This is a genomic window from Bacteroides gallinarum DSM 18171 = JCM 13658 (assembly GCF_000374365.1).
Classification (GTDB): domain Bacteria; phylum Bacteroidota; class Bacteroidia; order Bacteroidales; family Bacteroidaceae; genus Bacteroides; species Bacteroides gallinarum.
In genome coordinates, this window is sequence record NZ_KB894129.1 from 1 (window position 1) to 57,671 (window position 57,671).

Here is a 57,671-nt window from a genome sequence, read left to right on the forward strand (position 1 = left end):
CACGGAACAGGAAGACGGAAATCCTGTGGATTTTCTTTGGAATACATACGGCAAATGCCGTACTGATGATAGACAAGATCAGGAACAGGACGGTGAAAGCGGCATGATATGATTTTACAGGCAGAGGCAGAAGATGTCTTCAGACTTCTTCCCGAGCGTCATGTCTTGTAGGGTAAGATTGTGTGAGAAATTACAGGAATAGGACTATAAAAATGGCATATGAAGTGAGTATGCTCTATCATCTTCATATGCCATCTTGATTTTTAGGGACATTTACTGAATATCCCAAGAAAGCCTTTTACCGTGTGACACCGGACTATTCCATTTCAATGCTGCACGAATGGAGAAAAGACTGCACAAACATCCGTTACCTCGCGGAAGCCACACCGGACACGGCAGACTATATAAACGGACTGCTGCGGATGCACGCTGTGGATGAAATCATACTATACACCGTTCCTTTCATATCCGGAAGCGGACGACATTTTTTTAAGTCGGCTCTGCCAGAGCAACACTGGACGCTTTCCTCTTTGAAAAGCTATCCCAACGGTGTATGTCGCATTATCTATATCCTTGATAAAAAAGCAAGATAGCCAAAATGTGCGGCAAGCATACATTTCTATTTTCAGGAATAGAATAAATGTTCCGATTACAAACAATTTAAGTCGGAGATAATTTGTCCTTGTGAAAAAATACTGAATTTTATACCTCTGAAATCCAGCACTTTGTAAAATTGAGTGTTGGATTTTTTATTTTCTGCCGCGTTTTTTGCCAATTATATTCATGTGCGCACGCAGAAAACAAAGTGTAATTTTCAAAATTGACAGAACCATGAATTATTTCTTGCTGGCGGAAACCGACTTTTTCCGCCTGATAAACGAAGCCGGCGACTGCAATATGGAAACGGCATACACGGCTTTCGCCACCCAAGTGATCGAACTGTGCAACGGCGGCATGGACATGAACCTTACCGTCATCGCGCTTGCCTACATCGAAATCGAGTTGCAGCACCATCCCGTACGTAATCTGTCAGAAGAAAAAAGAGAGATTGCCGCCTACGTCAGCAAGGCTCTGTCTTTCGTAAGAAAGATGCAGAAATTCCTTGCCACGCCCCAAGTGCCACCACTAATATCCGCCAACAACGCAACAGAAACCACCGCCAGCCTTCTTCAATGGACGGGCAATGCCATCGACCTCGTGGAACTTATCTACGGCATAGACGTGATGGGCTGCATCAACAACGGCAATATGCCGCTCAAACAGCTCGCCCCACTTCTCTATAAGATATTCGGGGTTGATTCTAAAGACTGCTACCGCTTCTACACTGATATCAAACGCCGGAAGAACGAAAGCCGCACCTATTTCATTGACAGGATGCAGGAAAAACTGAACGAGAGAATGTTGCGTGATGAGGAGTTGGAGCGGATGAGAAAATAAAAAAATATCCATTACATATGAGAAGACAGGAATACTCGTATCCTGTCTTTTTATTTTCATTTAATTATATATTAATTAGCACAATATATGTGAGTTTTTCATTCCTATAAGGACAAATTTCAGAAACGTATGTCTGGTAAATTATTGAGTCATCATAGTATGAACATATATCATTACTAAAAACAATGAAACAACTTCCATAAGATTGTGGTTGTAAAAATCGCCATTTAATAGCCCGTTTTTTTTGTAAAATTCGCCAATTAAAAAAATATGATTATCTTTGCATTATATTTTATAAGGTATGGAAACAGTAAATAGAATACTTCAAGAGAAGATTACAGCACGAATCGCGCCCAATAAAGCAGTACTGATTTTTGGTGCTCGCCGTGTTGGTAAAACGGTAATGATGCGTAAAATTGTGGACAACTATTCAGGTAGGACGATGATGCTCAACGGCGAAGACTACGACACATTAGCACTATTGGAGAATCGCTCAATAGCCAATTATCGGCATTTATTGGATGGTATTGATTTGCTGGCTATTGATGAGGCACAGAACATACCACAAATCGGTAGTATTCTGAAGTTGATAGTTGATGAAATACCGGGAATAAGTGTCTTGGCAAGTGGTTCTTCGTCATTCGATTTGCTGAATAAGACTGGTGAACCGTTGGTCGGCCGCAGTACGCAATTTCTCCTTACACCATTCTCGCAACGGGAAATCGCACAGACGGAAACGGCACTTGAAACCCGCCAGAACCTCGAAGCGCGCTTGATTTACGGTTCCTATCCCGAAGTAGTAATGATGGAGAACTATGAACGTAAAACAGACTACCTACGTGATATTGTCGGTGCATACCTGCTTAAAGATATCTTAGCAATTGACGGCTTAAAAAATTCGAGCAAGATGCGCGATCTACTGCGATTGATAGCTTTTCAGTTGGGCAGCGAAGTTTCTTACGAAGAGTTAGGTAAACAACTCGGCATGAGCAAGACGACCGTTGAAAAATACCTCGACCTATTGGAAAAGGTCTTCGTTATCTATCGTCTGGGGGCTTATTCGCGTAACCTACGCAAGGAGGTTACAAAAGCTGGCAAGTGGTACTTCTACGACAACGGCATTCGCAATGCCATTATCGGGGCTTTCTCACCGCTGGCCATTCGGCAGGATGTCGGTGCGCTGTGGGAGAACTACATCATCGGAGAGCGGCGCAAAGCGAACTTCAATGAGGGACTGCACAGGGAGTTCTATTTCTGGCGCACCTACGACAAACAGGAAATCGACCTGATTGAGGAGAGTGCCGACAGTCTTACCGCCTTGGAGTTCAAGTGGGGAAATAAAATGCCGGCCGCACCGAAAGCCTTCCAAGAAGCCTATCCCTATGCCGAGTTTCATGTGGTAAATCGGGAGAATTATTTGGAGTTCGTATAATCAATAAATTACGTATATGGAAACAAAACTACAATCCAAACAGCAATATCCGCGGTTTATCCAAAATAAACCGTGTGGTATTGACAAATTCGATGGAGGTTCGCAAGAAAGGTTGGCAAAAACTATTGCTCGCCATTTTTGTCAGAATGATTCATTGGATGAGGAATGTACTTTACCTCGAATTATCGGCATCGAAGGTATTTGGGGATCTGGAAAATCCAACGTGGTTAAAATGTTGGAACGTGAATTATCAGACGACTATTACTTTTTTGAGTATGACGCATGGGGACATCAAGAGGACTTGCAACGCCGCTCTATATTGGAATTGCTTACAAGCAAACTTATTGATGATGGTATCCTATCTGGAAATGCAACAATAAAAGTCAAAGGTGGAGGTACGAAAACCGTATCATGGTCTGAAAAGCTGAAATATTTATTAGCCCGTAAAACGGAGACCGTAACCGAAAAATATCCCCTTATCAGTAATGGTATGGTTGCGGCATTTTTGGTTGCAGTTTTAACTCCGATATTTACATTTATTGCGTATGCAGTAAAACCTACACCCACAACATGGTGGTTTTCTTTATTGTCTATTATCATAGCTGCACTGCCAGTTCTTATTGCATTGTGCGTTTGGAAATGGGCATATAGCAAAGATCATAAATATGGATGGAGTTATATGTTAGCTATTTATCAAGATAAAGTCGAAAAGGACGTTTGCTATGAGACTTTGAGCGAAGACGAACCAACGGTTTACGAGTTCAAAACATGGATGCAAGACATTTCTGATTTTATCAAGGAAAAAGGACAACGTAAATTAGTCCTTGTTTTTGACAACATGGATCGTCTCCCCGCTGAAAAAGTAAAAGAATTATGGTCTTCTATCCATACGTTCTTCGCCGATAGCGGTTTTGAAAATGTTTGGGCTGTTATTCCTTTCGATGAAACACATTTAGCTTGTGCATTCGGAGATGAGACCGACGAACAAACGAAACAACTGACCAAGTATTTTATCAATAAAACTTTCCCTATTGTTTATCGTGTTGCTCCTCCTGTTATTACCGACTATCGAAGTATATTCAACAAACTGTTTGTTGAAGCATTTGGAGAAACAGAAAATGAAGCGAAAGAAACTATAAATCTGATATTCAGATTGGTAAATCCTAATGCCAATGTTAGGGAAATTATATCATATATCAATGAGATGGTCGCTCTTAAACAAGAGTGGTGTAACGAAATTTTGATGATAAACATAGCATTGTTCTGTTTGAAGAAGACGGATATTCTGGCAAATCCAGTAGAACAAATATTGTCCGGCGACTATCTGAATGGCATTCAAACAATAATTAACAATGATCTGCAAACACAACGCGAAATTGCAGCTTTGGTATATGGTGTCGATGTTGAAGATGCTCGACAAATTCCATTGAAAAAATATATTGAAGGCTGCATCAACGGAGAAGAAGACCACGACATAAATCAATATGCAGAGACTAATAAACAATTTGACACTGTATTAGAAGAAGTTATACAATGTATGGACAATGCGCTTATCGATAAGATTATACATTGTTTGCATAAATTAACTCGAAAGAGCGATGTTATTCTGCGTGTATGGCAAAGAATAGCACAATTGAAATTAAAAGAATCCATAGAGAAGCAGGTGTTCCCTGTCGAATACCAAGAACTGCTGTTGCATTTAGACACGGAAAGCCAAAACCATGTGATTGCTCAATTATATAAGAAGATAGTTCGGTTCAATGACTTCAATGGCGGCGACTATTTCAAAACGTTAGATGCAATAGACAGGTTTATTGCGCAAAATAAGTTGGCGTGCGATTTTACGTCATTGATTGAAGCAAAAACAGTCAAGCCAAATACATTTATCGATTATATTCAAGCTGCAAATGCAACAGATGCTGCCTATCGGGATAACGCGACAACTAAAGCATATAAATATTATCAAGTAGCAACAAATTCGGAGGCGCTCGATAATTATTTGGCAAACTTACTACCCGATAATTTCGACCATGCAGATATTGTAAAAACGTTAAAAGATAATTCTACCTATACGTTTCCAACGCTTTTGCAAGCGATCACGAATTGCATTGATGAACAGAATGTAAATAAAGATAATATAGGGGCTATATTTACAACCTATCGTTTATTGGCATCTGACGAAGAAAGACCTTTACCTGTAACGTTAGATTCAACCTACATAAATCAGTTGCATTCTGAATTAGAAACTGATGGCCGAAACATTAAAGAGTCTGGATATTACGATTTAGTCGCCATGCAATTGGCACATGGTCATTCCGTTTCCTTAATAGAGGGTGGAGATATAAAATATGTTGCAGAACTCATGGACTATTATGTGGATCATGGAGACTTATTAGTAAATAGTGTGGGATGGAATATACCGCTATTAAATGAAACACTACAATACATGGTAAATCATAAACTTGGCTATAAATTATTGCTCTCAGACATATTGCCCCAATTTGAAGATATTAAGAACAGAATAGGTGTAACGGATGAGGTATTTATCGAGCATTTAGCAGAGTGGAATACCGATTTGGATAAGTATATCACTAAGAACAATATTAAAGATGTAATTCCTGACGCATCTTTTTACGATTTGACCACTAAAATAAGCAATGTCCTGACCGATCATATCAATAAAATAGCGTTCGAAGCGTTGTCTGAAATAAGTGTTGATACATTATACGCCCAAAGAACAGCACATACATCATATTATTGGTTTGTCGCAATAAAACATTTACTGGCTAAAATCAAATCCTTGCCAGATAACTTGACTGAATTTGGCAAAAAGATTCTGATGGATATTGCTTCTGGAACTCAAAGTTTGAATCCTTTCCCTAATTGTTTCAAGAATATAGTTGAAAGATTGGATAAACGAAAAATTAAATCGACAGTTACCGATATAAGAAATGATTTCTGCATCGGTAAAAAGACTATCAATGCAATAAAGTTTCAATTTTTCGAAACATGGCTTAGATCGCATGGTAATTTGAAAAGTCAAGCTGGAGACGTTATTGATAAAATAGTGAAACCTGTAATTTCCGATGGGGCATGCCGTTCATTGATTCTGCAAAACAAAGATTTTTATATGGATTTAATAAATACAGCAGGGGATGATGCTTATGAATTGAAAAAGAGTCTCCGAAACCTCATACAAAAAGATTCAGATCCGCAATTGGTTAAATTTGTCAATTCGATAGATTCAGTACCTGAGGTTGAAACCGCGTAAGTATTTGTCTAACAAGTCCGAATTTTACGATTTTACCCGTCAGAACTGAAGTGCCCCCCAAAAAAATTGTATCCAACTTTTGGGGGTCACTTCAAACTTCGATAGGGATAATTTTCAATTTTGGGGACTTGTTAGACAGTCTCATTATCTGGTAGCAGTTTACACAGCACCGGATCGTTTTTGATACGCTCCAGTTCCTCCTGCACAATCTGCTTCACCTCTTCCTTGATGCGCCGGTAGTTCGCCTGCACCGTTTCCTTCATGCGGTCGTTGCCGTCCTCGTCCGTGAAGTTTGTAATGACGGGAATTTTCTTGTAGGCACTTTCTTCCCGTTTCACCTTTTCGGCATCCACCACAATCTCGCAATGAAAAATCTTCTGCTCGATACGCTCGTTGAAGTTGTCGGATACAGAACCGACAAACATTCCCTGCGTAAGCCCGGAAATCTTACTCGGTGGAATGAGCGCGTCCATCTGCGTGTTGATGGAGGTGGAAACATCCTGCCGGTTGATGGAGATGGACTGCCGTTTCTGCAACACCTTACCGAACCGCTCGGAGAGCGTCTTGGCTGTTTCCCCCACCACCTGACCGGAGAAAATATTGCCGACAGTGTTCATCACCACTTTCGCCTCTTTGTCCCCGTAGTCACGCACTAACTGGCTGAAATCCTGAAAGCCCAGACACACGGCAACCTTGTTGCTTCGGGCGGTAGCTATAAGATTGTCCAACCCTTTGAAGTATATTGTGGGCAACTCGTCGATGATGACCGATGACTTCAGCATCCCCTTCTTGTTGATGAGCTTCACGATACGGGAATTATACAGACCGAGTGCCGCACCGTAGATATTCTGACGGTCGGGATTGTTACCCACGCAGAGGATTTTCGGCTCTTCGGGATTGTTGATGTCCAGCGTAAACTCGCTGTCTGACATCACCCAGTAGAGCTGCGGTGAAATCATCCTCGAAAGCGGGATTTTTGCCGACGCTATCTGACCCATGAGCTGCTCCGCAGCCCCTCCAAGCCACGCATCCATGAACGGCGAAAGGTAGTTCTCCAGCTCCGGATAAGAGGTCAGTATCGGAAATATATCCTCGTAACGGCGGTTCAGAAACTCGATAGCATGGGGAAACGTGCAAAACTTCCCGTTCTGATAGATTTTGAGATACCAGATAATACTGGCAAACAGAATGATAGGTGACTCCACGAAGAAGTCGCCCTGCTTTTGCACCCACGTTTTATTGAGGTTGAGCATTATTGTGTAGGCACTCTCATAGGCATCCGTAATATCTTCCATAAAATCCGGGTGAATGGGATTGCACCGATGAGAGCGTCGCGGGTCGTCGAAGTTGATCACATAGAACTTCGGCTTTACCTTGTAGCCGTCCGGGTGGTTCAGCAAATGGTTGTAGGCAATAGTAGATAGGTCGGGATACTTGAAATCGTAGATGTATTGACTAAAGCCCTTTTCAATCTGTTGCTTGATAAAATTGTTTACCACGGCATAGGACTTGCCGCTGCCCGGCGTACCCAACACGATGGACGCACGGAAGGGATTAACTACATTGATCCAACCGTTGTTCCAGCGTTTCCTGTAATAGAAACGTGTCGGCAGATTGACCGAATACTCGCTTTCGATAAGCCTCGTTTCCTGCATGAAACTCTCGTTCTCGTTGTTGAAAACATCCTCCATCAAATTGTGTTTCAACAGGCGGCTCATCCACAGACCACCCATCAACAGGCAGACATAGCCCGTTCCAATGGTAAGGACATACAGTCCCGTCACCGCTTCAAGCGGCAGCGGCAGGGGCAGCAACCACCAGTTCAGGAAAAACAGCACGAACCCGACGGCAAATGCTGTCCAGATTCTCCCCCAAGTGATTTTCTCACCCTTGACACCCTTCGTACCCAGACAGGACAAGGCAAGCAAAAGGACGGAAAACAGCTTCGTGTAGAGAATGGAATGGAACAGCCCCGCCGTGCGGTCGAAGTTCAGAAGGATTTTGTCCACCACGCCGATGTTCACGCCCCACAGCCGGATGGCTTCGTAGCAGAACCAGTACACGTTCATGACCACTAAAATGATACTCACGGCACGCAGAAAATCCATGATTTTCGCCAATGCCCTCAAATCGTCTTCTTGTTGTGACATACATTGATTTTTTAATTGTTGATACTCTGATTACATACCCAAGCCCTTGCGTTTTTTCTTCTTTTTGCGCTTCATCGCCCGGATGAAAGCCTCTTCCTCGGCATCTACCGCCGGACCTTCGGGAGTGAGCAAGCCCATACCGCCCGATATATCTTCACTGTCGTAGGCGGTCTGCCCGTGTGCCTTGTCCGCAGCATCCACAGGGATGGATAGCGGTATCGGCGGTTGTCCGGCGTATGGCAGGGTGAAGTGTTCCTGCAAGGCATTCGCCGAAAGCTCCTTACCCATGCGCGAACCGTTCAGCACGCATCCCGTGCGGTGGTCGATGAAGGTAGCCCCATAGATGCGCCCTTCCTCTGTGTAGCGCAGTACGGTGTCGATGCCCTTCTCTTTGAGTTGGGATACAAATTTGTCCTTGTCATAAGTGCCTTGCAGCACGGAAAGGACGGTGCGTTTCGTCATGTCTGCCAGTTTCCTATCCTTGATTTCCGATTTGGAACGGACAAACTTCTTCTGTACGGCTTCATAGCCTGCGGACTTCCCGAAAAGCGAGGATTTGAACGGGTTGCCCACCTTGTTACCCTTGTCGTCCGTGACGGAATAGACCAGCCCGTGATACTCCCGTCCGCGCACGTTGCCCCTCGCTTCCTCCACCGTCATATTATATAAGGAAAGGAGCGCACGGTATTCGCCCATCGTCTGGAAACGGTACTGCCCATTCAGAGCCTTCACGGTGTTGCCTACCTGCTTCTTCACATCACCTGCCGATGCGGCCACCTTGCGCAACGGATTATCCAATCTCTGATTTTTACGTTCTGCCGGATGCAATCCGTACTTCTGTTCCAGTTCCCTGCGGATACGGTCGCTGCGGCGGTAGAGAAAATCCCGGTTGAGCCTTTTCCCGTTCTCGTCCACGTTGACCGTCACGATGTGCAGGTGGTGGCGGTCGATGTCCTCGTGCTTGAATACAAGATAAGGCTGGTTTCCGAAACCGAGTTTTTCCAGATACTCGCGGGCGATATTCTGCAACTCAATATCGGTCAGCACATCCTCCGGGTGCGGGTTGAGAGAGATATGCACCACCGGCTTCTCGATCTTCATCTGCGGTGGCAGGAAGGTGAGAAAACCCTCCATCGCCTTGCCTATGTCCACCGTTCCCGAACCGTCATTGTAGATGCGGTTGGTGGTGAGAAGCCGCCCCTGCGCCTCGTTAATCTTCTCCCCGTTGTAGGCAATCGCGCCGTACAACGAACTTCCTACACTGATTTTTGCGACCATTTTGCCTCCATTTCCCTTGAAAGTTCCACAATCCGGCGGCTCAGTTTCACGAGTTCGACGGTGTGTTGCTCTAATTTGTAGAGCAACGCCATCGCCTTTTTCTCTGAAAAATGCAGCCTCAGTTCCTTCACGACTTGGTTGTAATTCGTACCCACGGCACGGAATTGTGCATGAAAATCCGACAGTTTGGTGTAATAGTCCACCAACGTCTTGTCCACCTTCAGCACCTTGAACGGTTGCCCGAAGAAGTGCGCTTTGAGGAAAACAGACCGTGCATAGACACCCGATTTTCCGAACATGGCGAGGAAACGGTTGTGTTCCTCCTCGTTGAAACGGACGGTGTACCGGTACACCGCCGGATCAAGTTTGGGATTTCTCCCTGATTTGCTTTTCCTTTTCTCTTTCATATTACTTTGGATTTAGCGGATTGACGGCATAAGCCGCCGCTTCGGATTACAGCACCGCAGTTCTGAAAGGCTTCCCGACTTCGGAGGGAAAGCCCGCCCCCTGCAAGGGCAAGTGCTTTTCGTGGCTGCTCAAAATATTTTGAGCGGCTGAAAAGACATCTTGCTATGTTCAGGTGAACATAAAAATCCGTCGGGGACGGATTGGGGGAATGCCTTTCAAACTCCGGGCTGCGCCACCTGCGGCGAACCCTGCCGTTCGGGGGCAAAGTTACGACCTTAAAGCGGTACCGGACAGAGGCTTGACCCGGTCAATGGCTGCCAACCGGCGCAACATGCTGCCACTTGCCGGAGAAGTGATACAAGTTCCGGAATATACTTGTTTATTTGCAGCATGATTCAAGAAACGAACGATTTGAAGATATGGAAAAAGGAACTTTCAGATACCCGGCAAACCGCTTAGGCGGACATTTGCAAAACCGAATATCCGCACTGCCGGATACCCGGTTTTACAACAACGCGGTGATTCACGGATTCAATGACTTCATGACGCAATGCCGTCATTCACCGGTTATCCGAATCCCGGCTTCACCGTTGAAACGGATACGTGACGGACCGCCCGGATAATGATTCGCGGACGCGGATATATACGTCACCGCTTCCATACAGGAACAGGAAAACAATTCATCAACCATTAAAAGCAATAGAACCATGAGTAATGAAATCTTCGTTGCATTCGCAACACAAAAGGGAGGCATCGGCAAATCCACCGTCACGGCTCTTGCCGCCAACTACCTCCACAACGTGAAGGGCTACAATGTCGCCGTCATAGACTGCGACGACCCGCAACACAGCATCCACGGTCTGCGTGAACGTGAAACGAAACTTATTGACGAGAGCCTCTATTTCAAGGCTCTCGCGTGCGACCACTTCCGCAAGGTCAGGAAGAACGCCTACCCGGTCATCAAGAGTAACTCACAGGACGCCCTCGACGATGCCGACAGGATGCTCGTCAGCGAGGAGGTGAAACCCGACATCGTGTTCTTCGACATGCCGGGCACGCTCCGTAGCGACGGCGTTGTCAAGACGCTCTCCCAGATGGACTACATCTTCACGCCCATGAGTGCCGACCGCTTCGTCGTGGAAAGTACCCTGCAATTCGCCGCGATGTTCCGTGACAACCTAATGACGACGGGACAGGCGAAAACAAAAGGTCTTCACCTGTTCTGGACGATGGTGGACGGCAGGGAGAAGAACGGGCTGTACGACCTGTATGAAGATGTGATTGCCGAAATGGGACTGTCGGTCTTGTCCACACGCCTGCCCGACAGCAAGAAATTCCGGCGCGACCTCTCGGAAGAACGCAAGGGCGTTTTCCGCTCGACCATCTTCCCGATGGACACGTCCCTGCTGAAAGGGAGCGGCATCCGTGAGTTCTCGGAAGAGATTGTCAGCATCATCAAACCGCGATGAACATGGGCAGCAGGAAAGTGAACACCGAAGGCATCGACGAGGAACTGTTGATAGCCTCTATCGGCAGGCGCAAGCAGGACGGAACCCTGTACCGCGCGCAGGAGCCGCCCGCGCCGGCCCCCGAAGAAGAAAGCGTTCCCGAATCGGAACAGCCGTCCGCACCGTCACCGGCAAAGGAGAAACCGCTGAAAGACAGCGGACGCCGCAAACGGCAGGAGGACGACTACACCGGACTGTTCCTGCGCCGCAACGAGATAAAGACACGTCAGTGCGTCTATATCAGCCGCGACGTACACAGCAAGATTCTTAAAATCGTTAACGACATCGCCGGGCGGGAAATCTCGGTAGGCGGCTACGTGGACACCGTGCTGCGCCAGCATCTGGAACAGCACAAGGAGAAAATAAACGAACTGTACAGGAAACAACGTGAAGACTTAATATGAATATGGATATGAATCAGGAAAAGAACCAGAAAAACAGAAATCCGCATCATGACGGCGGAAGTATGCTTGCCCAAGTGCAGGCGAGTGTGGAAATCCTGTCGCCCGTGCCGGTAGGCTGCAAATGCGGCGAAAAGGACTATGAACGGCTTTTCATCCGTGAACCCGAAGTGAAGGCGCGGGAGGGGAAGATGGCGTATGTGCGCCCGGAGTACCACGACCGCATCATGCGCATCACCCGTGTGATCGGGCATGACCGGCTGTCGCTGTCCGCCTACATCGACCATGTGCTTACGCACCACTTCAACCAGTGCGAGGAGGCGATAAAGAGCCTTTACGCCCGGAATTACAATTCAGTATTTTAACCGTCAAAAAGAAACAGACATGAAAAGAAAAAAGAATGACTATCGCGCCTTCCTGAAAAAATCAGGCATCAAGGCGAGAGAGGGAAAGCAAGTGTACATCAGTTTGGCAAACCACAGCGTGATAACCGAAATCACCTATTTATTAGGTAAAGGAAATCTGACCATCGCCGACTATCTGGACAATGTGCTTAACGAACATTTCCAGACACACCGTGCCGAAATCAACCGTATGTTGGACTCAGTCCCCAAAGTAGAGCTATGAGCATGACGATGATTCTCCTGACTGTATCGGTGGGCTGTAACCTGTGGTTCCTGTTCCTGCTGCTCTACGACCGCATCATGGAAACGAAGCTCGTCCGCTTCCTTAGAGGCATTGCCGGACTGTGGAGGTCGTTGGGCGGCACGATGGTAAAGCAGGAAACAGTACGGGAAACACCACCCGCAGAAAAACCGGACATCATCGGCAAGAGCCGTTTCAGGATGGCATCGACCCGGACAACCGCTGCCATACCGGCGCAAGAAGCTGCCACTTCGGAAAAAGGCATTGGGCTGGCGGAAGAAGACGCTACTTTTGACGACGGAAACGCGGAAGCCGTGTACCGTCCGGCACAAGTCCCGGAAGAGAAGCTCGACGAAACCTTCACGAGCATGCAGCCTTCGGAACTGGAGTTCGGAGAGGACGAACCGGAAGAGAATGGTCCGGATCTGCCACGGGCTTCAGGCAACAGCTTCGACGAGATAGACGATGCCGTCAAGACCGCCAAGAATCCGCAGGCGACAACGGCGGAACAGGACCGGGCAGCAAAGGTCTTCACCGACATGGAAGGGACGGAACTGTACGAGAAACTGATGGCAGGCTCGACAGAACTGAGCATCCGCATCAAGGGGCTTATTGAAATCCGGCTGAAGAAACCGGACAAGGAATTTACCGTCCCCGACAATATCGAGGAGTTCGACATCCGGAAGTATGTGTAACGAAAGACGATAGAAAAAATGAAAACGTAAGACAACATCACACCACGCGGCACGGCGGTACAAGGTACGGCCCGTCCGCAACGGACCCTCCCAAGTCCGTGGAAACAAAGGGAGAATCCACTAAACCAAAGTAAAGTAATCAAGTATCAACCGCCCGAAAAAGGACCATCCACCCTTTGGACGGCACAAAACAAGAACAGTTTATGAACAAGAACATCAGACAAAAGTTCATCATCTCTGCGGCACTTCTGGTTGCCGCAACCGCCTCCGCCTTCGCGCAGGGAAACGGCATGGCGGGCATCAACGAAGCCACCTCTATGGTGAGTTCCTATTTCGATCCGGGAGTGAAACTGATTTACGCCGTCGGTGCTGTAATCGGTCTTATCGGAGGCGTAAAAGTGTACGGAAAATTCTCGTCCGGCGACCCCGACACCTCGAAGACCGCCGCAAGCTGGTTCGGAGCGTGCATTTTCCTGATTGTCGCCGCGACTATCCTGCGTTCATTCTTCCTTTAATAAACAATGTATGGCTGAATACCCGATAAACAAGGGTATCGGCCGTCCGGTCGAGTTCAAGGGTCTGAAGGCACAATACCTCTTCATTTTCTGCGGAGGTCTGCTGGCTCTCTTCATCCTGTTCGTCATCCTCTACATGGTCGGCATCGACCAGTGGGTATGTATCGGCTTCGGCGCGGCATCGTCCTCCGTCCTCGTATGGCAGACCTTCGCGCTGAACGCACGGTACGGCGAACACGGGCTTATGAAGCTGGGAGCGGCACGGAACCATCCCCGATACCTTATCAACCGGCGGCGGATCACCCGATTATTCAAACGGCAACGAAAGGAAGAAACGACATGAGAAATACATCCAAAATGACGACACTGGAAAACAGGTTCCCGCTATTGGCGGTGGAGCATGGCTGCATCATCTCCAAAGACGCCGACATCACGGTGGCTTTCGAGGTGGAGCTGCCGGAGCTTTACACCGTGACGGGCGCGGAGTACGAGGCGATACACGGCTGCTGGTGCAAGGCTATCAAGGTGCTGCCGGACTTCTGCGTCGTCCACAAGCAGGACTGGTTCATCAAGGAACGCTACAAGCCGGAACTGCAAAAGGAGGACATGAGCTTTCTGAGCCGCTCCAACGAGCGTCACTTCAACGAGCGTCCGTACCTGAAGCACACCTGCTACCTCTACCTGACCAAGACGACGAAGGAGCGCAACCGGATGCAGAGCAACTTCAGCACGCTGTGCCGGGGGCATATCATCCCGAAGGAACTGGACAAGGAAACCGCCGGGAAGTTTATGGAGGCCGCCGAACAGTTCGAGCGCATCATGAACGACAGCGGCTTTGTCAGGCTGCGCCGGCTCTCCACCGACGAGATTGTCGGCACGGAGAAGTCCGCCGGGCTGATAGAGCGTTACTTCTCGCTTATGCCCGAAGGGAATGCGACCTTGCAGGACATCGACCTCTCGGCAAGGGAAATGCGCATCGGCGACAACCGCCTGTGCCTGCATACCCTCTCCGACGCGGAGGACATGCCCGGAAAGGTGGCTACCGACATCCGCTACGAGAAACTCTCCACGGACAGAAGCGACTGCCGCCTCTCCTTCGCATCCCCGGTTGGGCTGCTGCTCTCCTGCAACCACATCTACAACCAGTATGTGCTAATAGACAACAGCGAGGAAAATTTGCAGAAGTTCGAGAAGTCCGCAAGGAACATGCAGTCGCTCTCCCGCTATTCGAGGAGCAACAGCATCAACCGCGAGTGGACGGACCGCTACCTGAACGAAGCCCATTCCTACGGGCTGACCTCGGTGCGGGCGCACTTCAACGTCATGGCGTGGAGCGACGACGCGGAGGAACTGAAGCATATCAAGAACGACGTGGGCAGCCAGCTGGCAAGCATGGAGTGCGTGCCGCGCCACAACACCATCGACTGCCCGACGCTCTACTGGGCGGCGATGCCCGGCAACGCGGCGGACTTTCCAGCCGAGGAAAGTTTCCATACGTTCATCGAGCAGGCGGTGTGCCTGTTCACGGAGGAAACCAACTACCGCAGCTCGCTCTCGCCCTTCGGCATCAAGATGGTGGACAGGCTCACGGGGAAGCCCCTGCACCTCGACATCAGCGACCTGCCGATGAAGCGCGGCATCACCACCAACCGCAACAAGTTCGTATTGGGTCCTTCGGGCAGCGGCAAGTCGTTCTTCATGAACCACCTCGTGAGGCAGTATTGGGAACAGGGCGCGCACGTGGTGCTGGTGGACACGGGAAACTCCTATCAGGGCTTGTGCGAAATGATCCGGCGCAAGACAAACGGCGCGGACGGCGTGTATTTCACCTATACGGAGGAGAAACCGATTTCGTTCAACCCGTTCTACACCGACGACTACGTGTACGACGTGGAGAAGAAGGACAGCATCAAGACGCTGCTGCTGACGCTCTGGAAGTCGGAGGACGACAAGGTGACGAAGACCGAGAGCGGCGAGCTGGGCAGCGCGGTGAACGCCTACATCGAACGCATCAGGGCTGACCGGAGCATCGTCCCCTCGTTCAACACCTTCTACGAGTACATGCGCGACGACTACCGCCGCGAGCTGGCACAGCGTGACATCAAGGTGGAGAAGTCCGACTTCAACATCGACAACATGCTCACCACCATGCGGCAGTATTACCGGGGCGGACGCTACGACTTCCTGCTCAACTCCACGGAGAACATCGACCTGCTCGGCAAGCGGTTCATCGTCTTCGAGATTGACAGTATTAAGGAAAATCGCGAGCTTTTCCCTGTGGTGACCATCATCATCATGGAAGCCTTCATTAACAAGATGCGCCGTCTGAAAGGCGTGCGTAAATTGCTGATAGTGGAAGAGGCTTGGAAGGCTCTCTCTTCAGCGAACATGGCTGAGTACCTGCGCTATATGTACAAGACCGTGCGCAAGTATTTCGGCGAGGCGATCGTGGTGACGCAGGAGGTGGACGACATCATTTCCTCGCCCGTGGTCAAGGAGAGCATCATCAACAACTCCGACTGCAAGATACTCCTCGACCAAAGGAAATATATGAACAAGTTTGATGCCATACAGTCCCTTTTAGGTCTGACGGAGAAGGAGAAGTCGCAGATACTTTCCATCAACATGGCGAACAACCCCTCACGGCTCTACAAGGAGGTGTGGATAGGCTTGGGCGGCACGCAGTCGGCGGTCTATGCCACCGAAGTTAGTGCTGAAGAGTATCTGGCGTACACCACCGAGGAAACGGAAAAAGTAGAGGTGTACCGTTTGGCAGAGCAGCTGGGCGGCGACATCGAAGCCGCCATCCGGCAGCTTGCCGAAAGACGGAGAAACAAGGAATAGGCAATAAGTAAAACAGATTCATCAACTAAAAACAGAAAATGCGTATGAGTATATCAAGAACGAAAATGCTGCAAGTCAGCAAGTGTCTGATCGGGCTGGCGGTCATGGTGCTGCAATCCTGCGAAACCGTGGACAACCGCCGCGACCTGCTTTGCGGGAACTGGGAGAGCGTGGAGGGGAAGCCCGACGTGCTTATCTACAAGGAGGGTGAAGCCTACAAGGTGACGGTGTTCAAGCGGAGCGGCATCCGCCGCAGACTGAAGCCGGAAACCTACCTCTTGCAGGAGGAGAACGGCAACCTTTTCATGAACACCGGCTTCCACATCGACGTGTCCTACAACGAGGCGACGGACGTCCTGACCTTCTCGCCGAACGGGGACTACGTGCGTGTGACCCCGAAACCGGACCATCCGACAAGCGGAGAATAAATAATGAAACCCACTAAAATCCAAAGTAACATGAGAACAAGAATGACACTTATTATCTGCCTGTGCCTGTTTGCAGCCGGCAGGGCAAGCGCACAGTGGGCGGTGATAGACCCGTCCAACATCGCGCAGAGCATCGTGAACACCTCGAAGAACGTGATGCATACCTCGACCACCGCCCAGAATATGGTGAAGAACTTTCAGGAAACGGTGAAAATCTATGAGCAGGGCAAGAAGTATTACGATGCCCTCAAATCCGTGAACAACCTGGTGAAAGATGCCCGCAAGGTGCAGCAGACCATCCTGATGGTGGGCGACATCACCGACATCTACGTGACCAGCTTCCAGAAGATGCTGCGCGACGACAGCTTCACGGTGGAGGAGCTGGGAGCCATCGCCTTCGGCTACACGAAGCTCTTGGAGGAGAGCAACGACGTGCTGACGGAGTTGAAAAATGTGGTGAACATCACCACGCTCTCCATGACGGACAAGGAGCGCATGGACGTGGTGGAACGCTGTCACTCCAAGATGAAGCGTTACCGCAACCTCGTGAGCTACTACACCAACAAGAACATCGGTGTGAGCTACCTGCGGGCAAAGAAGAGGAACGACCTCGACCGCATCATGGGGCTGTACGGCAGTATGAACGAAAGATACTGGTAGCCTATGGAGTTCGACAACCTTCATCAGATCCTGCGCTCGCTCTACGGGCAGATGATGCCCTTGTGCGGTGACATGGCGGGCGTGGCGAAAGGGATAGCCGGGCTGGGCGCGCTGTTCTACGTGGCATATCGTGTATGGCAATCACTGGCGAGAGCCGAACCGATAGACGTATTCCCCATGCTCCGCCCGTTCGCCATCGGTCTGTGTATCATGTTCTTCCCCACGGTGGTGCTTGGCACGGTGAACAGCGTCCTCTCGCCCGTGGTGCAGGGCACGGCGAAACTGCTGGAAACGCAGACGCTGGACATGAACCGGTACCGTGAGCAGAAGGACAGGCTGGAATACGAGGCGATGGTGCGCAACCCCGAAACCGCCTACCTCGTGTCAAACGAGGAGTACGACAAGCAGCTGGAGGAACTGGGCTGGTCGCCCGCCGACATGGTGACGATGGCGAAAATGTACCTCGACCGGAAGATGTACGAAATAAAGAAAGGCATCCGCGACTTCTTCCGCGAGATACTGGAACTGATGTTCCAAGCCGCCGCCCTCGTGATAGACACCATCCGCACCTTCTTCCTCGTGGTGCTGGCGATACTCGGTCCGATAGCCTTCGCCATCTCGGTGTGGGACGGCTTCCAAAGCACGCTCACGCAGTGGTTCTGCCGCTACATACAGGTCTATCTGTGGCTTCCCGTGTCGGACATATTCAGCACGATACTCGCCAAGATTCAGGTGTTGATGCTCCAGAGCGACATCGAGCGTATGCAGACTGACCCCAACTTCTCTCTGGATTCCAGCGACGGGGTGTATATCGTGTTCATGATAATCGGCATCATCGGCTACTTCACCATTCCAACGGTGGCGGGCTGGATCATCCAAGCCGGGGGCATGGGCGGCTACGGGCGCAACGTGAACCAGATGGCGGGACGCGCCGGAGGCATGGCGGGCAGCGTGGCGGGCGCCACCGCAGGCAACGCCGTGGGACGCATCGGCAAGCTGCTGAAATAATCAACTGACAATTAAAAACGAATAAACAACAATGGAATTCAAGTCACTCAAAAACATCGAATCATCGTTCAGGCAGATACGCCTGTTCGGTATCGTCTTCCTCTCGCTGTGCGCCGTGATAACGGTATGGAGCGTGTGGAGTTCCTACCGCTTCGCGGAGCGGCAACGTGAGAAGATCTACGTGCTGGACAACGGCAAGTCGCTGATGCTGGCTCTCTCGCAGGACCTGTCGCAGAACCGTCCGGCAGAAGCAAGGGAGCATGTGCGCCGCTTCCACGAGCTTTTCTTCACGCTCTCGCCCGAAAAGAGCGCGATAGAACACAACGTGAAGCGTGCCCTGCTATTAGCGGACAGGAGCGTGTACAACTACTATTCGGACTTCGCCGAGAAGGGGTACTACAACCGCATCATCGCCGGGAACATCAACCAAGTGCTGAAGGTGGACAGCGTGGTGTGCGACTTCAACGGCTATCCTTACCGTGCCGTGACCTACGCCACGCAGAAGATCATCCGGCAGAGCAACGTCACCGAGCGCAGCCTCGTGACCACATGCCGCCTCTTGAACTCGTCCCGTTCGGACGACAACCCCAACGGGTTCACCATCGAGGGTTTCACCATCATCGAGAACAAGGATTTACAAACCATCAAACGCTAACAGGCATGAAAGGAATCGGAAAATCGCTGTGGAGGGTCTATTGGAAACTCCACGACAAAAAGAAAATGCTGGTGGCAAGGCTCAAAGGGTATCTGGACGGCTTGCCGCCGAAGACACGCAGGCGTGTCGTGCTGGCAATGCTCGCCGCATTCGCCGCGCTTGCCCTCTACACCTTCGGCAAAGCCGTCCATGACATCGGCAGGAATGACGGCAGCCGTATGGTGACAGACCATGCCGGACAGGTGGAACTGTCCTTGAAGCCTGAAGTGAGTGACAATTTTACACCTTATTATAATAATATGTATGGAACAGACGAAGAATGAACCTAAAAACGAGAACAAGGCGGCTCCCGACAACGGGAAACCGAAGAAGGTGCGCAAGCCGCTGACCGAAGCCCAACGGCTGAAACGTCAGAAGATGATAGTGCTGCCCGCTATGGTGCTGGTATTCCTCGGTGCAATGTGGCTGATATTCGCACCGTCCTCCGGCAAGGAGCAGGAGCCGGGAACGGGCGGCTACAACATCGAAATGCCCGACGCGGACAAGGCGAACCGCCGGATTATCGGCGACAAGGCGAAAGCCTACGAACAGGGGGCGATGGAAGAACGGCAGGAGAACCGCGACCGTGCCATGCAGCAGTTGGGCGACCTGTTCGACCGCGAAACAGTGGAAGCGGACAATGGCAGTGACTTCGACCTTGCCAATCCCGGTGGAACGGAAGAGGCGGTGAAGCCCGCACCGAAAACCATCCAATCCTCCGCAGCCGCCTACCGCGACCTCAATGCCACGCTCGGTAACTTCTACGAGCAGCCGGAGAACGACAACGCGGAGATGGACGAACTGCTGGAGCGTATCGCATCGCTGGAATCGGAACTTGAAAGCGAGAAAGGCAAGGCGTCCGCTATGGATGAGCAGGTGGCACTTATGGAAAAGTCCTATGAGCTGGCGGCGAAATACATGGGCGGTCAGAACGGCGGCAAGCCGGAACCGGTGCAGGCGGCTGAGCCTTACCCCGTGCAGAAAGCCGGAAAGAACACGGCGAAACCCGTCAGGCAGGTAGTGCATCAGGTGGTGTCCTCGCTTGGACAACCGATGAGTAACGCCGAGTTTGTCGCCTCCTTCTCGCAGGAGCGTAACCGCAATTTCAACACGGCGGTGGGCGTCACGACCGTATCGGACAGGAACACCATATCGGCGTGCGTCTATGGGGCGCAAAGCGTGACCGACGGGCAGGCGGTAAGATTACGGCTGCTGGAGCCGATGGCGGTGGCTGACAAAATCATCCCCCGTAATGCGGTGGTGGTCGGCACGGCAAAGATTCAGGGCGAACGGCTTGATATTGAAATTACTTCGCTGGAGTACACAGGTACGATCATCCCGGTGGAACTGGCGGTGTATGACACGGACGGGCAGCCCGGCATCTTCATCCCCAACTCGATGGAAATGAACGCTGTCAGGGAGGTTGCCGCAAACATGGGCGGCTCGCTGGGGAGCAGCATCAATATCTCCACCAATGCAGGGGCGCAGCTCGCCTCCGACTTGGGCAAGGGGCTGATACAAGGCACGAGCCAGTATATCGCCAAGAAGATGCGCACGGTGAAAGTGCATCTGAAAGCCGGGTACAGGGTCATGCTCTATCAGGAGATAGACTGAAAACAGAATACAGAAAAAGTAACAACAACCAATGTTTAATTTACCACTAAAATCCAAAGTAATATGAGAAAAGTAATCATCATGTTTGCCCTCGCTATGGGCATCGCTACTGCCAACGCGCAGGAGAACGTGACCGTTGGAACGGACAACGGCAGTGTAGAACAGCCGACGACAGAACAGCCGACCTTGACAAAGGAGGTCTATCCGCAGAAGGAGGCGGACGGCGACCTGTACCACGGGCTGACAAGAAAGCTGGGATTTGACCGCATGGTCCCCCCGCACGGTTTGGAAGTGACCTACGACAAGACCGTCCACGTCATTTTCCCCTCGGAAGTGCGCTATGTCGATTTAGGCTCGCCCGACCTGATTGCGGGCAAAGCCGACGGAGCCGAGAACGTCATCCGCGTGAAGGCTACCGTGAGGGACTTTCCGAACGAAACCAACATGTCCGTAATCACGGAAGACGGAAATTTTTACACCTTCAACGTGAAGTACGCCGCCGAACCGCTGCTGCTCAACGTGGAGATGTGCGATTTCATCCATGACGGCTCGGCGGTGAACCGCCCGAACAACGCGCAGGAAATCTATCTGAAGGAGCTGGGCAGCGAAAGCCCGATGCTGGTGCGCCTTATCATGAAGTCCATCCACAGGCAGAACAAGCGCGAGGTGAAGCACATCGGCTGCAAGCGTTTCGGCATCCAGTACCTGCTGAAAGGCATCTACACGCATAACGGGCTTCTGTATTTCCACACGGAAATCAAGAACCAGAGCAACATTCCTTTCGACGTGGACTACATAACGTGGAAAATCGTGGACAAGAAGGTAGCGAAGCGTACCGCCGTGCAGGAGCAGATCGTCCTGCCGCTCCGCGCGCAGAACTACGCCACGCTCGTGCCGGGCAGGAAGAGCGAGCGCACGGTCTTCACGATGGCAAAGTTCACCATCCCCGACGGCAAGTGCCTCGTGGTGGAGCTGAACGAGAAGAACGGCGGTCGCCACCAGTCCTTCGTGATTGAGAACGAGGACTTGGTACGAGCCAATACCATCAACGAACTTCAAGTGCGCTGACTATGAAGAAGTACCTTTTTATGATTATCGCGTCGCTTGCCCTGTTCACAGGGCGGGCGAACGCCCAGCGGTGCCTGCCGAAGATGCAAGGCATCGAGGTCAGGGCAAACATGGCGGACGGCTTCAATCCCGGCGGCAACGACGGCGGGTACAGCTTCGGGGCGGCTCTCTCCACCTACACGAAGAAAGGTAACAGATGGGTGTTCGGCGGCGAGTACCTGCTGAAGAACAACCCCTACAAGGACGCAAAGATACCCGTGGCACAGTTCACGGCAGAGGGCGGCTACTACTTCAAGATACTGTCCGACGCGCGTAAAACCGTGTTCGTCTATGCGGGTGCTTCGGCTCTTGCCGGGTATGAATCGGTGAACTGGGGCGAGAAGGTGCTGCCTGACGGCTCCACGCTCCATGACCGTGACGCCTTCATCTACGGCGGTGCGCTGACGCTGGACGTGGAGTTTTACGTGGCTGACCGTATCGCCCTGCTCGCCAACCTCCGGGAGCGTTGTCTGTGGGGTGGCGACACGAGAAAGTTCCATTGCCAATTCGGGGCGGGCATCAAGATAATCATCAACTGACGCACCGCATGGAGCATACGGACATCGACATGATAAGGCGGATTCCGTTGGCAGACTTTCTCGCGCGGTTGGGGCACGAGCCTGTACGGAGAAGCGGAAACGAGCTTTGGTATCGTGCGTCGTACCGCAATGAGCGCACACCCTCTTTCCGTGTGAACGTGGCGAAACAGCTCTGGTACGACTTCGGTTTGGGCAAGGGTGGCGACATCTTTACGCTTGCCGGGGAGTTTGCGCAAAGCGTGGATTTTATGGAACAGGCGAGGTTTATAGCGAAAGCCGCAAATATGGTGGTTGATAGGTCGGCTTTTCCGACCTATCAACCGAAGCCTGCCGAACCTGCCTTTGAAGGAGTGGAAGCCGTCCCGTTGCTCCGCTCACCGCTGACGGACTATCTGGCGGAACGGGGCATACCTTATGCCGTTGCATTCCACCATTGTTTCCGCCTGAACTATGGCGTGCGTGGAAAGCGGTATTTCGCAATAGGCTTTCCAAACATGGCTGGCGGCTATGAGGTACGCAGCCGCCATTTCAAGGGTTGCATACCACCGAAAGATGTGTCACTGGTAAAGCTGGAAAATACCGCTGCCGACGTGTGCAGCGTGTTCGAGGGATTTATGGATTTCCTTTCTGCTGCCACACTCGGCATAGTCGGCAATGGCGACAGTCTTGTGCTGAACTCCGTTTCCAACGTGGAAAAGGCGATGAAGCATCTGGACGCTTACGGACGCATCAACTGTTTCCTTGACCGTGACGAAGCCGGACGGAGGACGCTTGACGTTCTTGGCAAACGCTATGGCAGACGTGCCTGTGACCGTTCAGCCCTCTATGACGGTTGCAAGGACTTGAACGAGTATCTGCAACTGACAACGAAAAAAGAAATGAACAATAACTTAAAAATCAAATTGAAATGAACATACTGAACAACAAGAACCGAAGAAAATCCATCTTCAAGGCGTTGGCACTCTGCCTGTTCGCCGCCGTGTCGCTCACGCTCGTGTCGTGTGACGACGACATGGACATCCAGCAATCCTATCCCTTCACGGTGGAAACCATGCCCGTGCCGAACAAGGTGACGAAGGGGCAGACGGTGGAAATCCGCTGTGAGCTGAAAAAGACGGGCGACTTCGCCAACACCCTCTATACCATCCGGTATTTCCAGTTCGAGGGGGAAGGTACATTGAAAATGGACAACGGCATTACGTTCCTGCCCAACGACCGCTACCTGCTCGAAAACGAGAAGTTCCGGCTGTACTACACGGCAGAGGGCGACGAGGCGCACAACTTCATCGTGGTGGTGGACAATTTCAAAAATTCCTATGAATTGGAATTTGACTTCAATAATCGGAACGGTAAGGACGACATTCAGACCGTCATCCCTATGGGCAATTTCAAACCTCTGCCAAGATGATGCGTGTATTCATGGCTATCCTCTGTTCGCTGCTGGCGGTCTGTTCCGTGTCCGCACAGATCAGCCGCCAAGAGGGAACGGACAGACAGGCGGCAATCTACCGCCTGCCACTCATGGAGCGGGCTTTTCTATGCACCCGCTATTTTGAAGGCTGGCATGACCAAAGCTGCTATCCCTACTTGGGCTGGGGGCATCGTTTACAAAAAGGCGAAAGGTATTCTGCACGCACCATGACGAAACGGCAGGCGGACGCGCTCCTGCGCAAAGACCTGCGGAAGTTCATCGCCATGTTCCGTAGGTTCGGGGCGGATTCGATTTTGCTTGGCACGCTGGCTTTCAATGTCGGTCCGTCGAAACTTTTGGGCGGCAACGGATACTCCAAAAGCACGCTGATCCGAAAATTGGAAGCGGGCGACAGGAACATTTATCGGGAGTATATTGCTTTCTGCAATTACAAGGGTAAACGGCACGCCATGCTGCTCAAACGGAGGAAGGCGGAATTTGCGCTGCTGTATGTTCCATGATATGGCAAGTGCCTGACAAAAGAAAATCCGATGAAGCTGCCTGCTTCATCGGATTTTCCGCTTTCATTTCATACATTCGGTATTGTTCCCATGTCGATTACCTCACCGTCCCTGCAATGTTCGATGATGCCGGGTGAAAATCCCATGCTTCCGATTGCGATATGACGGATATACTCCGCATACTCCCGACCTTGAAAATTCTTTCCCGTCAGGTTTTTGAAAATCATCTTCATGCCTGTTCCGTCATCGCTGTGCAAGATGATTTTTCCGTTCTGTCTGATTGCTTCCATGATTAAAACTTGTTTTTGTAAATATTATCGAAGATTAGACAAGGTTTCTTTGCTACTTTCTTTGTCCGCCATCATGCTCACCGAAAGAAAGTAGGGCGGCTTTTGCCGCCCACCCCTCAAAATCGGGTGTAAAGCCCCGTTACCATCGTGAACATTTCTTCCAGCATATCGCAATATATCCCCTTGTGCGTTTCGATGTCCTTCGTCTTGCACTCGAATGTCTTTTTGCTGAACGTCCTGCGGTAGAAACGCATATTGTAGAGGTCTGCCCCTCCGTCATAGATGATGTCAAGGCGGTTGGCACTTGTCTTGTTCCTCGCAAGGCTCATGCGCAAGCCGTTGCCCATGTCTATGAAGTCCTTGCTTCCAGTCATGGCGGCAAAGCGTCTGCCGCCTATCTGCTCCAAAATTGTCTTCGCTATCATATACGCTGTCTTTTAGGGTTTATATGTTGGCGGTGCGGACACCGCCAACTTGTTCAACATTCTGTTATCTCGGCAATGGGTGTGTTTCGTTTCAACCATTCCATCAGGCACTCCATATTGTACTCGCTTGTGATGACTGCCGTATGGCTGTCAATGGCGGTAAACCTGCTACTTTCATAGTCATCTATCCACTTTTTTAGGGTATCAACTCCCCACGCTTCGGCATCGTCAAAGATGCCGTCCAATACTTTGATAGGCTCGCTGAACTTCACTATCAGCGTTTGGTAGGCTGCGTTCATCGTCTGTCCTCCTTTCCTCCCTTTGCCGTGAGCCACTTGTCCCGTGCGGCTCGGCACTCGTCCAACGTGGGTTTGACACAAGAGAACAACTCTCCGTTTGTGGGATGGCGGTAGTCGTACTGCACAAGTGTCCGCTTGCGTCTGCCGATACCTAATTGGAAACGCTCGTATTTCTCCGTACCTGCTTCGGTGCAGGTGCTTATTCCGTTGATGGTCATTCGTGTTGCCATAATCGTTGATTTTAGAGTGGTTAAAAATGTACTGACAAAACTCTGTTGCGCATCACCATTTCGGGGTCACTCGTATAGCGTTGGTGCAGGTAGAAATGGTGGGAGCCGAAGCCGTAAAGGAAAAACCTGTCAAGTTCGTGCTTCTCGGCAAAGTCCTTGACGTTTGCCCTTAACTGCTCCTCACTCGTTGCCAGAGTGAGGAGGTTTACAAATTCAAGGAACATTGTGGGGATTTTATCGTCCCACAGACAAATCATGCTTTCAATTCTTACTTCCATACTATTGGGTATTATAGGTTTATACTATGCCGCTTCCATTCGTTGGCGGATAAGGTTCACGTTGCTGTTCACAAGGTTTACAATGCGGTCGTGGTATTCGGTGTTCTCGTTGCATAAGCCACGGCACTGCACCACCTCCAAAGTTTTCAGTGATACCTCTATCGTTTCTATGCGTCTGCCGTCAATGGTCGCTGAAAGGATAAGAGAATTTTCCCGATTGTGGTAGCCACCCACGCAATGGTGCATCATACGTCCTTCCTCTATCATTTCCTCCACGCTCTCTATGACCTTGATACGGATAAGGTTGTCGGAGAACACAAGTCCGAAGAAGATACCTTTGGCTTTTAGATAGTTCTTCTCGTCCTCAATCGCCTTTTGCCGTTGCTGTTCCGTCCGCTCACGTTCCCTTTGTCGGTTACGCTTCGCCACCAACTTGTCGTGTTCGGCTTTGAGGTCGGCAGGGCAAACGTACTTCGGGCTGTTCGTGTCCTTGCCGAAATGACGCAGGAGGTCTATCGTGTCACGCCACATAGAGCCGTTGGCAATGGTGTAGCCATTTCGGATACATATCTTCAAGGATGCCCAATACTCTACGATATTGAAAGAGTGGTATATATAGTAACGCAACATGGGATATTGCCCTGCCTTCAACAGCGTTTCGGCTCGGCAGTCGGAAAGTATGGCTTTGAAAAGGTCGTAAGGCAGGATGTTGTGATAATCACCCTTGAAGCCGTTGCGTTTCACTTCGGGTATGAAACGCTGTCGGGGGTAGGTGCATACCGGATTTATGTCGTATGCCCGAAATTCTCCATTCTTGCGTACCTCCATGTCGCTGTATTCATTCCATAGGTCGTAATAGAACAAGGACATGCCACGCAATCGGGCAACGGTCGTTGTCTTGCCGTCGGGGGCAATCCACCTCTGCACCACTTCAAAGATGGAATATTCGGCTGTCTGCCCTGCCTTGTATCGTGACTTGACGGAAAAGAAGCGTATCACTTGGTATTGCTTGCAGGTGGTGACGATGGAGAAATACTCCATATCGCTGAAAACACTCTTTCGGGTGCGTAATGTTTCCAACTCCATGCCGCAACGGGGGCAGGTGCATCCGCAAATGGTATCTGCAAGGTCGTGGTCGCTTTTCCACGAATGTCCGCACTCGGTGCAGATGTTCGTGCCGTCTGCCCTTTTGATGGCGTAATGCTTGAAGCAATGGCGGAAAGCGTATGCCCTTTGTTCTTCGGTCAATCCCGGTAGTCGCTTGCTCAAACGTGCGACTTCCTGCTGTATGCGTGTTCTCGGTTTCATAATCAGAAGTCAAATAGTGATGGTTCAACTTTGGTTTCTTTCTTCGCTGTTGGCTTGTTGCGGTTCTGCAACTTGCGGAGTTCCTCGTCTTGGTATTGTCGGATAGCGTTCTGCCGTGCTTCCGCCTTTTCCTCCGCTGTGAGTTCCACCACATGGTTCACGGCTACCTTGCATTGGATAGGTTCGCCCACCTCTACCTCGTTCTCGTCATAGTAGTGGACGGCTTGTCCGTATATCTCTCCGTCCGTGAAGCCGTTGCAACCGCTTTTCTGCACATAGTTCAGAATATAGGTCACGCAATCGTCTATGTTCTTGGCTGGGTTGCGGTAGTTCTTGGCAAAGAGCGCATCTTCCGCTGCCCGCTGTTCCAAATACATCTGTATCGTTCTCTTGAAATGGTCTGTCGTTTTCATATCGCTGTCATTTTAGATTGTCTGTTTCAGTATCTCTCTCCAATAGGTCGGCTCAACCTCGCTCAAAAGGAAGTCTGTAAAATCCCTCCGTGCGTCCTTGTTCAGTTCGTGGTAGAGGTCACGGAACACGGATATGTTTCCGTTGATATACGTTTCCACCATGTACACGAAGATGTTGTCCACCTCGTAGTATCTGCACTGCTGTGCTGCCGTCTTGCTGCTTCTCTTTGCCATTTCGGTAGGGGTTAAAGGGTGAATAACCAAAGGATGAAGCCGAAGAAGGCGATTGTGGAAAGGATAGCCACGATTACGCCTATCGCCACTCGGAACACTCCGTTTATTATCTCCGTGATGATGCCCCAAAGGATGTCCAATATCCCGAAGGCGGTGCGCACGATTAAACCGCATATCGCAAGTCCTATGTATTGCGCCACTTGTCTGAAATTTGCCGTTGCCGTCATAGCCGTATCATTTTTCAAGTTCCACAATGTTGTCTATCCTGCCGTATAGGTATCTGCGAAGTCCGGTCTTGTCCGTTGCCTTGTATTCCGTCCAACGTCCGTATTGGCATACGAGGAACGTGCGGAGAACATCGGAGAAGTCAAACCTCCAGCCTTGCAAGGGGACTGCGCTCTTGAAATAGGTGTTACTGTTCACGTTTTCGGTGAGCCAATCCTTTTCCTCTCGGTTCATCTGTCCTCCGTTGTTCAGTTTCTCACGAAGGATGTAAGCCTTACTGCCTTTCAGTGTTTCCAATGTCGGCACTTCCCAAGCCACGAATTTTGTTGCCATTGTTGTTTCCATATCCGTTTTGTTTTTGATTTTTTGTTTTTAATGCGGATTCAAGAGCTGAGGGAGTTGAGTTTCAAACTATCTTATCTGCCTCTCGTTTATCCGACATTTTTTTTAATGCGTCTTTCTGTCGCATCGGTCGTTTTCGTTTCGGGTGCTTAAAAAGGTAGGGATTAGGGAATGCAAGGTTTTTCGCGGAAATACTACCCGCACAGGGCTGGAGATTTCCGCAGAAAACAGGAGGCTTGACCTTGCTTTCCCGTCCAATCCCGGAATTACCTTTGCGCCCAGAACGGAAATGACTGCCTGATGCGGCTCACTGAAAGGCGCGGAAATGGAGGTAAACGGAAGTGGAGGCAGATTGGACAGGAAAACTTCAAAAGAGAAATCCGTAAAAAAGAAGTCCACAAAAGAAAAAGGGAAACAGCCGGAAGCGTGGAACCGGGCAAACCACCGTGTGGAAAGTATGGTTTTATATGTCCGGCAGGACGTGTCCGGTCGGACATATAAAATCATTCTTTCAGGTTTGCCTGCCGTGGGTGACGGCTTGTTCCATTCATGGAGCGGGCGGTCTTGCACGGCTTTCCGCTTCCGGCTCAAATGGACAGCGAAAAAGAAAAACAGTCAGAAATCCGTAAAAGCACCTCTCTGGCATAAGCGCAAAAGAAATGGGCCTTGCATCATCAGTCTAAACTTCTGTTTAGGCGTGAGGCAAAGCCCTTTTCTCCGCTTATGCGGTAGTCGGCATACGTTCGTCCAAAATCTCTTTGGGCGATGGTGTGCCGACGGACAAAACCGCTTTTACGGAAAAACTTATATGTGAGGATAAAAAATCAGGAGATTTATTTCTAAATCTCCCGTTTAATTTCTATTTTTGCATACGAAGAGTTCTTTGAAGGTTACGCAACGCGCAGAAGGATAATGCAGTAGATAACTAACTAATTCGTAACCTATTACTATCATGAGCAATTAACCTACGCTCATTTCCAATAAATTACACTCTTTTCGTAACTTCGTGAGGCAAAGATACAAGATTATTTTTTAAATTTGCAGCAATGCCCTTGAAACTGACCACATATTACCGGGGAAGCCGGATACCCGAATTACCGGGAACCGACACTTTCCACTCTACGGAACTGTTTCGCATCTACGAAGCGACTCCGGGATATACCCCTCTGCTTATCGTGGCATCGGAAGGCGGAGTTCCCGTAGCCAAGCTACTTGCCGCCGTACGGAAAAGCACACGGTTGTTTCCGCCTGCCATTATCAAACGATGCGAAGTGTATGGTATCGGAGAATATTTCGATGAAGCTATCGACAAAGAAACCGTTTTCAGCGATATGTTGCAACGGCTTACGGACGAAGCCCTGCGGGAAGCATTCCTTATCGAATTCCGTAACTTGGACAACTCGCTGTCCGGCTACAAGGTTTTCCGCAGGAACCGTTACTTCGCCGTCAACTGGCTACGCGTCCGTAACTCGCTGCACAACACGGAACAGGTGGAAGAACGCTTCAGCCCCTCGCGCATCCGCCAAATCAGGAAAGGGCTGAAAAACGGTGCAAAGGTAAAGGAAGCGCATACCACGGAAGAAATCCACGCCTTTGCCAAGATGTTGCACCATAACTACTCCGCCAAGATACGGCGGCACTTTCCGAGCATGGACTTCTTCCAGCAACTGGAAAAGCAAATGACACAAAGCCGCCAAAGCCGTATCTTCATCGTAACCTACAAGGACAAAATTATCGGCGGAAGCGCCTGCATCTATTCCGACGACAATGCCTACCTCTGGTTCTCCGGCGGCCTGCGCAAAACCTATGCCCTGCAATATCCCGGTGTGCTCGCCGTATGGCAGGCACTGCGCGATGCCCAAGAGCGCGGTTACCGCCACCTGGAATTCATGGATGTAGGGCTGCCTTTCCGCAGACACGGCTACCGGGAGTTCGTACTCCGTTTCGGCGGAAAACAAATCAGCACCCGTCGCTGGTTCCGTTTTCGGTGGGAATGGCTGAACAGGGTGCTGATAAAGATGTACGAGTAAGCAGCTATCGGGCTATCTTATAGACCACCGATGAGTATTTATCCAACCGGATAGAGGCATCATCCCCCTCTTTTACCCAAACAGTGCCCGATACGCCAACAGCTTTCTCGGTTTTATCCGTCAATGAGAGTTCGACAGAGGTATTCCCGAAGTTATGAAGTACGAGCATCCTCTCACTGTCTTTTGTCATATACCATGCTGCGATACCCTTGTATTTCTCATTCGACTCGTTATATACCGCATGTTTCGTCATCGTGCCTCGGGCTAAAGACGGATAGGTATTGCGCAAGCGGATGAACGATATATAAGTATTCAATAACGAGCTTGCATCCTCTTTCTGTTCTGCCACAGACCGTACGGCCGACACCATTGCAGCATCTACCTTATCCGTATAGGAAGCGGTATAATCATCTCCCCATAGCATCGGACTACGCACATACTCGTCCCCCTTCTCCTTTGTTCCATAAATGCCCAGTTCCTCGCCGTAATAAATATAAGGTTCGCCCGGTGCAGTAAGTAATACGGCGGCGGCAAGCTTGCATTTGGCTTCGGACTTGCCCAACTCGGAAGCCGTGCGGTCTTCGTCGTGGTTGGACAGCTTGGTAGCCTCTATGTAATCGGTGCGGTATCGTGCATATTTCTGCTGGAAAGAGAGTATATCCTTGGCAAAATAGCAACCGGTTGCATTGGTTATCGCCCAATTCAGCTTATACCAGAAATCAAATTCAAACAATGCAGGAAGCCCTCGATAATAGGGGGCTGCTTCATCGCTTCCCGAAAGGACCTCACCCACGATGTAGATATCATCCGTATGGCCTTTGGTTTTATAATATGCGTTCATATCATCATAAAACATCTTAAGGAAGCGGGGATTTTCATCGGAAGCGGCGTTGTGGTAAATATGCTTCACCGCATCCAGACGGAACCCGTCGATGCCCTTATCTATCCAGCCCTTTGCAGCGGCAACCATTTCCTTATACGCCGGAGAGTGGGCCGCATCATCAATGGCGCCGTAGTTGAGGTCGGCGAACCAGTCGGTTTGAAAGTGTGAATGATAATAACACGCATCGGCCGAGGCAAACTGTATATCCGCAGCCGTAGAATTATTCAAGACGAAAGGAACTCCCAATGCAATCCGGTCCGATTTGGAGGACGCCCCATACTTGCTGCCTGCATCCCAGGAAGTCTTATCGGTACGGATTAGAAAACCCCAGTCTGTATCGAGATTGACGGTCAGCTCGTATATTCCATTTCCCTTGCTATAAAACTTCTTGTTTACTCCTGCGCCAAAATAGAGGTACTTGGCATCCTCCGTTCCGGTATCCGGATTATCGGTATCCGCAACTTCCGCCTCGGTTACCGTTACAGTGGGAGCAGACGGATTACGCCAGTCGAGAACGAATTTATACACCCCTTTTACAGCCTCCATATTCAATGCAAACCACTCTCCGCCATTATATCCTCCCGGCTCTATCATGGCAATCTTACCTTCTTTTATATCAGTTTCAGGGTCTTGCGAGAAGATATAATAATCGCGGCAGGCACTTTCTCCGGACGATTTCGCAGCCATAAACCAGGGATGCTCTTTACCGGTATGGTTCATAACATAGTCCAGATATACCTTTATATCCAACGCATGGGCTTCGGCAACCAGCCGTTCGAAGTCTGCCAGGGTTCCATACTGCGAATTCACTGCCGTATAGTCCGTCACATCATATCCGTGATAGGACATTGCCGGATGAACCGGCGACAGCCATATCGCATTCACCCCCATTCCGTTAAGATAATCCAGTTTGTCGGCAAGTCCTCCAAAGTCTCCCCACCCGTCATTATCACTGTCGGCAAACGAGTACACCAATGCCTGATAAGTAATGTCGGCACGCTTCGTTCCGTCCCAGGCATCGGGCGAAGCTTCCAGGGCAACATACCCTTCGGGGGAGTCGTTTTGTCCCGGTACAGGTTCGGGAAGTACTCCATGGTCATCACTGCAAGCCGTCGCGCAGTTTACCAACACCCCGAGCAGCAAATACCAAACAATCTTTAAGTTCTTCATTTTATCAGATTTATATAACAACAATAAAAAGGTCTGCATCATTTCTTGAAGCAACCCCAGGCTTGAAATGAAAGTAGAAAAACAAAATGTGCCTGAACTTGCCGTAAACAATGCAGGCCCGTATAATCTCCCTTATCACGAAAAGAAGAATCGATACCGAATCCATGCAATCTACAGCAAGTCCAGACACACTTGTCTGTGCTAAGATAAATATTCTTTAGATATTACAGATACTATTCTGCTGTTTGGAATATAACCTCACCCGTAATGTCATTAAAGAATACATTGTACTTTCCGTCGGGAACAGTAATATTCTTACCGTCCGTAGCGGTCAGTGTCAGATAGTTTTTATCCGCTATTGTTACATTGTCAGCCGTAGCACCCCAAGAAATAGTCCAAGCATGCTCGGCACGCAACTTCAATGCACCGTCCTTGCCCGGTTCGAAGCCGCCGATGTACCAGTTATGCGGAGTAACTTCTGTCAAGTCTTTCTCAGAGCCAGACTCATCCCAATCGTTATACTCACCAATCAGGCTTATTCGATTATACTCTGTCGGACTTTGGTCTGCCAACTTTGTCCAGGCATACTCATTCGTTTCAAAGTCTACCTCCAGTTTATAGAACGCATCAGTTTCCGGGCAAGCTATCGCCCCGGCATTTGCAGAAACCAGTTTACCGGAAGCTGCATTATCGCCGTCAGTTTCAGCGCCATAACAATTATCCCAATTGCCCAAATCGGCTCCCAACCAGATTTTCAAACTACCGGCACTCTTCGTCCCGTTGTCTTCTTTAGTAAAATCCGTTGTATACGCATACTTCTTGTCGCCTTGCGGATAAAGCATACATTTGTCCGCATTAGTCGCCCACGACGTAACGTCGCCTACCAGGAAATACTCGGCCGGGGTATTCAGCTTGATATTCAGGGTAAACGGAGAAGCTTTCTTCTTCGTTATGATGTTACCGTCCTCGGTACTTACCGTTACATCAGCCGATACCTCAACAGCAACAGTCCGCTCATCGGGACTTTTACCATAGATAGCCGCTACTGCATCTGCCAATTCCGCCGACACGACGGTCCCGGACACCGTTGCAACCAGAACGGCTGTCTTTTCTTTACCCTCAGCCGAAAGGGTAAGTGTATATTCGCTTACCTTCCCGTCCTGTACATCGGCAGTAAACAACTGAATGCTTTCCGCCGTTTCCGTTACAAAGTCAATGGAACTGACCGTTGGCTGTACCGTGAATGCGATTTTGTCAACCGGTGCGTTGGGTTCGTTGCTCTGAGGGGCTGCCCAATCCGTATAGTCATCATTGCAGGAAGCGAGTCCTGCAATGACGGCAAAGCCATATACCAATTTCTTTATCATAGTATTTTTCAATTAAAGTGTGTTATTCTTTTTAATTAGCAATGATACTGAACTCACCGGTAATGTCATTGAACATGATAATCCATGTACCGGCTGCAACACCGATGTTTGGACCTCCGGCTGCCGCCTTACCACAAGTGGAAACTTCGCCGTCTGTCGAACCGTATCCCCAATTGGTATCCCAACCGCCGGGAGTCTTGAATTTAATCTGTTTCACGGCATCTTCTTCTACCGTCAGCGTATAACACCATACATGGTTTTCACCTTCCTTATTTACAGGAGTCATATTCGTATCAGCCCAGTCGCAGAAATCGCCGGTAATGCATATCTGCGAATAGACAGTCGGGGTTATGTCCTGAGGTTCAATAGTACAAGTATTATCTCCGGTATTGATAGTAACAAGATAATAACCTGCCGGATTGCACGTGATATTTCCGCCATCGGCTCCGCCGTCACGATAAACAGCCTCGTTGGGAGTACCCGTGCCACAAAATCCATAATCCCAATTGAAATCCGCCGGCTGTATCTTCCAGTTTCCGGTCGTAAAATAATTAAGGTAAGTGATTTCGCCTGCACCGGTCACCTTGTCGTAAGAATAATCACTCTGCACGAACAAGGGGAAATTGCTTATACCTACCTTGTCCGAAGAGTTACCCCAACCGCCGTCGCCAAAATTATCTCCGAGAAGATACCACATGATAGGAGCAGCATCCGACAACTCTATATAGTAGGGAGCCACGCTGATTTCTATCGCATTGGATGTAACCGCATTCAGCTTGGCCGTACCTTCAAGCACATACGCACTGATACGGATATATGCCTTTTGTTCGGCAGGAACGGCATCTTCTTTCCATTTCGCAACTTCAATCAAAGCTTTATTGAGCTCGTCTGCCGCCAAATCGGCAAAACAAGTCGTAGAAGTCTTGTCTATGACTGCATAATCGGCAACAAGGGTGTTCGCTTCATCGGCATCCGCTTCGTCTACGGATACGGTGAATGAATTAGCCGGAGAAACCTGTATTTCGTATGTAGCATTAATCGGAGCATTGTTTGCCGTATATTCCGGTTGCGACCATGTCAGCCGAAGGGATTCCGTGCTCTTCAAGTCTACCGTTTCATTTACGTAGGCCGGAGTGTTCAAGGTAAACTCCGTGGGTTGTATCAGCGTAGGGTTCGAATCATTATCATCCGAACAGGCTGTAAATATGCCGGCAGCACCGACAAGCACAGCACCAAGCAACAATTTATTCTTCATATTATGTTTCTTAATTTACTGTTTTAACTTTACTCTTCAGTCTCATTATAGCCTTCAATCTGGATAAGGTTTCTGTTTGCCTGTATCTCCGATGTGGGGAGAGGGAAAAGATTTCTTGTCTTATCGAACGTAACACCGTTCTTATTACCCCCCTTGAACGACCAGTTGTATGTGGCCTGCGTGCCGCCGAACTGGTTAAAACGTATAAGGTCAGTACGACGGAGCCCCTCGAAATAGAACTCGCGCGAACGCTCGTCGAGGACATAGTCCAAGGTATAAGAGCTGCTTGTGGTGGTATGAGCACGCTTGCGCAAGGCATCGATATAGCCCTTTGCCTTTGTAGAACTCTCTCCATTGAGGTGCATTTCTGCCTCGGCAGCATTGAGATAAGCCTCTGCCACACGGAAAAGGAAGAAATCCGTATCTACATCGAATACATCGTGCGGGCTTCCGCCGTTGGAATAGTTGTTATTCCATTTCGTAGTTACCAGGCCTTGATAGAAGCTGGAGTTGTCGCCCAAGTCAAGCGTACGTTCATCGCCGTCCGAACCTTTTCCCCAGAAAAGTGCACGGTCGTCAATATTCAAAGCGCGGATTTCCTTTGTCGTCTTACCTACAAAAGACTCCGGGTTATTGGTAAACTTCTCAATCAGTTGAGGACGGCATCGCATACCGGACCAAGTATTGCCCGTAGTACCAGCCGTAAGGTCGGTTACAGTCAGCATCTTGTCATTCCACATAGCGGCAATAAAGAAGAGCGAACCTCCATAGCCTTTCGTTTCCTTTCCGTCCTGAAGAAGCGGCAAGATAGCTTCGCAACTGGCTCCGTTGGAACCGTTATCGCCCATAAAAAGCAAATCGTACGGACGGTAGCCTCTCTGTGTAGCTTCTGTCGAAATCTTGCTATCATCGAAAAGCGCATAACTCGAATTGATAACCTTTTCGGCATATTCCAACGCTTTGTCCCAATGAGGATTGTTCTGTCCGTCATTATTAAGGTAAGTACCTGCATTAAGATACAAACGGCTCAGCAAAATCCAAGCTGCCGCCTTGTCGGCACGGCCGTAGTTCGCATCGCTGTCTGTTTCCGGCTCTGCCGGCAACATATCGGCTTCGGCATTTTCCAGTTCTTTCTTCACCCAGTTAAAGAGGAATTCACGTCCTAATTGCAGGAGTTCCGCACGGGTATAGGTGGCACTCTCGTCAAATTTTTCATTATAAGCATGCGCCTGTTTGGGAACTGCCGAGGTAATCGTTTCGATAAAAGACGGGTCTCCAAAGAAATCGAGCATCAGAAAATAGTTGTATGCACGGATAAAGCGTACTTCTGCAAGCATTGTCTTATCGCTCTGTGCCTCTTCAAGGCTCAGATAATGATTACAGTACGTAATATTGGACATCAAACGATAATAAAGAAATCTGAGGGTAGCAGTACCCGGCATACATTGATTATAACTGATATCCGTAATACCGCCGTCGCTCCACCAACAGATAGCCTCATCGGAAGAAAGTTCGTTAAAGTTAAATACGTTACGCAGCAATGTCGATTTACCGGCATCGTCTATGGTAAAGTCTGCATTACCGTCATTACCTTCCATAATGAGTCCGGCATAACACTTGCTGTACAGGGCCAACAGGTTCGGGGTAGCTTCTACGGTAGGGTCTATATTTCCTTTTTCAAGGTCGTCCATACAGGAAGTCATGCTTGCTGTCAACAAAAGGGCAACGGCAGGAAATATTGCTTTTATTTTATTTAGTTTCATAATGGTCCTTGTTTATTAAATTAGAAATTAAGATTCAGTCCAAGAAGGAAAGTACGGCTGCGCGGATAAAGGCTGCTCTCCTTACCGGAAGTCTGTTCCGGGTCGAGCCCCTTGTACTTCGTAAGGGTAAAGACATTTGAGCACGAAGCATAAATACGGCCCGACACGCCTTTGTATTTACCGGCCTTGAAGAGATTATCGAAATTATATCCGAGCGTGATGTTGTCGCACTTCAGGAAACTTGCGTTCTGTACGAAATAATCGGAAAGCGCATAGTTGTAAGAACTCCAGCCGAGATTTATAATATCCGCCGTGCTATTTTCATAATATCCCTTGGAATTATAAAGCGCTGCAGAATTCGCCTTGCCCGATTCGATACCATTATATACATAATTACCGAAGCTTGCCCTGAAATTCGTTCCGAGGTCCCAGTTCTTGTAAGCCACCTTGAAGTTAAAGCCTCCGGTCCAGGGTGCTATGATGTTCTTATAATAATAGCGGTCGCTCTCGTCGATAGTGCCGTCGGAATTCCGGTCTACATAGCATCCCATGACAGGCCGTCCGTTTTCATCGTACACTTGCTGATAAACCCAGAAAGAGTTGGCCGGAAGCCCTACCTGATGATAAGTGATTTGCTGGTCCGTGCCCACCTTCATTCCGGCTTCAATGACATCGCGTCCGCCATAAAGTTCTGTTATCTCGTTCTTATTGTATGCTACGTTCACTCCAAGTTCCACAAACCAGTCTTTTGTCTGTATGGGCTTGCCGGAGAGAGCAATCTCGACACCGGTGTTTTCCAAAGAACCGGCATTTAGCAAAAGAGCATTGTCGAAGTTCTGTCCTGCCGGAATGGTAGGTGTGGAAAGCAAGTCGGTCGTTTTACGGTGATAAGCATCGAAATTCAAGGTCAGTCTTTGATTGAACATACCGTAATCCAATCCCAGATTCCATGTCGTCGTGGTTTCCCAGGTAAGTTCATCGTTATAAGCCAAAGGCTGATAAAGGATACCGGGATTATCAGGACCTACCGGATAGTGGTGGTTATCACTGGTACTTACCTTGTATGTAGCGGTATAATACTCCTTGCCGGTATCTTGCTGACCGGTTTTACCCCAACCGAGACGGAGTTTCAGGTCGCTCACAATATCTATGTCCTTCAAAAAGGCTTCGTCTTTGACGCGCCATGCAAAGGCCGCCGACGGGAAGAAACCCCAGCGCTGTCCGTCTGCAAAACGGCTCGAACCATCGTAACGGGCAGTAAATGTAAAGAGGTAACGGTCAAGAAGCGAATAATTGGCACGACCATACCAGCTGACAAGATAAATCTGGCCTCTCCAGTTTTTCGAGGTAGAACTGTTTATCGTTCCGGCCTTCGGAGTACCGTCATCATACGTACTCTCATTGGTAGAAGGATAGTAGTTTGTAAACCATTCGCCTCCCCAATATTTCATATGGTTATATTCGTAACCCACCATTACATCGAAGTGGTGTGCCTTATTGAAATCCTTGTTATACTGAGCATATGCCGTAGCGATAAGGTTATACTTCTTTTCCGTGTTTTCGCCTACGCCGCCATAGTAGAATCCATAAGTAGAGTACGGATTGTTATTGGTATATTCTCCACCGTCGGCATACTCGCCCGAAAGGTTCATGTGCAGACGTAAATCTTCGAAACCATGTATTTTATAATCTGCCTCGAAGTTACCGAGAAGCACGGTAGCACTCTTGTTGAATGTATAATTGTTAATCAATTCCACCGGATTCTTAGGAGCGTCATCATTGCGTGCAAACGGGAAAGTGGGGTCGTATTCGGAAGTATTCTTCGTCCATTGCCAATAACCGCCCCAGTTCTTGAACTGTTCGTCATCACTCGTTATCGGACGGGTCGGGTCCATGGAGATAGCGGCGCCAATAGCATCCGTGCCTCCCGGATTTGTCTTCGAATAAGAGTACTTGGCATTGATATTGAAGTTAAGGTGGTCATTCAGCAACGAAGGGTTCAATGTAAATCCCGCCGTAAAACGGCTGTAATCGGAACCTTTCAGGATACCTTCCTGATTCGTATAACCTACACTGACACGATAAGGCATAGACCAGTTGTCATTACCTACTCCGCCGGTAACACTGACATTGTGATCGTGGCTGATACCCGCGCGATATATTTCATCCTGCCAATCCGTATCGTACGTCCCGGCAGAAAAATCCGGTGTACCGTCCTCATTATATTTTTTCCACCCGAGCCCCGTATAAGCGGCTGAGCCTTCACCATACCTATTTTTAATAAAATCTACATATTCGGCTGCATTCATCACATCGAGTTTGTCGGAAACCGTACTTACCGACAAAGTTCCGTTATATGAAATCTGCGGCGCCTGATTCTTACGTCCTTTCTTAGTTGTAATAATAATTACACCATTAGAACCACGGCTACCGTAAATTGCCGTGGCAGAAGCATCTTTCAGTACCGTAAAAGTTTCGATATCATTAGGATTGACAAGCGAAAGTGGATTGTTCATACCTTTTGTATTGTTGTTATCCATCGGCATACCGTCTATCACGATAAGCGGATTGTTACTGGCATTCAATGATGCGCCGCCGCGAATACGAATCTGAGCACCTTCGCCGGGAGCTCCCGAAGTGGTATTTACATTTACACCGGCAATCTTACCCTGAATCATATCCTGGGCATTTACAACCAATCCCTTATTCTTCTCATCCGGCTTGATAGCTGTCACCGAACCGGTAAGGTCGTTTTTCTTGGCTACACCATAACCGATAACAACCACCTCGTTCAATAACTCCGAATCATCCTTCAAAGTCACAATCACAGATGAAGCCGCTTCTATTTCCTGTGTTTTATAACCTATAAAAGATACTTGAAGAATAGCTCCTTTGGGAACAGACAATGTAAAATTTCCGTCCAAATCGGTAATAGTACCGTTAGACGGATTACCTTTTTCAATGACATTAGCTCCGATAACACCACCCATAGCATCTTTCACATGCCCTTTCACCGTGATGTTCTGTGCATAAACGCCAACTGACAAGAATAACCCTAATAACAAGGGAAGAATCGTTCGATAGATTCCAAGATTAACTTGCTTCATGCATTTAAAAATTAAAGTTAACAATATTAATTATCTACAATACATTCAAAAAACGTTTCAGTATATTAACCTAAATACGGAACGTGTTCCAAATACTTTATTATGATACTCCAAATGTATGCTATATTTTTAATCAAGAAACAAAGATGCCGCAAAAAAAATCAATAAGAAGAATGCAAACGATTGCACCATATCCGGTATAGCATACAATCATCTTATAAACGCATGGTCGCATAAGCAAAACACGTAATGGATAACGGAAAATCAGTAAGATAATAGCTGCAAAAGCACTTATTAATAGCAGTTTACCTACTGTATTTTCCCTGAAGCGGCAGGCTGTTTTTTTCGTTTCACAATTGCGGGCTCTACGGTTGCCAGTTGCAGGCTGTCGGGCCCGCAACTGGCAACCGTAGAGCCCGCAACCGGAAAACAAGAAAAAGAAAGTGATAAAAGAATATTATATATGGGATAAAACAAAGAAAAGAAAGAAGGAATAAGGCATTTATCTCCAATAAATACCTTACCATTACAGGAGGGCAAACATAAAAAATTAAGAGCGTTTTACCCCCAAAGATTGCCACGAACTACATGATAGAAACATTTCAGGCTTAGAAAGCATTAAAAAAGCCTCATATACAGGCTATGAGGCAATCGTCACAACCAATTGGTTATAAAGCAGATAAGAATTATTCGAGTGACGACTACGAATTTATAAGCACTCTCGTCACACTTGTCGTCACCCTCTGTATCCCTTTCCTACAAAGGAATACAGAGGGATTAGTGACGAGTGACGACAAATTATGCAAAACTCTACAACAGTACAAATAATGCAGATGCTACATGCCGGCAGACAATACGATTTTTCCGGTTCGTAATCCCTTAGCACGGGCTTCGAAAACTATTTCGCCCGACTGCTCCGTACTCTGCACGATAGCGGTCAGTTGTCCGCTGAAAGCCGGCATCTTGGGCAGGTGGAAAAGGTCTAAGCTGGTGGCATCGCCATTGGCGGCGGCACGGTAGCGGCCTGCTCCTTTCACGGAGAAAGAAACAAGGCGGTTGTCTGACGGACACAGGTTGCCGTCCTTATCGACCACGCGAACAGTGATATAAGCCAAATCCTTGCCGTCGGCAGTAAGCTGGGTACGGTCTGCCACCAACTCCAGATGATGAGGCTTGCCGGCAGTACGTACCACCTTCTCCTCTACCGGTTTGCCGGAGGCATCATAAGCCACGACTTTCAGTTCGCCCGGCTCATAAGGGACATCCAGCCACATCAGGCGGTAACGGCGTTGCAGCGCGAGCGAGTCCTTACCCTGCAAGGCTTTGCTCTCCTGCGCCGTCAGCTTGCGCTGTTTGCCGTAACTCTTGCCATTGACGAAAAGTTCTGCGGAGGAATAATTGGTATATACGAAAACGGGAGTGTTCTCTCCTTCCCTGCCCGGCCACGTCCAATGCGGAAGGACATGCAAAGTATTCGCCTTCTTGTTCCAAACGCTGCGATACAGATAGTAACGGTCTTTGGGCAGGCTCGCCAGGTCTATGATACCGAATACGGAACTATGGCTAGGCCAGGCATCCGTATCGTAGGGGGACGGTTCGCCCAGGTAGTCGAAACCCGTCCAGACGAACTGGCCGATAGTCCAGTCGTAATCGTCCGCCAGGGCAAAGTCCTCATCGGGAATATTAGACCATGAGCAACACTCCACATCATAACCCGAACACTGGTGGTCATCGTACACCGCACCGGCACGTTTCTCTACCGGGAACTTATAAACACCGCGCGAGCTGACGGTAGATGCCGTTTCCGAACCGAGAACGATATTCTGCGGAAGGATGTTGTAAGCTTCCACGTAGCGGTGGGCGCGGTAGTTGAAACCGGGCACGTCTATCATAGCGGCAAAACCGTTCTCCAAGACGCAAGACACCTGGTCCATGCCGCATGTGACAGGACGTGTGGGGTCTTCGCGATGACATATATCCTGCAAGAAGGAAGCTACCTTGTAACCTTCGGGACTGCACTGCGTAGGCACTTCATTGCCGATGCTCCACATCACCACGCTTGCATTATTACGGTAATGGCGCAGCATATTCACCATATCCCGTTCCGCCCATTCATGGAAATAGCGGTGGTAGCCGTTTTCGCATTTGGCGATATCCCACTCGTCAAAAGGTTCTATCATCATCATAAAGCCCATTTCGTCGCAAAGTTCCACCAACTCCGGAGCAGGCATATTATGTGCTGTACGGACAGCGTCGCACCCCATATCCTTCAATAAGGTAAGCTGGCGACGAAGGGCTGCTACATTGATAGCCGCCCCTAAAGGACCCAAGTCGTGATGATTGCAGACACCCTGGAATTTACGGTGCTTGCCATTCAAGAAAAAGCCCTTATCCGCCACAATCTCTATGCTGCGGATACCGAAACGCGTTACGTACTCGTCCACCGGTTTACCGTCTGCATATATTCTGGAAGATGCCTTGTAGAGATAGGGCGTCTCCGGCGACCACAAGGCGGGAGCGTCTATCAAGAAATTCTGCTCGAACGGCTGTCCGTGATTTATCTTACGGGTATTGTCCTTTACGGCAACCACTTTGCCGTCCGGCGATATAATCTCGGTTACAATCCGGATATTCTTATTTCCGGCATTAGCAATCTCCGTACGCAAACGTACAGAGGCATATTCATCCGACACGTGCGGAGTTGTCAACTGAGTACCCCATACCGGTACATGTACCGATTCGGTCGTTACTAACCGGACATTCCGGTACAACCCTGCACCGGGATACCAGCGCGAAGACTGCGGCTTGTTCTCCAAACGCACGGCAAGCGTATTGGGCTGTCCATCCTTATATATATAAGGTGTGACATCGCAGTGAAAAGAGTTGTAGCCGAAAGGCCAGAAACAAGCCTCTTGTCCGTTGACATAAACACGGGCTTCGCTCATGGCTCCGTCGAAAACCAATGTAGCCTGCTTCTCCGCCGGAACAGTAAAGGTAGTACGATACCAGCCTACACCCACATAAGGCAATCCCCCCGTACGTCCGGTCTTTATCGAAGCCTGCTTTTCGAAATTCTGCGTAACGGCAACTTTCTGTAAATCGTTATTATAATCGAACGGCCCGTAAATAGCCCAATCATGGGGCACGGTCACTGCCTGCCACCGATTATCGTCATAACCGGGACGGGCAGCCTCGGACACATCTCCCTGGAAGAACTTCCAGCCTTTCTCCAAATAAACCTCGGTACGCTGCGCTACAATAGCCGGGGAAAGAAAAAAACAACATGCAATCGTTATCAGTATCTTATTCATAATCCACTGTTTTAAAAATTACTTAAAAGCATCCATAATCACCGTAGGACGTCCGTCGGCAGTAAATGCTCCCAAACGATATTGGCTCGGCTTGCACTCCGGTTCCCAGTAGAATACTCCCTTACAACGTCCGTCGGTATTCTCCTTGCTCTCTTTCACAATGCGTTCCAATTGCCGCCTGCCTTCGGCAAGCACAGACTCGCTTGCCAAATTCCCTTTATCGTCACCGCATTCCACGCCGGTTTCCACTATCATTACGTCGCAATCATACTTGGCGCCCAATGTCTTGATATTATCCATACAATCGGTAATGATGTCATCAGCCGTATAATCCGGCTTATCCACCCTTGTCCAATAGGGATAAAGCGACATACCTATCATATCCCACTTCCCATTGTTTTTCTTCAGCTCATCGAAGAACCAGTTGAACAGTTCTTTGTCCCAGCCATTATCCAAATGAACGATAACAATCGCATCGGCAAAGACCGACTTCACCGCATCGTATCCCGTAGTGATAAAATCGCCTAAATTCTTCCAGTTCGTGGGATACACCACTTTATCCGAAGCTGTTGCCGGAGCGTCTTTCAAATCGCGCTCCTTCACATCATACGATGCACCGCTCAGTGCCGCATCCTCGTCCCACAGCATACCCGGCCGTATTTCATTGCCTACTTGCACCCATTTGGGAGAAACTCTCGCCGCCTTCAATGCCTGAAGTACACTGACCGTATGGTCGCTGACAGCCTTTTTCAACTCCGGCAGGCTCTTGCCTTTCCATGCGGCAGGCTTATTCTGCTGGGCAGGGTCTGCCCACCAATCGCTGTAATGAAAATCTATCATTACATCCATACCTAAATCTTTCGCCCTCTTGGCTTTTGCTACGACATCAGGCGTATTGCACCAATTGCCATGCTCCTTTGGGTCTACCCACACACGCAGGCGAATTGCATCCAATCCGCACTCTTTCATCAGGGCAGTACACTCAAGTTGCTTGCCAGAGGCATTATAGAAGCGGTGTCCGGCAGTTTCCAGCTCCGTAACCCAACTGATATCGGCTCCTTTAGCAAAATAATCATCGGTAGCGCCGGCAACCTGTTCCGGTGCTTCCGATGTATTTTCGCGTTCATTACCGGTACTATTCTTGCATGCGAGAAAAAGGCAAGCGATACCTAAAAAGAAAGTGATAAGTTCAATGCGTTTCATAGTCTTAATTTATATATACGAAGCAAATATAATGAATTTACGCCTATATGTACGGGTATGACCGCATTTTGTCGGCATCGCAGCATATGCAATCGTTTGCACAAACTTATAATCCGATATATATCAATAGAAAAGTTTTATTAAGTCCATTCTGCTATTTTTGCAGCAGGATAGAATAAGAATGCCGGCTTGCGACCTTCGTACATCTTCCTTTTTTATTACCTTTGGCTGAAAAAGAATAATACTGATGAACAAACCGCAGATAACTATCAAGGATATTGCCCGGGCGTTGAACGTTTCTCCTTCCACCGTATCGAGAGCGCTCAAAGACAATCCTGACATCAGCCGGGAAACCCGCGACCTTATCCACGCCTATGCGCGCGAACACAACTACAAGCCCAATGTGCTCGCCGTCAACCTCCGTTCGAGCCGCAGCAATACAATCGGCGTAATCGTGCCCCAACTGGTGCACCACTTCTTCTCGTGCGTACTGAGCGGCATCGAGACGGCAGCGGCAGAGGCGGGCTACAACATTATCGTGGCGCAAAGCAATGAATCGTACGAGCAGGAAGTAAAAATAGTCCACTCCTTCCTCACAGCCCGCGTATGCGGCGTGATTGCCTCCCTTGCCAAGAACACGGAGCAATACGGGCACTACCAGGAACTGCTGAACAACGACATTCCGATTGTATTTTACGACCGCATCTGTACCGGACTGAAAACCGAACGGGTGGTGGTAGATGACTACGCCGGCTCGTTTGCCGCCGTGGAATACATGATTCAAACGGGCTGCAAACGCATCTTTTTCTACGGGGCAGACCCTCACCTGGAAATTACGAAGAACCGGCGCAACGGTTACCTGGACGCCATGAAAAAATACAGAATTCCCGTAGACGACAGCATGATTAAGCTGTGCGACAACCGCGAACGCGCCATTGCCATAACCCCCGACCTGCTGGAGAGCGACAACCGCCCCGACGGATTCTTCGCAATCAACGACGAAACGGCAGCGGGCATACTGTACGCCTGCAAGCTCGTCGGCTTGAAAGTGCCGGACGAGGTTTCTATCTGCGGCTTCACCGACGGCGCCATTGCCCAAAGCACCGACCCGAAACTGACTACGGTGGAGCAACACGGAGAGGAAATAGGCAAAAGCGCATTCGGCATCCTCACGGACAAACTGGAAGGAAACGAGGAAAAGAGTACCAATAAGATTGTACGCACCAACCTCGTTGTAAGAGGGACGACGAAATGAGAACGCAACTAATCGAACACAGAGGCACAGAGACACGGAGGCTTTTTTCCGGTAGGAAAGCCGCGCCATGTTTAAGGAGAAAAGAGTACATGTTTCTGTGCCTCTGTGCTTCCTTGCCATTATATCCCGTCCCTATGACTCTTGCACCTCTGTACCTCCGTACTCCCGCACCTCCGTGTCTCTGTGCCTCTGTGTTCTAAATTTACTGAGTATCTATAAACCAATACCATAAAAACGAAAGAGCAATGAAAGTAAAACCCGATTTAAGTTTCTGGAAACTGTGGAACATCAGCTTCGGTTTTTTCGGCGTGCAGATTGCGTATGCCCTTCAAAGCGCCAACATCAGCCGTATTTTCTCCACCTTGGGAGCAGACCCGCACAGTTTAAGTTATTTCTGGATATTACCGCCGCTGGCAGGCATCATAGTGCAGCCCATTGTAGGAGCCGCCAGCGATAAGACATGGACACGGTTCGGACGCCGCATCCCCTATCTGTTCATCGGCTCGCTGATTGCGGTGCTCGTAATGTGCCTGCTGCCCAACGCCGGCAGTTTCGGCATGGCGGTGAGCACGGCGATGATTTTCGGACTGGTGTCGCTGATGTTCCTGGACACCTCTATCAATATGGCGATGCAGCCATTCAAGATGATGGTGGGCGATATGGTAAACGAAAAGCAGAAAGGACTCGCCTACTCTATCCAGAGCTTCCTATGCAATGCCGGCAGCCTGGTGGGTTACCTGTTCCCGTTCGTATTCGCATGGGTGGGCATCAGCAATACGGCGCCACAGGGAGTAATTCCCGACTCGGTAATCTACTCGTTCTACATCGGCGCAGCCATTCTGATATTCTGTGTTATCTATACGACAGTCAAGGTCAAGGAAATGCCGCCCGCTGAATATGCCGAATACCACGGCATTACGGAAGCACAGGAACACGAGAAAATCAATATGCTGAAACTGCTGGTCAAGGCGCCTAAAGCCTTCTGGACGGTAGGACTGGTACAGTTCTTCTGCTGGTTCGCCTTCATGTTCATGTGGACCTACACCAACGGCAGCATAGCCGCCAATGTGTTCGATGCCCCCACCGTGGAACACATGGTAAACGGAATCGGCAAAGTAGTCCTCGACACCAAAAGCCTGCAATACCAGGAAGCTGCCAACTGGGTGGGCGTGCTGTTTGCCGTACAGGCTATCGGCTCCGTGCTTTGGGCAGTCTGCATACCGATGTTCAAAGACCGCCGCTTCGTCTATTCGCTGAGCCTCGTACTGGGCGGTATCGGATTTATATCTACCTACTTCGTGCATAGCCAATACGTGCTGTTCGTCTCCTTCCTGCTGATAGGCTGCGCATGGGCTGCGATGCTGGCGCTACCCTTCACAATCCTTACCAACGCCCTGTCCGGCGGGCATATGGGCACATACCTCGGGCTGTTCAACGGCACAATCTGTATTCCGCAAATCGTAGCCGCCGCATTAGGTGGCAGCATCCTGGCACTGTTTACGCCGGAAGGCATGCTTCCTCCCGAAATAAACATGCTGGTTATGGCGGGAGTGATGCTCATTATCGGCGCCTTCTGCGTGTACCTGATAAAAGAAACCAAAGGAGAGAAATGAGAAAAAACCACCCGGACGAGGATGTCAAAGCTAAGATGAGCACCCTGATAAGTTACAGATTGTAACCGGTAAACACCCAAAAGCCGTATCATTACTCGGAATGAAGTGCACCCCAAAAGTTAGACACAAAAACTTTTGGGGTGCACTTCAAAGTAGAGTCGATACGGCTTTTTTATTGCCGATAAAGGATACCCGGTTCCAGATTAAAAGTTCATCTTCCCTAAAACCGGGTTTCGACACCCTCTCGTTTCTTTTTGCGGCATCTCATTTGTTTATCCTTTTATTTTTTTATCTTTACGCCGACAACACAGAAAAAGACTGCCATGAAAAAATACCTTAAAACTGATGAATGGAATATCATAGAAGACAGTTTCCAGGCCGACCGCATGCGGTGGTCGGAAAGCATATTCAGCCTCGGCAACGGCCGTTTCGGCCAACGGGGACACTTTGAAGAACCGTACAGCAGCGACAGCTACCGCGGCGCGTTCGTGGCAGGCATAACATTCCTGGACAAGACACGCGTAGGCTGGTGGAAAAACGGCTTCCCGCAATTCTACACACGCATCCCCAACGCTCCGGACTGGAGCCGCATCGGTCTGCGCCTCATCGACGAAGAGCTGGACTTGGCGCAATGGTACGTAGACAGCTTCAACAGACGCCTCGACATGAAAGAAGGTATCTCCTACCGCGATGCGGAGGTGACCTCGCCGCGCGGCAACAAGCTGCGCCTGCACGTGGAGCACATCGCCGACATGTCCCGCCCCGACCTCTGCCTTATCAAATACAGCGTTACATCCCTCAACTATGCAGGCAAGATGTCCCTCGTGCCGATATTCGACGGAGACATCGCCGGCCGCACCGAAGAACACCCCCAAGAGAAGATATGGAACATCCTGCGCTCCGGAACCACCAGCGACTGCGCCTACCTATGGACGCAGACCAGGCGGGAAGACGCACAGATATGCTATGCCATGACCTACCGGTTCTCCAAGAACGGCAAGGAGACATTCGCCAACCCGATACGGATAGAGAAAGAAAAACAGGCAGGGTTCAGCATAGGCATCGAAGTGAAGCCGGGCGACACCATAGCACTCGTTAAGTACATCGCCATAGCCTCCTCGCTCTATTACGAGCGGCAAGACCTGATAGAACAATCCGTTGCAGAAGCCCGCAAAGCCAAGAACATCGGCTGGGACGCCCTGGTGCAAGAGCACCGGCAAGCCTGGCAGGAGATATGGGACGAAACCGACGTCACTATCGAAGGAGACCCGGAAGCCCAGCAAGGCATACGCTACAACATCTTCCAGCTCTATCAGACATACCGGGGAGACGACCCGCGCCTGAACATCGGTCCCAAAGGATTTACGGGAGAGAAGTACGGCGGAAACACCTACTGGAACACCGAGTTGTGCTGCGTGCCCTTCTTCCTGCTTTCCACCCCCAAGAAGATTGCCGAAAACCTGCTGATGTACCGCTACAAGCAACTGCCCAAAGCCATTGAGAATGCCAGGAAGCTGGGGTTCGGCAACGGCGCCGCCCTCTTTCCGCAAGTTACCAGCAACGGAGAGGAGTGCCATAGCGAATGGGAGATTACCTTCGAGGAAATCCACCGTAACAGCATCATTGTGTACGCTATCCTGCAACATGCCACCCTTACCGGCTCGCTGGAGTACATAGCCCGCTACGGGCTGGAAGTGATGATAGCCGTAAGCCGCTTCTGGAGCCAGCGGGTATCGTTCTCGCAGCCCAAGCAGAAATACGTTATCCTGGGAGTTACCGGACCGAACGAGTACGAAAACAACGTAGACAACAACTGGTACACTAACTACTCCTGTACGCGCTGCCTCAGAACCACCCTCAGCTTCCTCGAAATCATAGCCCGGCAATATCCCGACGAATATGCCCGCGTACGCCGCATTACCAACCTGAACTACGCCGAAGAAAGCGGGCGCTGGCAAGACATCATCGAACGGATGTACCTGCCGGAAGACCCGGAGCGCGGCATCTTCGTCCAGAACGACGGCTACATGGACAAGATACTGCAAAGCACCGACGCCATTCCCGCCGACGAGCAGCCTATCAACCAGCATTGGTCGTGGGACCGCATCCTGCGTTCGTGCTACATCAAGCAAAGCGACGTACTGTTGGGGCTGTACCTTTATTATTTCAACTTCGATACGGAGACTATCCGCCGCAACTTCGAGTTCTACGAGCCGATGACCGTGCACGAGTCCTCCCTCTCGCCACACATCCATGCAATTCTCGCGGCACGCATCGGGAAGGTGGAGGAAGCCTACCGGCTATTCCTGCACGCCACCCGCCTGGACCTGGACGACTACAACAACGAGGGCGACCAGGGATTGCACATCACCAGCATGCCGGGTAGCTGGCTGGCGGTTGTACGCGGGTTTGCAGGCTTCCAGATAGAGAACAACCTGCTCAAGATAGAACCCGTCATACCGGCAAAGTGGAGCGGTTACTCCTTCAAGGTAAACTACCTGGGCAATACCCTGCACATACGGGTAGGCAAAGAGATAACAATCCGCCTCACCGCCGGGAACATGCTGAACATACAGGTATATCAGGATGTCTACGAACTGCGGCAAGGCACAGACCTGAGCGTCGGCCTCCAACCCCTGTCCTGACGGACAGGCAGCCCGCAAATACCATACACGGAAAAAGGGTGTGTCAGAAGCAGTGTCAAACAAATACTCAGAATATATTTAATTGAATATCAATAATATAATAAGAATAGTAGAAATATAAATAACAAATAAGTAACATATTGATTGGAAATATTGTCTTATCAATAGCAAGAATATCAGCTTGTCAGATGGGTAAAGGTGGTGGATTCAACTTGATTTTTTGCCTTCCAAAAGAAAAAGTTTCAGCCATTTTTGCTGATGCTTGTTGATGGGCTTGCTTGAATGTTCTGCCCTATCTTGATAACTTAAGCAGAAGTTTAAAAATAAGTTTAGAGTATTCTTGTATATATAGTACAAGGTACGGAGTAAACCTCTTACTGTATTTGTTTCACGGTAAACGTCAGTTCTGATAATTAGGTTTAATGACATCTTGTATATATAGTACAAGGACTGAGTTAAACTTGTTGGAAAGGCATTACTCCGGTGAGGATTTTTGTTTGGCTGGTGCAACTCTATTTGGCAGTTTAAAGAGATAGGTTTAATCGAAATCTTGTATATATAGTACAAGGAATGGACTAAACCACTTTGCCAGTTGCACCAGCCTTTCTTTTTTGGAAGGCAAAAGGCCATTGCTTAGACCTTGACCTTGATGACTTCGCAGAGGTTTGTGGAGTATTGGGCAGACTTATGTTCACATTTCAGGTGCCAGCGTTTGTCCGTTCCTTGAACTGCCACTTTTACGGTATTGAAACCATTCCTTCGGTTGATGGCATCAATGGCTACTGAAAGACGAGCTTGCTTTGTCCGGTCGATTGAATCAAAAAGGATGGCCTGCACTGCTGTATCAGGGCTGATATTCCACACGATGACACCGGCTTTCTTGTAGTGGTATTTGCCATCCTCACGCCATTTAGATCGGAGTGCTTGCACGGCTGCTGCCACTAACTCCAACTGGTCGTTGGTGGGCATGGGCAATGAAACAGTGTGGTTGATGGTATGGTTTGGCACATCGTTGCGGAAACGGCTGGTGTATGCAAAAACTGTCAGTTGGCTGCAACGGCTCTTTTGCTCCCGCAGTTTGCGGACGCATGAAGCAGCAAAGTTGGCTACCGCTTCTTCCACCACTCTCAACTCCGACAAACCATTGTCGGGGAAACTACGGCTGGTACAGATGCTTTGCTTTTCGGGCAGTTCGCTGATGTCAATACAATTTTCACCACGGAGTTCCTTCCATGTCATTGTGCCTGTCACGGTAAGCAAACGCCTTACCCGGCTTTCACTCCACTGCGTGAAATCCCATGCTGTCTTGACCCCATAATACTCTAACTTTTTTGCCGAACGTCTGCCTATGCCCCATACATCGGCGATGTCAAAACCTTGCAATGCCTTGATGCGCTTTTCTTCGGTATCAATCAAGCAGACACCCCCATAACCTTTGTATTTCTTTCCATACCTGCTTGCCACTTTTGCCAAGGTCTTAGTCGGAGCTATGCCAAGAGTCACCGGGATGCCAGTACCCTTGCCAATGGTATGCACGATGCGCTTGCCGTAGTCACGCAAGGTTTCTCCGCTGCCCATGCCAGTAAGGTCGATAAAAGCTTCATCGATGGAATACTGCGTTAATTCGGGCGTGAACTCCGAGAGCAACATCATCACCCTGCGGCTCATGTCACCATAAAGTGTGTAATTGGAACTGAACACGGCAACCTTTTCGCGCTCCAGCATTTTTTTGACTTGGTAGAACGGAGTGCCCATTTCTATGCCCAACGCCTTAGCCTCGTTGCTGCGGGCAATGATGCAACCGTCATTGTTAGACAGCACCACCACGGGCAGTGTGCGCAAACCCGGGTTGAACACCCGTTCGCACGAGCAATAGAAGTTGTTGCAATCCACCAGACCGAACATGGCTCATTTCCTCCGGTATTGGCGTTTGATGTTGTAGGTCAATACGCCCCATACGATGAAATTGTTTTCCTCCGTCACCTTGATGGGCGGGTAATCCTTGTTGGCAGGCATCAGCCACAGGCAACCGGCGTGCGGGTCGAATTTCACCCGTTTCAATGTAAACTCCCCATCAATGTAGGCTACCACGATATCACCCTCCTGCGGGTCGATGGCCTTGTCAATCACCAACAGATCGCCGTCGTCGATGCCGCAGTCCTTCATCGAATCACCTACGGCACGGGCATAGAACGTGGTGGCGGGATGACGCACCAATTCGCGGTTCAGGTCAATGCTCTCTGTCATGTAATCCTGGGCCGGCGAAGGAAATCCTGCACGGATGCCACCATCGGCAAAGTCCAACGGCAGTTCGCTGCTCAGGTCGGCTGAATAAAGGATGAGCCTTACCCCGTCCTCCTTTTCTATTCCTGACTCGTAGTTGACTGTTTTATGTGAATTTTCCATATCCCTGTTTTCTTGTTGAATTACCATTCGCTTTGCAAAATTACCATTTTTATGCACGTGATTGTCCTTATTATACGAGTTTCCACACTTTTACGCCGGTTTATCTCCTTTTGCCGGCTTGCCTTTCGCCAAATGCGACCGGGCCTCTTTCCCGATAAGTGGCCATGCACTTAGCCTCCTTCGTATCTTGGACTTGGGTTGATGGGCATCCTTCCTTCATTTCTTCACCGCAGCTTCGGAACAGTACACGCACAGCCGTTCTGTCCACATTTCCTATTCGTCAGTCTTGTCTTCGGGCATATCCTCTCCAATGGTAGAGCGGCCTTTTTCTGGCAATATTGGTATCGCTTCCACCCTTGCGGCTTCCACAATGAAAGCGATGGTTGGAATCGTTGTTTCATCCTTGGCCCGTTGCATAGCCATCGGAATGGGCTTGTTTCTTTTGGCAGGCAGATTATTGGCATCCTTCACCACGACCTGTGACTGAATTTCCGTGTTGCTTCTTGCATGGCCGTGCGTTTACCGAAGCCACAATATTTTTCCATGATGCAAAGATATAATGCAGCACCGTCGTGGACGGTTACGGGACACTGTCGTTCTGACCAATGGCGTGCCCCGGAAATCTTCCGACATTTTCCGCCCCGCATAAAATGTTGCGTATTTGCCGTGCCGCCCTTGGTGCTGCCCTATGTCTGCAATATCTTCTTGCATCCGTAAAAATTAATTGTTCAACTTCTAAAAACTTACAGTCATGAAGCAAGTAGAAAATTCTTTCGTCATCACAGGTTTTGTAGCAAAGGACGCTGAAATCCGCACGTTCACCAACAACGATGTAGCCCGTTTCCCGATGGCAATCGGCCGCAAGGAAACCAAGGACAACGCCACCAACCGCGTGTCCGCCTTCATCAACGTGGAAGCCTGGCGCAAGAGCGGCAGCGCATCGTTCGAGTTGCTGAAAAAAGGTACGCTGCTCACCATCGAGGGCTATTTGAAGCCCGAAGAGTGGACCGACAAGAACGGTACCAAGCAGAACGGCATCAAGTTCGTGGCCAAGAAGTTCTACGAAGCGGTGGAGAAACCGGAGAAGGCCGAGAAGCCCCAACCCAAGACCCGCGCCAAGAAACAGAAGGAGGCAGCATAGACCTCTTCCATCTCCGGAAAGAGCGGCTTCGGCCGCTTTTTTTGTGCTCAATGCACTTGGTGACTTGTCCCTCTTAAAAATGACCTGCCGCCTGTTCTACCATTACCAGCCTTGTTATACCGGCTATTTCTTATCCCGCCTTCTGCCGAAACCGTTTGGTTTTACTGATGCAAAGGTCGGCCATTGCGCCTGATGGCGGCGGCTTGAAGTGGATTTCTTGCAAATTCTTCCTCCTTGCGGAGCGTAATTGGCAACAAAAGCCGCCGCATGAGGCTTTCCCGATAGCCGAGCCGCTGCATCGATAAAACCCCAAATCGGTCACGGCAAGAAGGACCGATGACAGGGAAAGTTTAACATCAAAAACATACACCAATATGTACGATTACGACAACAGAGAAGATTTTGAGGATTACGGCAAGCATTGCTGGCTGCTGACCCCGTGGAAAGGCTACCGCTCGGCAACCATAGTCGGACAGACCGACAAAGGCTATATCGTCCAAGTGAGCAGCGGAGCGGAGATAGTGGTTTATCCCGACGAGATAGAGATTGACTAACCCCAAAGCATACCCATATGGAAAAGACAACCGAAAAGATACCGACATGGAGCCTGTGCTACCTTGTCAATGGCGATGCAAGCGGACTGACAGATGAAGAACTACAGACCATTGACCGCTGGTACAAGGACATGGGCGTACAAGTAGTTTCACCCGTCATGGACGATGAATGTGGCACGCAACCCTATTTTTCACATTACCCGGCTTTCGGTTTGCCGACAGAAGTAGTGGACTGCGACATACTTTAACCGATTGAAACCATCAAACAATGACTGACATGAAAGGAACGGAACTATTCAAACAGGCCATCAAAAGTTATTTGGATGAAAGAGCCAAGACGGACGAACTTTTTGCCCATTCCTACGCAAAAGAGGGCAAGAACATAGACGATTGCATCACGTTCATACTCAACCAAGCCAAAGCACTTTCCAATGAGGGTTGTGTGGGCATGAGTGACAATGAGGTATATTCGCTCGCTTGTCATTACTTTGATGAAGACAACATCGAAATTGGCAAACCCATTAACTGTGGTGTGATAGTCAACAGGCACATTGAACTGACCGAGGAAGAAAAAGCCGAGGCACGGCAGAGAGCCATCAGCCAATACCAAGCTGAGGAACTGCGTAAGATGCAGCAACGCAAGAGCAAGCCGGCTGCAAAGCCACAGGAAACCAAACATACAGAACCTAACTTATTCGGCTTTTAACGATGAAACCACGTAACAAATTCGAGAAAGCGGTGCTTGCCCAAAGCGGCAAGCTCCGCCCCTTGACCAAGGCACAGCTTGCTTGGGCATTCCGTGAATGCGTCAGCCATTTTGCGCACCGACTGCTCAAGGGTCGGACAACCTGCATGGACTGCGGCCATGAATGGGTAAGTGAAAAAGCGACAGGGTATTGTGTCTGCCCGAAGTGCCACGCAAAGCTGGAGGTCAATAATACACTTGTCCGCAAAGTACGGCAAAAGAGTTATTTCACCCTGCTTGACAAGTACGGAGAGTATCAGACCCTGCGAATGTTCCTGCTTGTGGTGGAAATGGAGAAAGGCTGCAAGGTTCACCCATACGCTTTAGAAATCGGACAATATTGGTGGAACGACAAAGGCAAGCAAACGCTTGTAGCCATACAGCGCACAATGGGTCGGTATTTGGATAGTTTCTGCTTTGGCTCTCCAATGGCAATTCGGGAAGATAAAAAAGATGTATTCCGACACCTTGCAACATTTGACACCTATCCAAAATACGCTATCATTGATACGTTGCAGAGAAATGGCTTTGACGGCAACCTGCACGGCATAGCACCTGCAAGGCTTATCACCGCCTTACTCACTGACCCGAAAGCGGAAACCTTGATGAAAGCCGGGCAATACCCGTTGTTGCGCCATTACTTGCGCTCCACAATGCGCTTGGAAAATTATTGGCCATCGGTGAAAATCTGCCTGCGCAACGGCTACACCATACCCGACGGCTCAATATGGTGCGACACCATCGACCTGTTGCGGAGGACGGGCAAGGACATTCGCAGCCCGAAATATGTTTGTCCTGCCGACTTGAAAGCCGAGCACGACAAGTTGGTGAAACAGCGTAACCGCAAGGAAGAACGTGAATGCCTGGCATTGCGCCGAAAGGAAGCCACCCAATATGAGAAAGACTACCTGTTGCAGAAAGGCAAGTTTTTCGGTATCATCATCACGGACGGCACACTGAATGTCAGAGTATTGGAGAGTGTTGCCGAGATAGCGGAAGAGGGTACGCTGATGCACCACTGTGTATATGCCAACGCCTACTACCGCAAGGAGAACTCGCTGATATTGTCGGCTACCATCGGAAACAAACGCATTGAAACGGTCGAGGTGGACTTGAAGAAACTTTGCGTGGTGCAGAGCCGTGGCGTGTGCAACCAAAACACGGAATACCACGACCGTATTGTCAACCTTGTAAACAGCAATATGAATTTGATTAGGCAGCGGATAAATACTTAATCGCCATCAGGCAAGGTACATATCGGGTACAACACCAGGTGTGCCTTGCTTCCCCTGCTGTTTTCCTGTTGTACCATTACATAACACTTGTAGACCGCACCTACCATTTATATATACAATCGAGCATGATGGGTGGGTATCCGTCCTTTGACTAACTAATCATAGTTTTCCGTCTTTCTGCTTTTGAGATAGACCTATAGAAAGAGCCTCATTTTATGATGTATCGCCTATTGAGATAATCCATCCATTGATTAAGGTTGGGGATTTTCGTGACATTAAAGCATTCTTGCATCATATGAAACAAATCCTCGTAAGTAAGATGTCTGAATGTTTCCTGCCCTGATGGTGTCAGCATGGATTCATATTTTGGCCATATTCCTGAAAAATGCCCATTGCCTTTCGGATAGATAGTCAGACTCGTAAATTCAGACAATATATCGTCACACAAGCCCAGCACCATTGATGCCCCAAGTATATGGTTACGCCATATCTGGCGATATTGATTGGCTACCACATGGTGTGTCATCCCTTCTGCATCTTCAAACGGCACATCTCCAATATGTTTCTCCTTGAACCAGCCACAATCAGTGCTCGGCTTTCTGTAATTGTCTGCTAAATGGATGCCTGCCTCATTGTGGGTTTCATTCCATTCTTTCGTCCCACGTTTTATAGGATATTCCTTTTCGGTATATTTCACCTCAATGCCTATCCCGCCTTTCTGCCCGGACTTGTTGTCGTATTCCACGAAAACATCGAATGAAGTTCCGTCGTGCAAACCTCCAGGATTGTATTCAATCAATATCTTGCCTATGCCCGCTATCTTATTCTTGCCCAATATCCTGTTGAATAACATGGCCGCGCCATCCAAGTCATACCGCATCGGGTAAAACAAGTTATAAGGAATATGTTCGCTCCGCAATAGGTTCGTGACCATCTGCCCTTTCGATGGGAACTCCATTTGGTTGATGATTTCAGTGATTTCATGGCGGAAACCGCTGAAGAATATGCGGTAGTCACCGTTTTCATCCACGGCATCTTTCCATGTAAGCGAACTCCTTACATCTATTCTATACTCCTTGCCGTTACGTTTCATGAAACGAACAGGAAATCTGTCTGCGGGAACATTGATTTCGTGGTCGTTCACTTTGAAGTCTATCTGGTGCTGGCGAGCTGTGTCTTTAAACTTCTGATGTGTCATTGCTTAATGAATTATTTCTGCAAAATAAATATTTTCTGCTGATATACATTTATATTTAACACTTCCTCCCTTTTATACCCATCTTCGATGCCGGCGGCTTGACTTATATCATAGGAATGACGGATTGTGCCGCAAGCCATGCCGCTGTAAACGGCGGCGAGGCTTCCGTGTCATGGGCAA

At 49.3% G+C, this 57,671-nt stretch carries 54 protein-coding genes and 2 pseudogenes; 32 read left to right on the forward strand and 24 right to left on the reverse strand.

Translation table 11 applies throughout. The features are described from left to right. Positions 1–278: 278 nt before the first annotated feature. The 4 genes and pseudogenes from C233_RS22560 to C233_RS0109715 form a co-directional block, all read left to right on the forward strand. Positions 279–593 (forward strand): annotated as a pseudogene (locus C233_RS22560) (dihydrofolate reductase family protein); the annotation flags it as partial. Positions 594–831: 238 nt separating this feature from the next. Beyond that, on the forward strand, positions 832–1,437 hold the full coding sequence (locus tag C233_RS0109705; RefSeq protein WP_004304269.1) for an RteC domain-containing protein: 606 nt from the start codon (positions 832–834) through the stop codon (positions 1,435–1,437). A gap of 301 nt (positions 1,438–1,738) precedes the next feature. After that, complete coding sequence (locus tag C233_RS0109710) at positions 1,739–2,869, forward strand: ATP-binding protein (protein WP_004291480.1); 1,131 nt, start codon at positions 1,739–1,741, stop codon at positions 2,867–2,869. Positions 2,870–2,885: 16 nt separating this feature from the next. Further along, complete coding sequence (locus C233_RS0109715; protein WP_018667406.1) at positions 2,886–6,140, forward strand: P-loop NTPase fold protein; 3,255 nt, start codon at positions 2,886–2,888, stop codon at positions 6,138–6,140. Between the two features lie 131 nt (positions 6,141–6,271). Here C233_RS0109715 and mobC read toward each other — a convergent pair whose 3' ends face one another. From mobC to mobA, 3 genes are read right to left on the reverse strand one after another with little or no spacing between them, the layout of a single operon-like run. After that, on the reverse strand, positions 6,272–8,290 hold the full coding sequence (gene mobC / locus C233_RS0109720; protein WP_004291482.1) for a conjugal transfer protein MobC: 2,019 nt from the start codon (positions 8,288–8,290) through the stop codon (positions 6,272–6,274). A gap of 30 nt (positions 8,291–8,320) precedes the next feature. Continuing rightward, positions 8,321–9,568, reverse strand: coding sequence for a conjugal transfer protein MobB (mobB, locus tag C233_RS0109725; RefSeq protein WP_004291483.1), 1,248 nt, complete (start codon positions 9,566–9,568; stop codon positions 8,321–8,323). Beyond that, positions 9,547–9,975: a conjugal transfer protein MobA gene (mobA, locus tag C233_RS0109730; RefSeq protein WP_004291488.1), complete on the reverse strand. Its 429-nt coding sequence runs from the start codon at positions 9,973–9,975 to the stop codon at positions 9,547–9,549. The genes mobB and mobA overlap by 22 nt, the downstream gene beginning before the upstream one ends. A 420-nt stretch (positions 9,976–10,395) precedes the next feature. Here mobA and C233_RS0109745 point away from each other — a divergent pair. The 19 genes and pseudogenes from C233_RS0109745 to C233_RS0109835 all read left to right on the forward strand — a co-directional run bounded on the left by C233_RS0109745 (position 10,396) and on the right by C233_RS0109835 (position 24,566). After that, positions 10,396–11,445, forward strand: a pseudogene (locus C233_RS0109745) (ParA family protein). Positions 11,446–11,447: 2 nt separating this feature from the next. Continuing rightward, positions 11,448–11,888 (forward strand): DUF3408 domain-containing protein, encoded by a 441-nt coding sequence (locus C233_RS0109750; protein ID WP_025069040.1) that lies wholly within the window; start codon positions 11,448–11,450, stop codon positions 11,886–11,888. A gap of 8 nt (positions 11,889–11,896) precedes the next feature. Further along, positions 11,897–12,250, forward strand: a complete 354-nt coding sequence (locus C233_RS0109755) for a DUF3408 domain-containing protein (protein ID WP_025069039.1) — start codon at positions 11,897–11,899, stop codon at positions 12,248–12,250. Next, positions 12,237–12,512 carry a DUF3408 domain-containing protein gene (locus C233_RS0109760; RefSeq protein ID WP_224263059.1) on the forward strand — a complete coding sequence of 92 codons (276 nt, stop codon included), beginning with the start codon at positions 12,237–12,239 and terminating at the stop codon, positions 12,510–12,512. Before C233_RS0109755 ends, C233_RS0109760 begins: the two co-directional genes overlap by 14 nt. After that, on the forward strand, positions 12,509–13,225 hold the full coding sequence (locus tag C233_RS0109765; protein ID WP_018667409.1) for a hypothetical protein: 717 nt from the start codon (positions 12,509–12,511) through the stop codon (positions 13,223–13,225). The genes C233_RS0109760 and C233_RS0109765 overlap by 4 nt, the downstream gene beginning before the upstream one ends. A gap of 203 nt (positions 13,226–13,428) precedes the next feature. Beyond that, on the forward strand, positions 13,429–13,740 hold the full coding sequence (locus tag C233_RS0109770; protein ID WP_008782546.1) for a DUF4134 domain-containing protein: 312 nt from the start codon (positions 13,429–13,431) through the stop codon (positions 13,738–13,740). A gap of 10 nt (positions 13,741–13,750) precedes the next feature. Then, complete coding sequence (locus C233_RS0109775) at positions 13,751–14,083, forward strand: DUF4133 domain-containing protein (RefSeq protein WP_018667411.1); 333 nt, start codon at positions 13,751–13,753, stop codon at positions 14,081–14,083. Beyond that, on the forward strand, positions 14,080–16,584 hold the full coding sequence (locus C233_RS0109780) for a TraG family conjugative transposon ATPase (RefSeq protein ID WP_018667412.1): 2,505 nt from the start codon (positions 14,080–14,082) through the stop codon (positions 16,582–16,584). The genes C233_RS0109775 and C233_RS0109780 overlap by 4 nt, the downstream gene beginning before the upstream one ends. A 44-nt stretch (positions 16,585–16,628) precedes the next feature. Beyond that, positions 16,629–17,012 (forward strand): DUF3876 domain-containing protein, encoded by a 384-nt coding sequence (locus C233_RS0109785; RefSeq protein WP_025069038.1) that lies wholly within the window; start codon positions 16,629–16,631, stop codon positions 17,010–17,012. Between the two features lie 30 nt (positions 17,013–17,042). Then, positions 17,043–17,672 (forward strand): DUF4141 domain-containing protein, encoded by a 630-nt coding sequence (locus C233_RS0109790; RefSeq protein ID WP_025069037.1) that lies wholly within the window; start codon positions 17,043–17,045, stop codon positions 17,670–17,672. Between the two features lie 3 nt (positions 17,673–17,675). After that, the gene (traJ, locus tag C233_RS0109795; protein ID WP_018667415.1) at positions 17,676–18,680 is read left to right on the forward strand and encodes a conjugative transposon protein TraJ; all 1,005 of its coding nucleotides are present in this window, start codon (positions 17,676–17,678) and stop codon (positions 18,678–18,680) included. A 31-nt stretch (positions 18,681–18,711) separates the two neighbouring features. Next, a complete protein-coding gene (gene traK / locus C233_RS0109800; RefSeq protein ID WP_018667416.1) occupies positions 18,712–19,335 on the forward strand; it encodes a conjugative transposon protein TraK in 624 nt (207 codons plus the stop codon). A 5-nt stretch (positions 19,336–19,340) separates the two neighbouring features. Continuing rightward, positions 19,341–19,658, forward strand: coding sequence for a TraL conjugative transposon family protein (locus C233_RS0109805; RefSeq protein WP_018667417.1), 318 nt, complete (start codon positions 19,341–19,343; stop codon positions 19,656–19,658). Further along, positions 19,639–20,988, forward strand: a complete 1,350-nt coding sequence (gene traM, locus C233_RS0109810; protein ID WP_018667418.1) for a conjugative transposon protein TraM — start codon at positions 19,639–19,641, stop codon at positions 20,986–20,988. Before C233_RS0109805 ends, traM begins: the two co-directional genes overlap by 20 nt. 63 nt (positions 20,989–21,051) lie before the next feature. After that, the gene (traN, locus tag C233_RS0109815) at positions 21,052–22,056 is read left to right on the forward strand and encodes a conjugative transposon protein TraN (protein WP_018667419.1); all 1,005 of its coding nucleotides are present in this window, start codon (positions 21,052–21,054) and stop codon (positions 22,054–22,056) included. 2 nt (positions 22,057–22,058) lie between these two features. Beyond that, positions 22,059–22,634, forward strand: coding sequence for a conjugal transfer protein TraO (locus C233_RS0109820; protein ID WP_018667420.1), 576 nt, complete (start codon positions 22,059–22,061; stop codon positions 22,632–22,634). 8 nt (positions 22,635–22,642) lie between these two features. Then, positions 22,643–23,545 carry a toprim domain-containing protein gene (locus C233_RS0109825; RefSeq protein WP_018667421.1) on the forward strand — a complete coding sequence of 301 codons (903 nt, stop codon included), beginning with the start codon at positions 22,643–22,645 and terminating at the stop codon, positions 23,543–23,545. Beyond that, positions 23,542–24,042: a DUF3872 domain-containing protein gene (locus C233_RS0109830; RefSeq protein WP_018667422.1), complete on the forward strand. Its 501-nt coding sequence runs from the start codon at positions 23,542–23,544 to the stop codon at positions 24,040–24,042. The genes C233_RS0109825 and C233_RS0109830 overlap by 4 nt, the downstream gene beginning before the upstream one ends. After that, positions 24,039–24,566 carry a glycoside hydrolase family protein gene (locus C233_RS0109835; protein ID WP_018667423.1) on the forward strand — a complete coding sequence of 176 codons (528 nt, stop codon included), beginning with the start codon at positions 24,039–24,041 and terminating at the stop codon, positions 24,564–24,566. The genes C233_RS0109830 and C233_RS0109835 overlap by 4 nt, the downstream gene beginning before the upstream one ends. A 68-nt stretch (positions 24,567–24,634) precedes the next feature. On the opposite strand, the gene C233_RS0109840 is transcribed toward C233_RS0109835, so the two are convergent. From C233_RS0109840 to C233_RS0109885, 10 genes are all read right to left on the reverse strand, one after another. Then, the gene (locus C233_RS0109840; RefSeq protein ID WP_018667424.1) at positions 24,635–24,856 is read right to left on the reverse strand and encodes a DUF7688 family protein; all 222 of its coding nucleotides are present in this window, start codon (positions 24,854–24,856) and stop codon (positions 24,635–24,637) included. A 116-nt stretch (positions 24,857–24,972) separates the two neighbouring features. Next, positions 24,973–25,281: a hypothetical protein gene (locus C233_RS0109845; protein WP_018667425.1), complete on the reverse strand. Its 309-nt coding sequence runs from the start codon at positions 25,279–25,281 to the stop codon at positions 24,973–24,975. Positions 25,282–25,334: 53 nt separating this feature from the next. Next, positions 25,335–25,580 (reverse strand): DUF6956 domain-containing protein, encoded by a 246-nt coding sequence (locus C233_RS0109850; RefSeq protein WP_018667426.1) that lies wholly within the window; start codon positions 25,578–25,580, stop codon positions 25,335–25,337. Further along, positions 25,577–25,810, reverse strand: coding sequence for a DUF3873 domain-containing protein (locus C233_RS0109855; RefSeq protein WP_025069036.1), 234 nt, complete (start codon positions 25,808–25,810; stop codon positions 25,577–25,579). Before C233_RS0109855 ends, C233_RS0109850 begins: the two co-directional genes overlap by 4 nt. Positions 25,811–25,830: 20 nt before the next feature. Further along, entirely contained in the window at positions 25,831–26,088 is a 258-nt protein-coding gene (locus C233_RS0109860; RefSeq protein WP_018667428.1) for a hypothetical protein, read from the reverse strand. 24 nt (positions 26,089–26,112) lie between these two features. Continuing rightward, a complete protein-coding gene (locus C233_RS0109865; protein ID WP_018667429.1) occupies positions 26,113–27,396 on the reverse strand; it encodes a PcfJ domain-containing protein in 1,284 nt (427 codons plus the stop codon). A 2-nt stretch (positions 27,397–27,398) separates the two neighbouring features. Then, positions 27,399–27,809, reverse strand: coding sequence for a PcfK-like family protein (locus C233_RS0109870; protein ID WP_018667430.1), 411 nt, complete (start codon positions 27,807–27,809; stop codon positions 27,399–27,401). 12 nt (positions 27,810–27,821) lie between these two features. Further along, positions 27,822–28,043, reverse strand: a complete 222-nt coding sequence (locus tag C233_RS0109875) for a hypothetical protein (protein WP_018667431.1) — start codon at positions 28,041–28,043, stop codon at positions 27,822–27,824. A gap of 11 nt (positions 28,044–28,054) precedes the next feature. Beyond that, a complete protein-coding gene (locus tag C233_RS0109880) occupies positions 28,055–28,270 on the reverse strand; it encodes a hypothetical protein (RefSeq protein WP_025069035.1) in 216 nt (71 codons plus the stop codon). A gap of 7 nt (positions 28,271–28,277) precedes the next feature. Next, entirely contained in the window at positions 28,278–28,613 is a 336-nt protein-coding gene (locus tag C233_RS0109885; protein ID WP_025069034.1) for a hypothetical protein, read from the reverse strand. Positions 28,614–29,656: 1,043 nt separating this feature from the next. Between C233_RS0109885 and C233_RS0109905 the strand changes: the two genes are divergently transcribed. Continuing rightward, on the forward strand, positions 29,657–30,640 hold the full coding sequence (locus C233_RS0109905; RefSeq protein WP_018667434.1) for a GNAT family N-acetyltransferase: 984 nt from the start codon (positions 29,657–29,659) through the stop codon (positions 30,638–30,640). A gap of 4 nt (positions 30,641–30,644) precedes the next feature. Here the strand turns inward: C233_RS0109905 and C233_RS0109910 are convergent, their stop codons facing one another. The 7 genes from C233_RS0109910 to C233_RS0109940 form a co-directional block, all read right to left on the reverse strand. Continuing rightward, the gene (locus tag C233_RS0109910) at positions 30,645–32,693 is read right to left on the reverse strand and encodes an alpha-amylase family glycosyl hydrolase (RefSeq protein WP_025069032.1); all 2,049 of its coding nucleotides are present in this window, start codon (positions 32,691–32,693) and stop codon (positions 30,645–30,647) included. A 233-nt stretch (positions 32,694–32,926) separates the two neighbouring features. Next, entirely contained in the window at positions 32,927–34,060 is a 1,134-nt protein-coding gene (locus tag C233_RS0109915; protein ID WP_018667436.1) for an Outer membrane protein SusF domain-containing protein, read from the reverse strand. Between the two features lie 31 nt (positions 34,061–34,091). Beyond that, positions 34,092–35,315 (reverse strand): SusE domain-containing protein, encoded by a 1,224-nt coding sequence (locus C233_RS0109920; protein ID WP_018667437.1) that lies wholly within the window; start codon positions 35,313–35,315, stop codon positions 34,092–34,094. 29 nt (positions 35,316–35,344) lie between these two features. Next, complete coding sequence (locus C233_RS0109925; RefSeq protein ID WP_018667438.1) at positions 35,345–37,078, reverse strand: RagB/SusD family nutrient uptake outer membrane protein; 1,734 nt, start codon at positions 37,076–37,078, stop codon at positions 35,345–35,347. 20 nt (positions 37,079–37,098) lie between these two features. Continuing rightward, positions 37,099–40,185, reverse strand: a complete 3,087-nt coding sequence (locus C233_RS0109930; protein ID WP_026314820.1) for a SusC/RagA family TonB-linked outer membrane protein — start codon at positions 40,183–40,185, stop codon at positions 37,099–37,101. A gap of 836 nt (positions 40,186–41,021) precedes the next feature. Then, positions 41,022–43,496, reverse strand: a complete 2,475-nt coding sequence (locus tag C233_RS0109935; protein ID WP_018667440.1) for a glycoside hydrolase family 2 TIM barrel-domain containing protein — start codon at positions 43,494–43,496, stop codon at positions 41,022–41,024. Between the two features lie 18 nt (positions 43,497–43,514). Further along, positions 43,515–44,699 carry a glycoside hydrolase family 53 protein gene (locus C233_RS0109940; protein WP_018667441.1) on the reverse strand — a complete coding sequence of 395 codons (1,185 nt, stop codon included), beginning with the start codon at positions 44,697–44,699 and terminating at the stop codon, positions 43,515–43,517. A gap of 247 nt (positions 44,700–44,946) precedes the next feature. On the opposite strand from C233_RS0109940, the gene C233_RS0109945 reads away from it, so the two are divergent. The 3 genes from C233_RS0109945 to C233_RS0109960 all read left to right on the forward strand — a co-directional run bounded on the left by C233_RS0109945 (position 44,947) and on the right by C233_RS0109960 (position 50,212). After that, positions 44,947–45,954, forward strand: a complete 1,008-nt coding sequence (locus tag C233_RS0109945; protein WP_018667442.1) for a LacI family DNA-binding transcriptional regulator — start codon at positions 44,947–44,949, stop codon at positions 45,952–45,954. A gap of 245 nt (positions 45,955–46,199) precedes the next feature. Continuing rightward, positions 46,200–47,567 carry an SLC45 family MFS transporter gene (locus tag C233_RS0109950; RefSeq protein WP_018667443.1) on the forward strand — a complete coding sequence of 456 codons (1,368 nt, stop codon included), beginning with the start codon at positions 46,200–46,202 and terminating at the stop codon, positions 47,565–47,567. Between the two features lie 323 nt (positions 47,568–47,890). Further along, on the forward strand, positions 47,891–50,212 hold the full coding sequence (locus C233_RS0109960; RefSeq protein WP_018667445.1) for a family 65 glycosyl hydrolase domain-containing protein: 2,322 nt from the start codon (positions 47,891–47,893) through the stop codon (positions 50,210–50,212). Positions 50,213–50,845: 633 nt separating this feature from the next. Here the strand turns inward: C233_RS0109960 and C233_RS0109965 are convergent. The 3 genes from C233_RS0109965 to C233_RS24105 form a co-directional block, all read right to left on the reverse strand. Beyond that, positions 50,846–52,117: a Y-family DNA polymerase gene (locus C233_RS0109965; protein WP_018667446.1), complete on the reverse strand. Its 1,272-nt coding sequence runs from the start codon at positions 52,115–52,117 to the stop codon at positions 50,846–50,848. A gap of 3 nt (positions 52,118–52,120) precedes the next feature. Then, positions 52,121–52,618: a LexA family protein gene (locus C233_RS0109970; RefSeq protein WP_051089642.1), complete on the reverse strand. Its 498-nt coding sequence runs from the start codon at positions 52,616–52,618 to the stop codon at positions 52,121–52,123. 273 nt (positions 52,619–52,891) lie between these two features. After that, the gene (locus tag C233_RS24105; protein WP_018667448.1) at positions 52,892–53,092 is read right to left on the reverse strand and encodes a hypothetical protein; all 201 of its coding nucleotides are present in this window, start codon (positions 53,090–53,092) and stop codon (positions 52,892–52,894) included. A gap of 277 nt (positions 53,093–53,369) precedes the next feature. Between C233_RS24105 and C233_RS0109980 the strand changes: the two genes are divergently transcribed. The 5 genes from C233_RS0109980 to C233_RS0110005 all read left to right on the forward strand — a co-directional run bounded on the left by C233_RS0109980 (position 53,370) and on the right by C233_RS0110005 (position 56,293). After that, positions 53,370–53,759: a single-stranded DNA-binding protein gene (locus C233_RS0109980; RefSeq protein WP_018667449.1), complete on the forward strand. Its 390-nt coding sequence runs from the start codon at positions 53,370–53,372 to the stop codon at positions 53,757–53,759. A gap of 374 nt (positions 53,760–54,133) precedes the next feature. Continuing rightward, positions 54,134–54,313 carry a hypothetical protein gene (locus C233_RS0109990; RefSeq protein ID WP_018667451.1) on the forward strand — a complete coding sequence of 60 codons (180 nt, stop codon included), beginning with the start codon at positions 54,134–54,136 and terminating at the stop codon, positions 54,311–54,313. 17 nt (positions 54,314–54,330) lie between these two features. Continuing rightward, positions 54,331–54,561: a DUF6926 domain-containing protein gene (locus tag C233_RS0109995; protein ID WP_018667452.1), complete on the forward strand. Its 231-nt coding sequence runs from the start codon at positions 54,331–54,333 to the stop codon at positions 54,559–54,561. Positions 54,562–54,590: 29 nt separating this feature from the next. After that, positions 54,591–55,019: a PcfK-like family protein gene (locus C233_RS0110000; RefSeq protein ID WP_025068911.1), complete on the forward strand. Its 429-nt coding sequence runs from the start codon at positions 54,591–54,593 to the stop codon at positions 55,017–55,019. A gap of 2 nt (positions 55,020–55,021) precedes the next feature. Further along, positions 55,022–56,293, forward strand: a complete 1,272-nt coding sequence (locus C233_RS0110005; RefSeq protein ID WP_018667454.1) for a PcfJ domain-containing protein — start codon at positions 55,022–55,024, stop codon at positions 56,291–56,293. Positions 56,294–56,501: 208 nt separating this feature from the next. Here C233_RS0110005 and C233_RS0110010 read toward each other — a convergent pair whose 3' ends face one another. Then, positions 56,502–57,491: a PGN_0703 family putative restriction endonuclease gene (locus C233_RS0110010; RefSeq protein ID WP_018667456.1), complete on the reverse strand. Its 990-nt coding sequence runs from the start codon at positions 57,489–57,491 to the stop codon at positions 56,502–56,504. Positions 57,492–57,671 lie beyond the last annotated feature (180 nt).

Coding starts and splice junctions, on each gene's coding strand:
- C233_RS0109705 (WP_004304269.1), top strand. CDS start 832: ATGAATTATTTCTTGCTGGCGGAAACCGACTTTTTCCGCCTGATAAAC.
- C233_RS0109710 (WP_004291480.1), top strand. CDS start 1,739: ATGGAAACAGTAAATAGAATACTTCAAGAGAAGATTACAGCACGAATC.
- C233_RS0109715 (WP_018667406.1), top strand. CDS start 2,886: ATGGAAACAAAACTACAATCCAAACAGCAATATCCGCGGTTTATCCAA.
- mobC (WP_004291482.1), bottom strand. CDS start 8,290: ATGTCACAACAAGAAGACGATTTGAGGGCATTGGCGAAAATCATGGAT.
- mobB (WP_004291483.1), bottom strand. CDS start 9,568: ATGGTCGCAAAAATCAGTGTAGGAAGTTCGTTGTACGGCGCGATTGCC.
- mobA (WP_004291488.1), bottom strand. CDS start 9,975: ATGAAAGAGAAAAGGAAAAGCAAATCAGGGAGAAATCCCAAACTTGAT.
- C233_RS0109750 (WP_025069040.1), top strand. CDS start 11,448: ATGGGCAGCAGGAAAGTGAACACCGAAGGCATCGACGAGGAACTGTTG.
- C233_RS0109755 (WP_025069039.1), top strand. CDS start 11,897: ATGAATCAGGAAAAGAACCAGAAAAACAGAAATCCGCATCATGACGGC.
- C233_RS0109765 (WP_018667409.1), top strand. CDS start 12,509: ATGAGCATGACGATGATTCTCCTGACTGTATCGGTGGGCTGTAACCTG.
- C233_RS0109770 (WP_008782546.1), top strand. CDS start 13,429: ATGAACAAGAACATCAGACAAAAGTTCATCATCTCTGCGGCACTTCTG.
- C233_RS0109775 (WP_018667411.1), top strand. CDS start 13,751: ATGGCTGAATACCCGATAAACAAGGGTATCGGCCGTCCGGTCGAGTTC.
- C233_RS0109780 (WP_018667412.1), top strand. CDS start 14,080: ATGAGAAATACATCCAAAATGACGACACTGGAAAACAGGTTCCCGCTA.
- C233_RS0109785 (WP_025069038.1), top strand. CDS start 16,629: ATGAGTATATCAAGAACGAAAATGCTGCAAGTCAGCAAGTGTCTGATC.
- C233_RS0109790 (WP_025069037.1), top strand. CDS start 17,043: ATGAGAACAAGAATGACACTTATTATCTGCCTGTGCCTGTTTGCAGCC.
- traJ (WP_018667415.1), top strand. CDS start 17,676: ATGGAGTTCGACAACCTTCATCAGATCCTGCGCTCGCTCTACGGGCAG.
- traK (WP_018667416.1), top strand. CDS start 18,712: ATGGAATTCAAGTCACTCAAAAACATCGAATCATCGTTCAGGCAGATA.
- C233_RS0109805 (WP_018667417.1), top strand. CDS start 19,341: ATGAAAGGAATCGGAAAATCGCTGTGGAGGGTCTATTGGAAACTCCAC.
- traM (WP_018667418.1), top strand. CDS start 19,639: ATGGAACAGACGAAGAATGAACCTAAAAACGAGAACAAGGCGGCTCCC.
- traN (WP_018667419.1), top strand. CDS start 21,052: ATGAGAAAAGTAATCATCATGTTTGCCCTCGCTATGGGCATCGCTACT.
- C233_RS0109820 (WP_018667420.1), top strand. CDS start 22,059: ATGAAGAAGTACCTTTTTATGATTATCGCGTCGCTTGCCCTGTTCACA.
- C233_RS0109825 (WP_018667421.1), top strand. CDS start 22,643: ATGGAGCATACGGACATCGACATGATAAGGCGGATTCCGTTGGCAGAC.
- C233_RS0109830 (WP_018667422.1), top strand. CDS start 23,542: ATGAACATACTGAACAACAAGAACCGAAGAAAATCCATCTTCAAGGCG.
- C233_RS0109835 (WP_018667423.1), top strand. CDS start 24,039: ATGATGCGTGTATTCATGGCTATCCTCTGTTCGCTGCTGGCGGTCTGT.
- C233_RS0109840 (WP_018667424.1), bottom strand. CDS start 24,856: ATGGAAGCAATCAGACAGAACGGAAAAATCATCTTGCACAGCGATGAC.
- C233_RS0109845 (WP_018667425.1), bottom strand. CDS start 25,281: ATGATAGCGAAGACAATTTTGGAGCAGATAGGCGGCAGACGCTTTGCC.
- C233_RS0109850 (WP_018667426.1), bottom strand. CDS start 25,580: ATGAACGCAGCCTACCAAACGCTGATAGTGAAGTTCAGCGAGCCTATC.
- C233_RS0109855 (WP_025069036.1), bottom strand. CDS start 25,810: ATGGCAACACGAATGACCATCAACGGAATAAGCACCTGCACCGAAGCA.
- C233_RS0109860 (WP_018667428.1), bottom strand. CDS start 26,088: ATGGAAGTAAGAATTGAAAGCATGATTTGTCTGTGGGACGATAAAATC.
- C233_RS0109865 (WP_018667429.1), bottom strand. CDS start 27,396: ATGAAACCGAGAACACGCATACAGCAGGAAGTCGCACGTTTGAGCAAG.
- C233_RS0109870 (WP_018667430.1), bottom strand. CDS start 27,809: ATGAAAACGACAGACCATTTCAAGAGAACGATACAGATGTATTTGGAA.
- C233_RS0109875 (WP_018667431.1), bottom strand. CDS start 28,043: ATGGCAAAGAGAAGCAGCAAGACGGCAGCACAGCAGTGCAGATACTAC.
- C233_RS0109880 (WP_025069035.1), bottom strand. CDS start 28,270: ATGACGGCAACGGCAAATTTCAGACAAGTGGCGCAATACATAGGACTT.
- C233_RS0109885 (WP_025069034.1), bottom strand. CDS start 28,613: ATGGAAACAACAATGGCAACAAAATTCGTGGCTTGGGAAGTGCCGACA.
- C233_RS0109905 (WP_018667434.1), top strand. CDS start 29,657: ATGCCCTTGAAACTGACCACATATTACCGGGGAAGCCGGATACCCGAA.
- C233_RS0109910 (WP_025069032.1), bottom strand. CDS start 32,693: ATGAAGAACTTAAAGATTGTTTGGTATTTGCTGCTCGGGGTGTTGGTA.
- C233_RS0109915 (WP_018667436.1), bottom strand. CDS start 34,060: ATGATAAAGAAATTGGTATATGGCTTTGCCGTCATTGCAGGACTCGCT.
- C233_RS0109920 (WP_018667437.1), bottom strand. CDS start 35,315: ATGAAGAATAAATTGTTGCTTGGTGCTGTGCTTGTCGGTGCTGCCGGC.
- C233_RS0109925 (WP_018667438.1), bottom strand. CDS start 37,078: ATGAAACTAAATAAAATAAAAGCAATATTTCCTGCCGTTGCCCTTTTG.
- C233_RS0109930 (WP_026314820.1), bottom strand. CDS start 40,185: ATGAAGCAAGTTAATCTTGGAATCTATCGAACGATTCTTCCCTTGTTA.
- C233_RS0109935 (WP_018667440.1), bottom strand. CDS start 43,496: ATGAATAAGATACTGATAACGATTGCATGTTGTTTTTTTCTTTCCCCG.
- C233_RS0109940 (WP_018667441.1), bottom strand. CDS start 44,699: ATGAAACGCATTGAACTTATCACTTTCTTTTTAGGTATCGCTTGCCTT.
- C233_RS0109945 (WP_018667442.1), top strand. CDS start 44,947: ATGAACAAACCGCAGATAACTATCAAGGATATTGCCCGGGCGTTGAAC.
- C233_RS0109950 (WP_018667443.1), top strand. CDS start 46,200: ATGAAAGTAAAACCCGATTTAAGTTTCTGGAAACTGTGGAACATCAGC.
- C233_RS0109960 (WP_018667445.1), top strand. CDS start 47,891: ATGAAAAAATACCTTAAAACTGATGAATGGAATATCATAGAAGACAGT.
- C233_RS0109965 (WP_018667446.1), bottom strand. CDS start 52,117: ATGTTCGGTCTGGTGGATTGCAACAACTTCTATTGCTCGTGCGAACGG.
- C233_RS0109970 (WP_051089642.1), bottom strand. CDS start 52,618: ATGGAAAATTCACATAAAACAGTCAACTACGAGTCAGGAATAGAAAAG.
- C233_RS0109980 (WP_018667449.1), top strand. CDS start 53,370: ATGAAGCAAGTAGAAAATTCTTTCGTCATCACAGGTTTTGTAGCAAAG.
- C233_RS0109990 (WP_018667451.1), top strand. CDS start 54,134: ATGTACGATTACGACAACAGAGAAGATTTTGAGGATTACGGCAAGCAT.
- C233_RS0109995 (WP_018667452.1), top strand. CDS start 54,331: ATGGAAAAGACAACCGAAAAGATACCGACATGGAGCCTGTGCTACCTT.
- C233_RS0110000 (WP_025068911.1), top strand. CDS start 54,591: ATGAAAGGAACGGAACTATTCAAACAGGCCATCAAAAGTTATTTGGAT.
- C233_RS0110005 (WP_018667454.1), top strand. CDS start 55,022: ATGAAACCACGTAACAAATTCGAGAAAGCGGTGCTTGCCCAAAGCGGC.
- C233_RS0110010 (WP_018667456.1), bottom strand. CDS start 57,491: ATGACACATCAGAAGTTTAAAGACACAGCTCGCCAGCACCAGATAGAC.